Source organism: Spirochaetota bacterium (assembly GCA_040756435.1).
Lineage (GTDB): Bacteria > Spirochaetota > UBA4802 > UBA4802 > UB4802 > UBA4802.
Map to the genome: position 1 here is coordinate 57,672 of JBFLZD010000003.1, position 55,839 is coordinate 113,510.

General features: G+C 36.3%; 49 protein-coding genes (1 of these 49 cut by a window edge). 29 read left to right on the forward strand and 20 right to left on the reverse strand.

From position 1 onward, the window contains the following. Positions 1-499, forward strand: the end of a protein-coding gene (locus tag AB1444_01695) for a clostripain-related cysteine peptidase (protein MEW6525364.1). Its footprint begins 1,193 nt before the window's first position; the window shows 499 of its 1,692 coding nt (coding positions 1,194-1,692); its start codon lies off the left edge, out of view; it ends in the stop codon at positions 497-499. A 106-nt stretch (positions 500-605) separates the two neighbouring features. Further along, the gene (locus tag AB1444_01700; GenBank protein ID MEW6525365.1) at positions 606-1,154 is read left to right on the forward strand and encodes a hypothetical protein; all 549 of its coding nucleotides are present in this window, start codon (positions 606-608) and stop codon (positions 1,152-1,154) included. 176 nt (positions 1,155-1,330) lie between these two features. Here AB1444_01700 and AB1444_01705 read toward each other — a convergent pair whose 3' ends face one another. From AB1444_01705 to AB1444_01725, 5 genes are all read right to left on the reverse strand, one after another. Continuing rightward, positions 1,331-2,344: a hypothetical protein gene (locus tag AB1444_01705; protein MEW6525366.1), complete on the reverse strand. Its 1,014-nt coding sequence runs from the start codon at positions 2,342-2,344 to the stop codon at positions 1,331-1,333. Positions 2,345-2,397: 53 nt separating this feature from the next. Then, on the reverse strand, positions 2,398-2,847 hold the full coding sequence (locus AB1444_01710) for a hypothetical protein (GenBank protein MEW6525367.1): 450 nt from the start codon (positions 2,845-2,847) through the stop codon (positions 2,398-2,400). Between the two features lie 494 nt (positions 2,848-3,341). Then, positions 3,342-4,010, reverse strand: a complete 669-nt coding sequence (locus tag AB1444_01715; protein ID MEW6525368.1) for a hypothetical protein — start codon at positions 4,008-4,010, stop codon at positions 3,342-3,344. Positions 4,011-4,034: 24 nt separating this feature from the next. Then, positions 4,035-5,540 (reverse strand): GMC family oxidoreductase, encoded by a 1,506-nt coding sequence (locus tag AB1444_01720; GenBank protein ID MEW6525369.1) that lies wholly within the window; start codon positions 5,538-5,540, stop codon positions 4,035-4,037. 8 nt (positions 5,541-5,548) lie between these two features. Continuing rightward, positions 5,549-5,917: a hypothetical protein gene (locus AB1444_01725; protein MEW6525370.1), complete on the reverse strand. Its 369-nt coding sequence runs from the start codon at positions 5,915-5,917 to the stop codon at positions 5,549-5,551. A 159-nt stretch (positions 5,918-6,076) separates the two neighbouring features. Here AB1444_01725 and AB1444_01730 point away from each other — a divergent pair, with 159 nt between their 5' ends. Genes AB1444_01730 through AB1444_01750 form a run of 5 tightly spaced genes read left to right on the forward strand, consistent with a single transcriptional unit; the run spans position 6,077 to position 10,135 of the window. Continuing rightward, the gene (locus AB1444_01730) at positions 6,077-6,307 is read left to right on the forward strand and encodes a hypothetical protein (protein ID MEW6525371.1); all 231 of its coding nucleotides are present in this window, start codon (positions 6,077-6,079) and stop codon (positions 6,305-6,307) included. A 17-nt stretch (positions 6,308-6,324) separates the two neighbouring features. Next, positions 6,325-7,017: an HAD hydrolase-like protein gene (locus AB1444_01735; protein MEW6525372.1), complete on the forward strand. Its 693-nt coding sequence runs from the start codon at positions 6,325-6,327 to the stop codon at positions 7,015-7,017. A 41-nt stretch (positions 7,018-7,058) separates the two neighbouring features. Continuing rightward, complete coding sequence (locus AB1444_01740; GenBank protein MEW6525373.1) at positions 7,059-7,550, forward strand: metal-dependent hydrolase; 492 nt, start codon at positions 7,059-7,061, stop codon at positions 7,548-7,550. Positions 7,551-7,578: 28 nt separating this feature from the next. Next, entirely contained in the window at positions 7,579-9,141 is a 1,563-nt protein-coding gene (locus tag AB1444_01745; protein ID MEW6525374.1) for a GMC family oxidoreductase, read from the forward strand. 4 nt (positions 9,142-9,145) lie between these two features. Then, the gene (locus AB1444_01750; protein MEW6525375.1) at positions 9,146-10,135 is read left to right on the forward strand and encodes a Gfo/Idh/MocA family oxidoreductase; all 990 of its coding nucleotides are present in this window, start codon (positions 9,146-9,148) and stop codon (positions 10,133-10,135) included. Positions 10,136-10,188: 53 nt separating this feature from the next. On the opposite strand, the gene AB1444_01755 is transcribed toward AB1444_01750, so the two are convergent. The 4 genes from AB1444_01755 to AB1444_01770 form a co-directional block, all read right to left on the reverse strand. Next, a complete protein-coding gene (locus AB1444_01755; protein ID MEW6525376.1) occupies positions 10,189-10,707 on the reverse strand; it encodes a DUF1640 domain-containing protein in 519 nt (172 codons plus the stop codon). Between the two features lie 219 nt (positions 10,708-10,926). Next, a complete protein-coding gene (locus AB1444_01760) occupies positions 10,927-11,829 on the reverse strand; it encodes a glycyl-radical enzyme activating protein (GenBank protein MEW6525377.1) in 903 nt (300 codons plus the stop codon). Positions 11,830-11,847: 18 nt separating this feature from the next. Continuing rightward, positions 11,848-14,835: a pyruvate formate lyase family protein gene (locus tag AB1444_01765; GenBank protein MEW6525378.1), complete on the reverse strand. Its 2,988-nt coding sequence runs from the start codon at positions 14,833-14,835 to the stop codon at positions 11,848-11,850. A 12-nt stretch (positions 14,836-14,847) separates the two neighbouring features. Continuing rightward, positions 14,848-15,486: a TetR/AcrR family transcriptional regulator gene (locus tag AB1444_01770; protein MEW6525379.1), complete on the reverse strand. Its 639-nt coding sequence runs from the start codon at positions 15,484-15,486 to the stop codon at positions 14,848-14,850. Between the two features lie 955 nt (positions 15,487-16,441). Between AB1444_01770 and AB1444_01775 the strand changes: the two genes are divergently transcribed. The 4 genes from AB1444_01775 to ilvN all read left to right on the forward strand — a co-directional run bounded on the left by AB1444_01775 (position 16,442) and on the right by ilvN (position 21,596). After that, entirely contained in the window at positions 16,442-17,470 is a 1,029-nt protein-coding gene (locus AB1444_01775; GenBank protein MEW6525380.1) for a hypothetical protein, read from the forward strand. Positions 17,471-18,206: 736 nt separating this feature from the next. Next, positions 18,207-18,659: a hypothetical protein gene (locus tag AB1444_01780; protein MEW6525381.1), complete on the forward strand. Its 453-nt coding sequence runs from the start codon at positions 18,207-18,209 to the stop codon at positions 18,657-18,659. 781 nt (positions 18,660-19,440) lie between these two features. After that, positions 19,441-21,123: a biosynthetic-type acetolactate synthase large subunit gene (gene ilvB / locus AB1444_01785; GenBank protein MEW6525382.1), complete on the forward strand. Its 1,683-nt coding sequence runs from the start codon at positions 19,441-19,443 to the stop codon at positions 21,121-21,123. Next, complete coding sequence (gene ilvN, locus AB1444_01790; protein MEW6525383.1) at positions 21,120-21,596, forward strand: acetolactate synthase small subunit; 477 nt, start codon at positions 21,120-21,122, stop codon at positions 21,594-21,596. The genes ilvB and ilvN overlap by 4 nt, the downstream gene beginning before the upstream one ends. Before the next feature lie 59 nt (positions 21,597-21,655). Here the strand turns inward: ilvN and AB1444_01795 are convergent, their stop codons facing one another. After that, entirely contained in the window at positions 21,656-22,684 is a 1,029-nt protein-coding gene (locus tag AB1444_01795; protein ID MEW6525384.1) for an Rpn family recombination-promoting nuclease/putative transposase, read from the reverse strand. 175 nt (positions 22,685-22,859) lie between these two features. Here AB1444_01795 and ilvC point away from each other — a divergent pair, with 175 nt between their 5' ends. The 5 genes from ilvC to AB1444_01820 all read left to right on the forward strand — a co-directional run bounded on the left by ilvC (position 22,860) and on the right by AB1444_01820 (position 26,991). Next, positions 22,860-23,885: a ketol-acid reductoisomerase gene (gene ilvC, locus AB1444_01800; protein MEW6525385.1), complete on the forward strand. Its 1,026-nt coding sequence runs from the start codon at positions 22,860-22,862 to the stop codon at positions 23,883-23,885. A gap of 161 nt (positions 23,886-24,046) precedes the next feature. Further along, a complete protein-coding gene (locus AB1444_01805) occupies positions 24,047-25,648 on the forward strand; it encodes a B12-binding domain-containing radical SAM protein (protein ID MEW6525386.1) in 1,602 nt (533 codons plus the stop codon). Positions 25,649-25,662: 14 nt separating this feature from the next. Continuing rightward, positions 25,663-25,998, forward strand: a complete 336-nt coding sequence (locus tag AB1444_01810) for a DUF6249 domain-containing protein (protein MEW6525387.1) — start codon at positions 25,663-25,665, stop codon at positions 25,996-25,998. Next, a complete protein-coding gene (locus AB1444_01815; protein ID MEW6525388.1) occupies positions 25,995-26,552 on the forward strand; it encodes a sigma-70 family RNA polymerase sigma factor in 558 nt (185 codons plus the stop codon). The genes AB1444_01810 and AB1444_01815 overlap by 4 nt, the downstream gene beginning before the upstream one ends. Then, positions 26,542-26,991 carry a hypothetical protein gene (locus AB1444_01820; GenBank protein ID MEW6525389.1) on the forward strand — a complete coding sequence of 150 codons (450 nt, stop codon included), beginning with the start codon at positions 26,542-26,544 and terminating at the stop codon, positions 26,989-26,991. Before AB1444_01815 ends, AB1444_01820 begins: the two co-directional genes overlap by 11 nt. A 61-nt stretch (positions 26,992-27,052) precedes the next feature. Here the strand turns inward: AB1444_01820 and polA are convergent, their stop codons facing one another. The 4 genes from polA to AB1444_01840 all read right to left on the reverse strand — a co-directional run bounded on the left by polA (position 27,053) and on the right by AB1444_01840 (position 37,002). Continuing rightward, positions 27,053-29,749 (reverse strand): DNA polymerase I, encoded by a 2,697-nt coding sequence (gene polA / locus AB1444_01825; GenBank protein MEW6525390.1) that lies wholly within the window; start codon positions 29,747-29,749, stop codon positions 27,053-27,055. Continuing rightward, entirely contained in the window at positions 29,721-32,165 is a 2,445-nt protein-coding gene (locus tag AB1444_01830) for a transporter substrate-binding domain-containing protein (GenBank protein ID MEW6525391.1), read from the reverse strand. The genes polA and AB1444_01830 overlap by 29 nt, the downstream gene beginning before the upstream one ends. Before the next feature lie 1,122 nt (positions 32,166-33,287). Further along, positions 33,288-35,255, reverse strand: coding sequence for an aldehyde ferredoxin oxidoreductase family protein (locus tag AB1444_01835; GenBank protein ID MEW6525392.1), 1,968 nt, complete (start codon positions 35,253-35,255; stop codon positions 33,288-33,290). Between the two features lie 460 nt (positions 35,256-35,715). Further along, a complete protein-coding gene (locus tag AB1444_01840) occupies positions 35,716-37,002 on the reverse strand; it encodes a hypothetical protein (protein ID MEW6525393.1) in 1,287 nt (428 codons plus the stop codon). A gap of 521 nt (positions 37,003-37,523) precedes the next feature. Between AB1444_01840 and istA the strand changes: the two genes are divergently transcribed. From istA to AB1444_01855, 3 genes are all read left to right on the forward strand, one after another. After that, entirely contained in the window at positions 37,524-39,080 is a 1,557-nt protein-coding gene (gene istA / locus AB1444_01845; protein MEW6525394.1) for an IS21 family transposase, read from the forward strand. An 11-nt stretch (positions 39,081-39,091) separates the two neighbouring features. Beyond that, positions 39,092-39,862: an IS21-like element helper ATPase IstB gene (istB, locus tag AB1444_01850; GenBank protein ID MEW6525395.1), complete on the forward strand. Its 771-nt coding sequence runs from the start codon at positions 39,092-39,094 to the stop codon at positions 39,860-39,862. 410 nt (positions 39,863-40,272) lie between these two features. After that, a complete protein-coding gene (locus tag AB1444_01855; GenBank protein MEW6525396.1) occupies positions 40,273-40,413 on the forward strand; it encodes a hypothetical protein in 141 nt (46 codons plus the stop codon). A 103-nt stretch (positions 40,414-40,516) separates the two neighbouring features. Here AB1444_01855 and AB1444_01860 read toward each other — a convergent pair whose 3' ends face one another. The 3 genes from AB1444_01860 to AB1444_01870 form a co-directional block, all read right to left on the reverse strand. Then, positions 40,517-40,720, reverse strand: coding sequence for a hypothetical protein (locus tag AB1444_01860; GenBank protein ID MEW6525397.1), 204 nt, complete (start codon positions 40,718-40,720; stop codon positions 40,517-40,519). Beyond that, positions 40,717-40,992 carry a hypothetical protein gene (locus AB1444_01865; protein ID MEW6525398.1) on the reverse strand — a complete coding sequence of 92 codons (276 nt, stop codon included), beginning with the start codon at positions 40,990-40,992 and terminating at the stop codon, positions 40,717-40,719. The genes AB1444_01860 and AB1444_01865 overlap by 4 nt, the downstream gene beginning before the upstream one ends. A 203-nt stretch (positions 40,993-41,195) precedes the next feature. Beyond that, positions 41,196-41,648 carry a hydrogenase 3 maturation endopeptidase HyCI gene (locus tag AB1444_01870; protein MEW6525399.1) on the reverse strand — a complete coding sequence of 151 codons (453 nt, stop codon included), beginning with the start codon at positions 41,646-41,648 and terminating at the stop codon, positions 41,196-41,198. Positions 41,649-41,735: 87 nt separating this feature from the next. Here AB1444_01870 and AB1444_01875 point away from each other — a divergent pair, with 87 nt between their 5' ends. The 5 genes from AB1444_01875 (at position 41,736) to AB1444_01895 (ending at position 46,574) form a co-directional block, all read left to right on the forward strand. After that, positions 41,736-42,980, forward strand: a complete 1,245-nt coding sequence (locus tag AB1444_01875) for an HD domain-containing protein (GenBank protein ID MEW6525400.1) — start codon at positions 41,736-41,738, stop codon at positions 42,978-42,980. Between the two features lie 194 nt (positions 42,981-43,174). After that, positions 43,175-43,570, forward strand: a complete 396-nt coding sequence (locus tag AB1444_01880; GenBank protein MEW6525401.1) for a YkvA family protein — start codon at positions 43,175-43,177, stop codon at positions 43,568-43,570. Then, positions 43,567-44,268: a DUF6873 family GME fold protein gene (locus AB1444_01885; protein ID MEW6525402.1), complete on the forward strand. Its 702-nt coding sequence runs from the start codon at positions 43,567-43,569 to the stop codon at positions 44,266-44,268. Before AB1444_01880 ends, AB1444_01885 begins: the two co-directional genes overlap by 4 nt. A 133-nt stretch (positions 44,269-44,401) precedes the next feature. Next, positions 44,402-44,932, forward strand: a complete 531-nt coding sequence (locus AB1444_01890) for an HD domain-containing protein (GenBank protein ID MEW6525403.1) — start codon at positions 44,402-44,404, stop codon at positions 44,930-44,932. After that, positions 44,925-46,574, forward strand: coding sequence for a radical SAM protein (locus tag AB1444_01895; GenBank protein ID MEW6525404.1), 1,650 nt, complete (start codon positions 44,925-44,927; stop codon positions 46,572-46,574). The genes AB1444_01890 and AB1444_01895 overlap by 8 nt, the downstream gene beginning before the upstream one ends. On the opposite strand, the gene AB1444_01900 is transcribed toward AB1444_01895, so the two are convergent. After that, a complete protein-coding gene (locus AB1444_01900) occupies positions 46,571-46,894 on the reverse strand; it encodes a hypothetical protein (protein ID MEW6525405.1) in 324 nt (107 codons plus the stop codon). The two genes, AB1444_01895 and AB1444_01900, sit on opposite strands and share 4 nt — an antisense overlap. Before the next feature lie 6 nt (positions 46,895-46,900). After that, entirely contained in the window at positions 46,901-47,518 is a 618-nt protein-coding gene (locus AB1444_01905) for an L-threonylcarbamoyladenylate synthase (GenBank protein ID MEW6525406.1), read from the reverse strand. 776 nt (positions 47,519-48,294) lie between these two features. Between AB1444_01905 and AB1444_01910 the strand changes: the two genes are divergently transcribed. The 3 genes from AB1444_01910 to AB1444_01920 all read left to right on the forward strand — a co-directional run bounded on the left by AB1444_01910 (position 48,295) and on the right by AB1444_01920 (position 51,555). Continuing rightward, a complete protein-coding gene (locus AB1444_01910) occupies positions 48,295-50,328 on the forward strand; it encodes a bifunctional (p)ppGpp synthetase/guanosine-3',5'-bis(diphosphate) 3'-pyrophosphohydrolase (protein MEW6525407.1) in 2,034 nt (677 codons plus the stop codon). 5 nt (positions 50,329-50,333) lie between these two features. After that, complete coding sequence (locus AB1444_01915) at positions 50,334-50,927, forward strand: Maf family protein (GenBank protein ID MEW6525408.1); 594 nt, start codon at positions 50,334-50,336, stop codon at positions 50,925-50,927. 88 nt (positions 50,928-51,015) lie between these two features. After that, complete coding sequence (locus AB1444_01920) at positions 51,016-51,555, forward strand: hypothetical protein (protein MEW6525409.1); 540 nt, start codon at positions 51,016-51,018, stop codon at positions 51,553-51,555. A 76-nt stretch (positions 51,556-51,631) separates the two neighbouring features. On the opposite strand, the gene AB1444_01925 is transcribed toward AB1444_01920, so the two are convergent. Continuing rightward, a complete protein-coding gene (locus AB1444_01925) occupies positions 51,632-52,342 on the reverse strand; it encodes a hypothetical protein (GenBank protein ID MEW6525410.1) in 711 nt (236 codons plus the stop codon). A gap of 174 nt (positions 52,343-52,516) precedes the next feature. Between AB1444_01925 and AB1444_01930 the strand changes: the two genes are divergently transcribed. Both AB1444_01930 and AB1444_01935 read left to right on the forward strand, forming a co-directional pair. Further along, positions 52,517-53,638 (forward strand): metallophosphoesterase, encoded by a 1,122-nt coding sequence (locus tag AB1444_01930; protein ID MEW6525411.1) that lies wholly within the window; start codon positions 52,517-52,519, stop codon positions 53,636-53,638. Between the two features lie 220 nt (positions 53,639-53,858). Continuing rightward, positions 53,859-55,712 carry a carbon starvation protein A gene (locus tag AB1444_01935; GenBank protein MEW6525412.1) on the forward strand — a complete coding sequence of 618 codons (1,854 nt, stop codon included), beginning with the start codon at positions 53,859-53,861 and terminating at the stop codon, positions 55,710-55,712. Positions 55,713-55,839: the final 127 nt, after the last annotated feature.

Genomic DNA, 55,839 nt, shown 5'->3' on the forward strand with positions numbered 1-55,839 from the left:
TCCAGTTAATAAAGATTATGATTCTGAATATAGTGACTACAACACATCAAACATAGATTTTGCACAAAAAAGTTGGGATGAGCATTTAGCAAATTACTTTGTCAATGCAACAAAACATACTATTGAAACATTCCCTAATGGTGGTGGTAGTGATACAGATACCTATATTGCTGTATTTTATTACAACAATGGAATATTAAACTACCTGTGGGAAGATGATGATAATGGTACTACTAGTCTTTATTCTAAAATTAATATACCATTAGCGTCTGGAAGTATATATTATATACTATGTTTGGATATTTGGGGTGATTATGGATATTATTCAATCCTTGTAAATCAAAATGGCGGTGGCTTATCATCGTCTACACCATCATCATATGATGTTAATGAACCAGATGATAATTGGGAACAAGCTAAACAAATAATCTATGGTACTGTTTATGATTATTATTTATCATATAAAGACCTTGATTGGATGTATACAATAATTCCTTAAGCTATAAATAATATGAATTTGTAGAAGGACTTAAGCATAATTGCCAGTCTTTCTACTCTTAAAATCATTTATTCTATATTGGATAAAAAGAATTGGAGGCTTTAATATGAAAAATATTATGTATATAATTATACTTATTTTTATGACATCAACGCTTTATTCCCAGAAACATTTTTTAAAACAAGAATATTCCAATACTAATACTAAAGGGAATATCATTTTTGGCCTTGTTACCAAGAAGAATGATACATATTATATAACACATAACTGGCGTTCACGATCACTGGTAACATATAAAATTGAAGGGAACACTGCAGAACTTGAAAAATTTGTCAATAAGCCAGTTTTAGCAAAAGGTAAAATAACACAATCAAATGAAATCCCTAGAAATCGCTTTATACTTGAATCAGTAACTAAAAGCTGGGAATCAGGTAAAAGCATCTCATTAAAAGGACACGTTAAAAAAGGTAAAAATCATATTTATTTTATTGAATATCCATTACCAAATGAGCGCTTTATGTATATTGTGACCAGCGATAAAACAAATTCCATTGAAAAGTTTAATACAAAATTTATTACTGTAAAAGGTATAATCAAGGCAGAAAATAACTGGAACAAAATTTTTCTTGAAATAGAAGAAATAGAAGAAAAGTAAATTACAAAATTATTGCAGTATTTATTTCTATAATAATGTAAAATCTTGAAATATACCTGCCCTGCCGCCTTACCCTTCGGTGGCAGGGTTGTTTTATTTAGTATTAATAGTTATAAAAAACTGTCCCATTTACCATCAGTTGACCTTTTCCGGTAACTATCGCCCAAAATATTATATTATGTAATTTTTGCAATTTCTTTTATTGGATGCAATCCGTGGCTGGTATCATCAGTAAGAATCTCAAACGCACAACGGTTTTTTGTTTTTAAAGAAAATTGCTCACCCCCAATAGTGCATACAAGCTCACATGAAGCAATCTTTGTATTGAGGCAGTATTTTATTCCCCCTGGCGGATTATAATATGGCAAACATACAAAATCCTTATTAAGTGCAAAGATTGAACCTGCTAAGCTAATGTCCTTTGATCTGGCATTGAAATCCCAGTAGAAATAACCAAAATGAGCTCGGCATAATGTTTCACCCAGTGAATTCAATGCATACTCCTTGCCCTTGTATCGTAAAACAATTGGAGTCATAAAAGGTGTCCACAGCGGACCTAACTTTATCCGTGCAGTTGCCAGTTCAAGAAATGCCTCAGGTTCATTATCAAATCCACAAACCTGGCCCCACGCATAATGATCTGTATGCTTTGATCCCCAGTTGTGGTTCTGGCTTCCCACCCAGTTATCAATGGTAATTGTTTCTCCATTTACATTTATTGTGCCATTAAATATTGCATTGGGCAATCCAACTAATGATTTTGCCTTAGGCAATTTTGTTGTATATAGCTTTGGTGGAAATAAAAAAAGGGGCTCTTCATTGCCGGTATAGGTTACATCCCATTGTATTTTTTGCGATCCATAGCCAATACAACCATTGAGCGTTCCCGGCGTTAATACCGCATCACCAATAACAATGTTAAAATCATCCTGTGCAAAACTACAACGCAAGATTGGATACTCAGCCTTCAATGCTATATGATTATCTGTAGCACCATTAAAAATAATAGCCCATAATTCGCCTATTGCATTATCAGGCTTTCTTGCAGGCTGAAAAATAGTATAGCGTATCCAGAATGCCAACGGCCGGTAAGGATGATTTGCACGCACAAAAAAGCTTTCGTAGTGACCACCCTTCCCAGGCCTGTAACGTGTATAATTTGCACTGGCAATTAAACTTTCTTTATCCATAGAGTACTCCAAATATAAAATATGTGCGATAGTTACTGTTAATACATCGAAGTTTATAATTCATTATAGCTTTGTAGCAATCGGTACAGATAAACCACCCACACCCCTAACGGGAAATCGGTTATAAAAATAATACAATTTGCAAGATTGTTTGCGTTATTAGTGTACACAAACCCAGATATAAAAGCAAGCAAACCACATACAGATGATGTAAATTTCATAGTTGCTAAAGGTATTACCATAGTACTATATCGTTCTGCATTTTTATAGAGCAGCAATGAACATACAGTTACCCCTGCCATCATAGATACACTTAATATAGTGTAAAATTGACTTTGTTGGTGTGCCAGGGGAAGTGATGGAAACAATTTTTGCGATAGTTCATTGATAATAGCCATAAGTTGTGGTGTAAAAAAAATAAAGACAAAGGTGGTAATAACAAACGCAATTGCATACACAAGCCCTGTTATTTTTATCAGATTAAGCAATTTTTCTTTATTCATATATTCCCCCTTAAACCATTACATTGTAAAGAAGCTTTTCCTACACGTCATTCCGGGCTTGACCCGGAATATTTACCCTCACCATTATAGATCCTGAATCAAGTTCAGGATGACTGCACTGAATCAATCCTGAAATAAATTCAGGATGACTTATTGCTTCACGTCATTCCGGGCTTGAGCCAGAATCTTTACCCTCACCATTATAGATCCTGAATCAAGTTCAGGATGACTGCACTGAATCAATCCTGAAATAAGTTCAGGATGACTTATTGCTTCACGTCATTCCGGACTTGAGCCGGAATCTTTACACCACACTGTCATTTCGAGCACAGCGAGAAATCTTTGCTTATCACGTTATGATTTCTCCTCACTTCGTTCGTCGAAATGACATGAGGGCAGAAGTCATTTTAAAGAGATGCCTTTGGGTATACCCCCCCCTCTATCAAAAAACATCAAAATGACATATTAAAGAACTTCATACACATTAAATACAATTATTTACCATTCTCTAAATAGTTTTTTATGCCATATAGATAATCTTTTATACTCTTTTTTGTAAGGCTGTTTTCCACAAACCCTGGAACAGGCACTGAAACTTCAACAACCGGAGCATAGTACAGTAGGGTGGTATTGTCATCCATTGATATGCAATATTGATATCCTTCAATATTTCTAATTCCACTACTGTGGGGATTAATATGATTTGTAATGTTATACAACTTTATATCATCATCCGATAGCAATCGCCATTTCTGAAAATAATTGTTTTTTTGATTTTGTACTATGAGTGTATATCTAAATTTTAAAAATGTAACATGTATCTGACCCTCAATGACAGATGTAGTGCCATTTATTTTTGTTAACACCTTATAATAATCCAGACCATCGACATAGTGGGACATATGTTCCCAATCAAGAATACATTTCCACACTTCTTCAACAGGTTTTTGTATCAGTATTGCACCAACAACACGCGCCATCTCACCTTCCTGTGTTTTTTGTTTATATTTTTTTATAATACTATTACCCGCTTTTAACGCGTTAATATCCTCTTTACTTAAATCCGAAGGGAAATTATTAGAATATGCATTATAATAAACAATAATTAAACTTACTATAAGTACAATCATCGTTTGTATAATTTTGTTAAATTTAAAGTGCATAGGTCTTCCTAAATAATGTACTCTTTACTTTTGCTTTTTTAGATCATCTGCAATATGCTGCGAAATCTTTGTTGCAAGTGCCATTATTGTTATCTGTGGATTTACTCCCAGTGATGTTGGTACAATGCTGCCATCGGCAACATACAGATTGTCCGTGTTGAAACATTTGCCATTGCTATCAACTACTCCCCAGTTACTATCGCCACCCATACGACATGTACCCAATGGATGAAATGCAAATACTTCAGGTATGTGCGTTCTTTTTATGGTGTGCATTTTAAGTTTAACAACATCATCCATTGAATGTATCATTGGGAATGAAGCGATAGGGGTAAATATTTTTTTTGCTCCTGCCGCTATGAAAACTTCGGACAAATATGCTATACCCTTTTTTAATGTTTCGATATCCTGTGTATTCAGATTATACCATGATAACGGCGTATCCAGCGAACCAAAAACCTTTCCCTGACCGGTGTCATGTACCATAACCCCAAATGCAGCAATATGCGAAAATTGCTGTGCCAGCTCAAAAAATTCATTCCCAATCCCTGGCAACGATGCAGTTAATATTGATGGGTGCACAAATATGCCTTCCAACATAATGCCTTCATCTGCATAATCATCAATATATGCACCCTGTGAAACACCAACCCAACCATTAACTACTTCTTCCATCAGAGCAACAACACGCGAACATGGATGTATCTGGAGGTGTTTGGCAAGATGTTTATTCTTAACACCACTTTTTTTAAGCAATAATGGCGTAATCATTGTACCACATGCGCAGACTATGATTTTTGCTTTCACAATGCACTGTGCAATATTTTCCCCTTTGTCACCAATAACATTACATTGCACAGCATATGCTTTATTGTTTTTAAAGAGTATCTTTTGTGCTTTGCAATGAGTAAGCAATTGAGTATTATATTGCAATGCACGTGGGATGTAGCTTACCTCGGTACTTTGTTTTGCTCCTTCAACACAGCCAAACTGGCATGTACCACACCCCTTGCAATTTTTAACATTGTGCTTTAATGGCTTGCAATGTAAACCCAATGCATCAGCACCGCGTTTGATAATCTTTGCACAGTTACCCAGGACATCCCAGGATAATTCCGTCACATTAATAATCTTCTCTACTCTTTCAAAATATGGTTCCAAGTTTTTGTAATCTATATTAACCCGCAAATTTTCTTTCCACTGCATAATAATATGTTCTGGCGTACGAAAACATGTTGCCGAATTAATTGCGGTTGTACCACCAACACATCTGCCGGTAGGAATGGAAATTGGAGGAATGCCAAATGAAACAGTACTACCTGCCCCACGCCACATTGTTTTCATATTCTTTAAAGGCTTTCCATCATAATCGTTTGTTGTATAATAGCCACCTTCTTCAATGACAATGACACTGTAACTCATCAAAGCTAACTCATATGCTACAACAGCGCCACCAGCTCCGCTGCCTATAACACACACATCAGCATCAAATGAATTATACTTTTTATAATCGTTTTGTGAGTATATCATGCTATTACCTATCTACAATGCTCTAAATGGGTATACCCAATATGAGCTGCATGAATATCATCATCAAAATATACCAGAGTGCTGATAAGTTTTACTATCATAATAATACTTTGCCCATAAAATGATTTTTCACATTCTTTTAAAAGTTCAACTATGTGATCCCCAGCAAGGGAATAAAGCATTGCTTGTTTTTTTATAATCGATAGTACATTGAAATAAACCACACTGAAGTGTATTGCCAGCTTAACGTAAAAAGGAGTAAGCTCAATATAACCTTTAAACTGGATTATTGCTTCATTATCAGCAAAATCATCTTTCCCAATTATTGCCTGAACCAATGCAACAAGCGTTTTTGTTGATATACTATGTATATTCATAATATTTATTTTACTCTTTCTTAATATAGACTTTAAGTACATATTATAAATTGAGAAAAAAAAGTCAAACTTTTTTTAAAACTTTTTTTATTGATTTTATGTGCTATTACTTGTTTATTGATATTCTTAAATACAAATTTATAAAATAAGGAATGAACCATGTTACCACGAACACCTGTACTTGGTATGTTTTTTGCAATGATTATCGCTATATTAATTGTTCTGGTGTTTGAAATACCCGGAAGACCTTTTACCATACGGCTTGCTATATGGCTGTATACTCTATCACTTCTTCCTGGCTTAGGCATTGCTATGCTTTTTGACCCGGCACCCCGTGCAGCAAGAGAACGCTTTTTAAAAATTAATTTTTATGAGGAGAAAAAATCATAAAAGCAATACTTTTTGACATAGACGGGACGTTGCTCAGAACACACGGTGCAGGCAAACAGGCAATGGTTCAAGCTGCCATTGAGGTATATGGTACTGCTGGCGATATGGAATCAGTTAATTTTCAAGGGCGCACTGATCCTCTTATACTCATGCAATCACTGATGCCACATGGTATTAATGAAGAAACTATCTTTGCTCATATAGAGGATTTTAAGCAACGATACTTTGCATACTTAAAAAATGCAATGCCCCATGCTGAAGCAATTCTATTGCCCGGAATCCATGAGTTATTGCAAGCACTCACTGAATATGATAATATAATTGTAGGTCTTTTAACCGGCAACTTTTATCAGGGCGCTTTGATTAAGTTACAGCATTTTGATATCTTCAAGTATTTCCGTATGGGTGTATTTGCTGATGATACCCACATCCGCAATGAAATGCCCACAATAGCGCTTCAAAGGTTATATTCCTTAACAGGCACTTTATTTGAAGCAGAAGACCTCATTATAATTGGCGATACCATCTATGATATTGAGTGTGGCAAAACAGCAGGTGCAGTAACGGTTGCTGTTGCAACGGGATGGACAGATGCTCAAACACTGTTACAGCACAAACCTGATTACTTTTTCCAGGATCTATCGGATACAAAAGCATTTTTATACACAATAAAAGAACTGCATGAGTGCATCAAATTGAAAGTACAATGATGTAGTAGTAAACCATACCATATTCTGATTCGGAGGTTACAATGCAATTAGGACATGTAGCTGTATCATTTATCATATCATCATATGCACCGCAAATAACCGGTGGTGCAATGCAGGCATTTTCACTTGAAAGCATTCTGGTGGCGTTTGGTGCGCACTGGCTTCCCAATCTAGATGTTATCCCCATCAAGTTAGGCTGGGCAAAGGATTCATTTCACTGTACATGGTCACATTCGTTGGTGTTTGCATTTGCAGTTGCTCTAATACTGCTACCATTTAACAGCGCCTGGGCAGCACTGGCATTTGTAAGCCTTATTGTGCACTTTCTTGCTGACATGCCAAGTAGTGTTGGGCTGCCACTTCTTATGCCCTTTACCAATAAACGATTTACTATTAACCTGTGGGCTGATACCGGTCACTCAGGCTGGGATGCACTTGTTGGCACCTATGTACAGGCATGGACATGGATACTTGAAGGTGGTGCATTTGTATTTTTATTAGTGCGTATGTATCAGCTTGGCATTATTTCTTAGGGCGATAGTTACTGTACAATAATCCATTATGAAAACAATTAAATCTTCGTATGAATATATAATCATTGGCAGCGGCTTTGGTGGATCATTCCCCGCATATGAGTTAGCAAAAGCAGGAAAAGAGGTGTGCATTGTTGAACGTGGTGTGTGGGTAAAGCGCGATGATAGCTGCTGGGACGAATTTGCATTGCATCTTCAGGAAAAACCACTATATCAGGGACACACACCCTATTTAGTTGATCAGTCAGGGAAAATTGAAGATGATTGGCCGTATGATACTGTTGGAGGCATGTCAACGTTTTACGGTGCTGCAGCATTCAGGCTCAGAGTTCAGGATTTTGAAGGACCACCACAACCTGATACCGATAAACGCAATACTGAACTGGCATGGCCCTTTAACTATTCTACTCTTTCACCTTTTTATGACAAAGCTGAAGAACTACAGTGCGTTGCCGGCATACGGGGACAGGACATAACCGAACCACCACGAAAAAAGGATTATCCGCAAAAACCACCTCTGCAATTATCACGCCCTTCACAAATGATCTGGGATGCTGCTACACGGCTGGGACTGCATCCATTTTACATACCAATGGCCATTAATTTCACGGGCAAATGTAACAGCACACCGTGCATTCTATGTAATACCTGCGACCATTATCTGTGCAAAATCCAGGCCAAGATGGACTTATCCGTTTCGGTTTTGCCAAAAGCAATACATTACGGGGCTATTGTCCTTGATAATCATCGTGCAGTAAAAATTAATTTTACCAAAAACAAAGTTCAATCAGTTGACATTATTAACCAGGCAACGGGGCAGCGTCATACTATACAATGCAAATATCTCATACTAGCCGCAGGGCCTATCGCCACACCACATTTGTTACTTGCTTCGGGCATTGAAAGCGTTAGTTCTGCAACCCGTCACATTGGACACAACCTGATGCGGCATATTAACGGAGTGGTAAGCGGAGTTGTTCCCTATATAGCAAACCCTGATAACACACTGGCCAAGCGGGTTGCTATCGCTGATTATTATTTTGGCGATAGCTCCGGTAAAAGCTCTCCACAAGGTAACTGGGGCATTATTCAGGATATAGCCACACCGGGCAAAGGCGTGATAAAAGCTAATGCACCGTTTGGATTAAAAAATATTGCTGCAACATTCTCACAATTTCTTATTAACCAATTAGTCATTGCCGAAGATATTCCGCAGTATGCTAATCGAGTGTATTGTGCTAACTCAAAAGATACATTTGGTATGCCCAACGTTGCCATTTACCACAGATATCATGCTCGCGATATTGCTGTACGCAATGCGCTGTACAATGTGGCAAAACGCATACTGAAGCAGGCAGGCGCAAAAATTTTTTACTATATGCCAATAGTAACATTTTCCCATGCACTGGGCACCTGCAGGATGGGAAAAAACCGTGAACTTTCAGCTGTAAACCCTGAGTGCCGTTTGTGGGATATAAAAAATTGCTATATTACCGATGCAAGTGTGCTGCCAACCGGTGGCTCGGTTAATCCAAGTTTAACTATTGCAGCAAATGCTTTGCGTGTAACAGACATCATACTAAAAAGGTAATGCTATGAAACATGATAATTTACCCTTCATTTGCTTTTTTGGATGCGGATATATAGCTAAGCGTCACGCAAAGATTATACGAAAGATGTATCCTGATATTCGTTTGGGTTTTTCAAGCCTGTATGAAAAAGACGCAAAGGAATATGCAGCACAATTTAATGGTGTTTCATTTCAAAGCTATGAAGAAGCAGCACAATCTGATTGCGATATTGCATTTATAACCACTCCTCATGCCTATCATAAAGACCTGGCAATTTTAGCTGCCAATAATAAAAAGCATATTATTGTTGAAAAGCCTGCAACACGCAATCTGAAAGAATTTGATGCTATTGTAAAAGCTGTTATTAAAAACAATGTTCGTTTTACGGTTGCTGAAAATTATTACTTTAAGCCTTTTCTAAAAACCATTCATAAACATATAGCCATAGGATCAATTGGTAAACCTTTGTATATACGGCTAACGAAACACAATCACGATACTATTGCAGGATGGCGTACTGATGCAGCACTTATGGGTGGTGGTGCATTGCTTGAAGGTGGTTGCCACTGGGTCAATGAACTTGTATCACTTGCAGGTGCTACCCCTGTTGCCGTTCAAGCTATAAAAGCTGATATTGTGTATCAAACAAATATACCGTTTGAAGATACTATTCATATCGCGGTGAAATTTGACAATGGCACTTTTGGCACATTGTTTCATTCCTGGTTTGTTCCCAATACATTTAAAGGAATGGCTTTATCAAAAATCTATGGCACCGAAGGGAATATTACTTTTGAAAGCAATGGACTCTTTACTATTGTAAAAGGTAATCGTTTTGCAATGAGTATATCTTTCAGGGATTTTTTAGGCTTTGGTGCCATGCATAGATCTTTCATTGAAAACTATCGCACACAAAAACCCTGGGAACCGGATTACAGGCGCATACGCAAAGAACTGGCACTCATTGAAGCTGCTTATAGATCATTGAAAACAAACAGATTTGAAGAGATTTAACAGGGCATAAATTTATCAAAACTCTATAATACAACTTCTCTTTTACAAAACCACTATTTTAATACCTGAAACAAACCCACCATAGCACTTATAATAGTTATTGTCTGGGCAAGCAAAAGCCCTATAAGCCACTTTAATATACTTACTTTTGCGCGTTGTACCTCGGCTTGCACTTTCTCAATTTCAATTGAAAGGCTTGCTCTAACTTTTTCAATTTCTACCGAAAGATCTGATTTCACTTTTTCAATTTCTACCGAAAGATCTGACCTAACTTTCTCAATTTCTACCGCAAGATCTGACCTGACTTTTTCAATTTCTACTGAAAGATCTGACCTAACTTTCTCAATTTCTACAGAAAGATCTGCCCGAACCTTCTCTATTTCTTTTGTTAATCTAAGCTCAGCTTCTTTTATTTCTTTTGTTAGCTTCAATTCCTGAACATGTAAATCTTGCTGGGTTGCTACCTGATTATTATTTATAGCTTCTTCAACTTTTTCAATAAATTCAGCCAGTACTTTTGCCTTTATCTCATCATCCTTAAATGCTTCATATACTTTTAACGCATATCCCATTATATTATATCCTTCCTTAAATATACTATTATATTCCATATAATAAACAAATATACGTTCCCCCCACTTTTTTCAACAAGTTTTTTTCAATATTATTGCAAAAAATGTTTTGCAAAATTTTTAATATAGTTGACATGCTTATGATAGTTGTTGCTTCATATGTAATATTTACTCTGTTTTGTCATTTGGAACGTGATTTATAATCTATTATCTGGTTTTTTACGATTTGACAACTCTACCTAATAACTCTTTGCACCGTTCATATTCTTCATGGGACATCCATTGTGTAAACGTTTTATTGATTGTACCACTGATGCCAATCTTCATACACTTCTCTGGCCATAAAGGATTATACCGTAAAAGCTCAATGGAATTAACACCACAGCCATAAACAAATTCAGCTATTCCTGTAAGATTTTTTTCTGTTGATGTAATTCCAGGCACCAGGGGTATGCGCGGCACAACCTGTATTCCCATATTTTTTGATAGATACACGAGCTTCTTAAAATTTGACAATATCTTTGCATTTGAAACGCCACAGTACTTTTTATGGTCATCTTCATCAATGAGTTTAACATCATAATACACCGTGTTACAATAAGGAGCAATGCAGGTTTCAAATTCATCCCAGTTGAAATATCCGCTTGTTTCCACAAGGGTATGAATGTTATTGTACTTGCATTGTTTCAATAATTCTGATGCAAAGCTAATGTTCAAAAGCGGCTCACCACCTGAAAGCGTCACACCGCCACCTGAGGTATCAAAAAATGGTTTATCCTTTAACACAAGCTGCATCACATCTTCAACACTCATAAGCTTTCCCACGGTACTCATGGCACCTGATGGACATACATCAACACACCGAAAACACAGGGTACATTTTTTTCTGTCCACAAAGTTTTGATTTTTCAAATCAATGGCATGTTCAGGACATACCTTTGCACAGCTCAGGCAAGCAATACATTCCTTTTTATCCCAGGATAATTCAATGACTGCTTTTTTACTTTCCGGATTATGGCACCATACACAGTTTAGTGGGCAACCTTTAAAAAACACAACCGTTCTAATACCGTGTCCATCATCAAGTGAATTACCTTTAATTTCCAGTATTAACGTTTTCATTTGCTTTTTATCCTACGTTTATATTCCATATTCAGCGCGCTCAATCAGTTCTAATTGCATCTGACGGTTTAATGTAACAAAATAGGCATTGTATCCTGAAATACGCACAATAAGGTTGCGATAGTTTTCTGGATGAGCCATTGCATCGCGTAATATTGCGGATGTAACAACATTCATCTGCATCTGCATCCCGCCCAATGTGAAATAGGTCTTCACATACGAGAACATATCAGTAACAGTCTTTTCTCGCGATTCTATTGCAGAAGGAACTACTTTAACATTAAATGCTATATTATTGGTAAGGTTAACCGGATCCAATTTTGCAACATCTCTAATATAGTCCAACAGGTTTTTAGAAGCAAATGGCTGAGGCGTTAATCCAGGTGTAAACGGTTTTCCTGCCAATCTTCCCGAAGGCAGTGCTCCAGTAAGTGTGCCAAATGCAACATGATTTGACATTGACCAGAACCCAGTAGTATAGGTGCCACCACGATAATGCGGAATACTTGCAAAATAGTCATGAGCCCATTTAGCAATCCTGTTTGCCATTGCAACAGCTTCTTCATTTCCTGAACCAAACAATGGAACTTTTGTGTGAACAGTTGCAAGCAATACCGGATCATTTTGAAAATTACTATCAATAGCTTTCTTTATATCAGCAAATGTGTACTTCTTTTCATCATAAATTAGCTTTTTTATAACCATCATGGAATCAGTTACATCAGCAAGGCCAATGATTGCAGTACCAGAGCTATTATACCTGGCACCGCCTTTTGTCACATCCTTGCCTTTTTCTAAACAGCCTTCAATAAACGCTGAAAGTAGCGGTGTGGGTCGTAAATATTGATGAGCTTCGGCTAACTTATTATTATAATCGATAGACTGGTCAATAATAAAGGCAAACTGTTTGGTAAATGCATCAAAGAAATCATCAAAGGTTTTAAAAGCCCCGTCTTCAGGCCTTCCCGTCTTTGGCCCTATATCAAGCCGTGTAAGTGGATGATAGCCATTATTAAGTGCCATCTCTAATGCTGCAACCATATTCATCATCTGCATATTGGTATGTCCAAAGTGCTTATGCGATAATGTTGGCTCCACACAGCCTGTTGCTGACCAGTCACGTATATCCCGGATATCATATCCTAGTGGTGTCAGAGCCTTCATTATGGCTGCATCATTGTGCATGGAGGGAGTAGCTGCAGTGATAAGGTTTACTTCGCACAGGCGCTTCAAATAGGTGTCGCTGTTGACACCTGGCATATAGCGGGCATTGACATTGGGATCACGAATTGAAAGCATCTCAGTAACTTTTAAGAAAATGTAGGTCATATCGTTAACCGCATCTTTGCCATCTGGTGTTACTCCACCTAACGTAATAGCCTGATCAGATGAACTGCCACCAAAATAGAAATTGGCTAAATCAGGAGTCAGGGGAAAATGATCGGTACATCGCATGTAAAAATCAGCAACAAGTTCTATTGCTTGTTTTATATATTCCTCCTGCTTTTCTGGTGGAGTGTTTTTCATATCATTGATAAAATATGGCTGTAGCCATTGATCCAATCGTCCCAATGATAAACCTGCATTAAGACTTTCATTATGTAGGGATATCCATGTAATCCACATTGCAGTCAGTGCTTCGTGCAGTGTGGTGCATGGATACATTGGTACACGGCTACATATATCAGCTATTTTCAGCAATTCTTGTTTCCGTATTGGATTTTTTTCCTGGTTACTATCGCTTAAAGCTTGTGCTGCAAGATTTTTTGCATACCCATTAATACCTTCAAGGCAGGCAATCATAGCAGTAAGAAGATGCTGTTTTTCCTGTGAGCAATCTTTAGCAAGCTCGGCTTTTATTTCATTAATCATCCCTGACGTTCCCATTGCCATCACTTTGGGAAAATTTGGAATGGTATGAGAGATAGTTGCCTGCTTCCAATCAAAGTACAGAGCAAACCGTTCATCAAGCTGCTCACATAAAGGGTTATTATATTTTTCCCTGACCCATTCTTTAAAATTACGATGCAACCAGTATGGCAGTATTTCAAAATGCAAAACTTCACGAGTCTGGTCATCAATATCAAAAGGATTATATGTTCTGTATGGAATGGTGAGCAATTCATTCCATATCATGATGCCTGTACTGTCAGGGAAAATGGGGCTTCCAATGGGTTTGCTGGTGGTTGTTCCAGGCAACAGTGAATCCTTTTGTATGACAGGTTTTTTATGTTCCATCATATATTTATATGCATGTGCATTGCGCAGCACGGGCTCCCACGGGGTTCCGTTGTTGTCAGTGTCAAAGCCATGTTCCCTGTACCACTGAGTTAAAAGAATTGCCCTTTCAGCACAGATAGCTGGCTTTTTAGTTAAATGGTCATCAAGAAATTTTTTTATTCGTGGGAAATCATCAAGACAATATTGTGAAAGATACGGATCCTCCAGAAATAACACATTGGGATCTTCTTTTTTCCCTTTGAGGCGCTCCTTTCGTCTTTTTATAATTTCATCGCTTAGCTCTTTTTGTGGTTTAGGATGTTCTTTTTTAACCTTCCTTTCATCAGCCTGTCGCTCCTTTTTCATTGCACGTTTCTGAACAGTATTAAAAAGTAGTGAAATAAAAAATGAGAATATATTGGAATAGGTAATACTGCCATCAATACGCACATCACTCTTTAATAGCATGTAGATAATATCAGTAGGCGTACCCAGTAAAAGCTTGCGTGCAGCATCTTCATTTTTAAAAATCAAAATAGCATTAGCATCAGGGGCGATAGTTCCTGATACAGTAACCCTGCCATCAATAAACGCAATGCTGCATACAATTCCATTATCTTCCGTACGCAACCCAATTGTAAAATTGAGATAGCCATCTTTTGTTTTAAGGTATCGGTTCAGTGATTTGCGGTTATTAAAATTAAAGGCAATGAATTTCAAAAATGATTTTATGAAAATACCTGTGCTAATTGTGCTCAATCTGCTTTGTGATGTGAAAAGTAACATAATGACCCTCCATCATTCAATGTCCAGAGGAACATACCTCTGTGCAATTATATTAACATAACTATCTACAAAACGTTGCGGGTTATCATGAACCTCTCGTATAAGCCTGCTGTTATATAAACTCACAACGCCGTTACATTCTATCCATAATTGCAGTGCTGTTATATATGCACTATCTGGATCAAGCCCACAATGTTGCTGCAGCTTCTCTATAACAAAAGCAAACGGTTTTAAGGCTATTTCTTTTTCTTTTGCGCCAACTACTTCTAACGGTGTACCAATACAATCCAGAAACTTTGGCACATTCCTGTTTAAAAACATAACTTCATAATAATCAGGATATTGAATACCAAATTCAATGTATGATCTAATCAGAGATTTTATTTTATCCCTGATATCCGCAGCAGATGTATATGCCTTTTCGAACAGTCCATACAGCAATTCAAACCCTCGTATGCGAATATAAAAATATAATTCATCCTTGTTGGTGTAATAGTTATACAATGTTGTAGCAGTAACACCCAATGCAGATGCAATCTTTCGCATGCTTAGCCTGGAAAACCCTTCCCTGATAACTATTTTTACCGATGCATCAAGTATTTGCTGTTTGAAGATATCCACTTCTTCTATATTACGAGCTGTACGTGGCATTTATTTTACTTCCCCCTAAACTGTGATTAACAAAGTATTATTCAGGGTCAAATCCCAAATTACTGCTATAATAATCATTCCTTGCTTCCATTTAAATCAGAGTTAAGGTTGATACTTTATCTTCCCTAAACTAGATTCTTTCAATTTATTATAATAACAATGTTAATTTAACAGCGTTAACTTTATTTGTCAATAATAAAATTAAAATTATTTGCTTTTAGTTATATATCAAAATACTATACTGCCCGGAATTTGGTATTTGCATTCTTTACAGTATACTATACCATAAAACATAAAGTAGAGGTTTGTCATGAACTTGGCATGTAAAAAATTTTTTCAATATACTAGATATACTTTGCTGGGAGTTCTTTTAACTCTTCTATGGATGTAATAGCATGAAGTAATATGTTACAGGTGAAAATTCAAACCAGTTATTTCTCTTTTTTATTAATTTATATTTATTAATTACAAGCATAACATCATATTTTTTGTAAGATTCACTATCAGGTATTTTATATTCTACAAAATACTCAACATTTTCATGTATAAATTCTGATTCATGCTCAATAAAAAGATACTTACAAAAATAAAAATTTCACCATCAGAATTTTCACAATACGGGTGGTGCATAGATAAACACCTCCAGAGAAAATTATGTTTGTATTTTAATCATTGGAATAAATTTCAATAGTAGTAGATGAGTACTCTGGTATATTATTCAAATTTTCGGCATAAAGAACATTTACGTTATATTGAATCTTTCCCCTCTAAATGTATTTGATTGTAATATACTCATCATATTGGGATATATTTCATCCATGAATAAAATTTTTATAAAATTCATTACATAGTATATTTTTTTGCTTTACAACATTAAAATGATTTTTATTTTATTAATTTTAATCGATATAATTTATATAGTCCTTTTTCAAAATTTTTAAACTTACGAGAGGAAATGGAACCAGCAAAGCGACGTAGAGATATTCCTGTTCTTTTGCTTCATGACATTGACCCACAATGGGAATTGCATGAACAGGAAACAGCACATCAATCAGCACAAATACTTATTAATGAATTACAGAATGAAGGCCATAGTGTTGTTGATGTTCCAGTTACCCATCATTCCTTAGACAAAGTACTAAAATCTTACAACCCCAATGACTATATCCTATTCAATTGGTGCGAAGGTTTGCCTGGTGTTGATCATAGCGAACATACTGTAGCTCAGATTCTTGAAGATAAACAATTTGTATATACTGGCTCTCCTTCTGATATTCTCTTCCTTTGCTGGAATAAAGCTGCAATAAAAAAATTATTACAAATCCAAAATATCCCAACACCAGATGGCATCGTAGCCAGTGACACCAGCGCCATTGGTTGGGATAAATTCCCTGCAATTGTAAAACCTGCATTTGAACATTGCAGCTTAGGAATCACTGAAGATTCAGTTGTATTTAACAGAAAGGAACTTCTGGACAGAATTGACTATATTCTTGCTAATTTCAAGCAACCTGCTATTGTTGAAGATTTTATTGATGGCAGGGAGTTTCATGTGACTTTATGGGGCAATGGCGTTATCCATGCTCTTCCTCCCGCAGAGATGGATTTCAGCGCATTTGATGATATCAAAGATAGAGTATGTACCTATAATTCAAAATTCAAACCTGGCACATCCCATTATGAAAATATAACGTTAAAAATTCCTGCACAACTTGACAACGCCCAGCTATCTATATTGAATGAAACAGCGTTAAAAGCATACAGAGCTCTGGGCTGTCGGGATTATGCACGCATTGATATTCGCTTAAAAGATGGTATTTTCTATATTCTTGATATTAACCCCAATCCAGACTTTAGCCCTGATACATCAACAATTTACACAGCTGAGCATGCCGGGCTTTCGTATGGTGCATTTGCAAGCTGCCTGGTAAATTTAGCAGCACTCCGACATCCGGTATATGGGCAGCATGCGGTCTTATCATAATTTTATTATGAAAAGATTTTTCTCCGATAAAGTCGTAAATCAAGGTTACGGTTAAGACTTCATTACGAGGCATCCTAATTTTATCGGAATGACGAAATAATCTTTTTTGTACCATGTAATTGTTTCTCGATTACATCAGGATTTCATTGGGAATCGTAATTAGTATATGGCAAAATTATCATCGTGAGACTTGATGTAATTAGGACGTTGTCATCCTACTTTGCTATGGAAAGCATCGCTGCTTCTTGAGATTCCTTCCCTTTGTTAACAATGACGTAACAACAACCACCAGATATTTTCGCTTCGATTGATATGACGTAATGGCGACCATGTCATTGCAAGGTTTCATCCCTATAATGTGGAGCTCGCAATGACATAGTCTTAATGAAACATTCGCAATAAACCTATTTGTTCTTTTCTTCTTTCATATATTAAATACTTCTATAAAGTTATTTATACAAGATTTTGTAAAGTAGGCATTTATATGCTCAATTCCCACCTTTTGAGCCATCTCATACAGCAGTGTAGCATTCCTTCTCTATATCATTCTTTCACAGTGTGTTTTTTTAACCCTCCTGTCTATTATCCAAAAGTATTCATCCTGCCACATCGTGCATCCTTGACATCGTATTTATGTTAATTGCTCATACTTTTTAAAACTATATACATTTTGTAGTTGAATTTTTTTTCGATAGTAGTATTGTAGCATAACATATAAATACTTTGGAGGGAACATATGAATATAGAAACAACCACCTGCATTGCCTATGAACACTTAGAGCTTTTACAAGAAAACGCCGCTATCCGTAAACTATCGCTTCATACATTTGTTATAAATTTCATAAACTATGTGTTTTCGTATAAAAAGATCCCTGTAAAAAGCTATAAAAGGTTACAGTATAGGAAGCGATATCAAGCTTGGAAGCGTGTGCATCTGTATTTGTATGAGAATGAGTATGAGTTTGTGATGGATGTGCGCAAAGTCTGTAAGATGTCACTGGCAAAGATTATAGCTTACTGTGTGGAGAATTATTTGTATGATTATTTAGCAGCGTTAGACAGTGAAGATAATACCGATAACTATCGCTTTAGTGGCTACACATTTTCATTTTATCTTGAAGAAGGGATACCTTGTTGCCAATTTTACTGGGGACCACCACCGGAATTGCTGAAAATGGACACCCAATAGTCTCTAAAACTAAATGTAATTGGCTAAAATATAAAAGAGGTGTACTTTTAGATGGCTAAAAGTTTATCCGTATATTGTCTTTATACCCATAGTAAGAGAGTTACTACACAACCTCTCTTCTACCTTTATTTTTATACCATCTATAACAAATACTTAATGGATATTCGTTTTCGTTTACTGCTGCCGTGCTTACTAATGCTACGTATCGAGTATTGCAATTACCTGCATCATTCGGTAATTTACGCTGCTACTACATAAATTAATGATATACTATATTATGCTTCCAGCAATACTCAGCTTTAATTACACTACTAGCTTTATCCCATTGTAAGTGCTTTTCGAAGTACTTGCGCTTGGTATGATCTTATGCGGGTATTTTTCCCATTTTTGTTTTCTTTTATATAATTTTTTTCCTTTACATGTGGAATGTATAAGTATTTTTATCTCATTGTAAAGATAGGATTAATTTAACGGGTACTTTCTTGATATCATATTTATTTTTTTATCTTGCGTAGTGGGACAATATATAATATTACACATGGGCTTCTGGTTTTAATTAACAATTTTCTGTTTTATAATTTTTTATTCATATGATAGTCTTTTATACCAGTAACTATCGCCCATATTATTTACACTAAGAGTGCTTATAAATTACCAGATGTTTATATTATATTTTATATATTCATTTATATTTTTTGATGTTTAATAAAAAATTATGTTGCAATAAAAATAGCTGGTATATTTAGATATACATCTATATACTTTTTTGTACGAGGTGTAATTGGTGAAACTGACAGGTGCACAGATAATAGTTGAATCGCTTGTTAAAGAGAAGGTTGAAATCATGTTTGGCTATCCAGGAGGGGTAGTCATTCCCATATTCCATCATCTTTTCAATGCACCTATTAAATTTATTTTAACCAGGCATGAGCAAGGTGCAGTACATGCAGCTGACGGGTACGCACGCGCAACTGGCAAGCCCGGCGTTGTTATTGCCACATCAGGCCCTGGTGCCACCAACCTTGTTACAGGTATTGCAACAGCCAATATGGATTCTGTTCCGCTTGTTATTTTCACAGGTCAGGTTTCTACTACAGTTATTGGCAATGATGCATTCCAGGAAGCCGATATTACCGGTATTACCCGACCCATTACCAAACATAATTATCTTGTCAATGATGTTAAAGACCTTGCACGCATTATTAAAGAAGCATTCTATATTGCAACAACCGGAAGGCCGGGCCCAGTTTTGATTGATGTACCGGTAAATATTTCAAATTCTGAAACTGAATACCATTATCCTGAAACCGTGCATCTTAGAAGTTATAAACCAGTTATTCATGGACATGCCGGTCAAATTCAAAAAGCCTGCAAACTAATTGAGCAGTCAAAACGCCCTATTGTGTATGCTGGTGGCGGTGTTATCTCTTCCAACGCATCCGAAGAATTACGCGCATTTGTAAAAAAAACCGGAATACCCATTACTACAACCTTACTGGGACAGGGGGCATACCCTGAAACCGACAGGCTTTCGCTCAAAATGTTGGGTATGCATGGCACATATTATGCCAATCATGCTATGCACCAATCAGACCTGGTTATAGCTGTCGGTGCCCGCTTTGATGATAGGGTTACCGGGAAGATAGATGAGTTTATACCTCATGCAAAAGTTATACATATTGATATTGATCCATCATCAGTCAGTAAAAGTGTAGCAGTTGATGTACCTATAGTTGGTGATGCAAAACATGTTCTTGCTGAAATAAACAAAATAGTCAAAGCGCCTAAAATAGATGAATGGGTTGCTTATGTCCTGAAGATGAAAGATGAAAACCCATTAACATATAAAGATAGCGATGTGAAGATAAAACCTCAGTATGTTGTTGAAAAAATTTATGAACTCACCAAAGGTGATGCTATTATCTGTACTGAGGTTGGTCAAAATCAGATGTGGGCTTCGCAATTTTACAATTTTTCCAAACCACGAACATTTATTTCGTCCGGGGGTCTGGGTACCATGGGGTTTGGGTTTCCTGCAGCAATTGGTGCTCAGTTAGGCCAACCTGATAAACGTGTTATAGATATTGCTGGTGACGGCTCAATACAGATGAATATACAGGAACTCATTGTTGCTGTACAACACCGTTTGCCCATAATTATCGCTATACTCAATAATGGTTTCTTAGGCATGGTACGACAATGGCAGCAACTCTTTTACAATAAGCGATATTCATATACCTGTATTAACTTCCAGCCTGATTTTGTTAAACTGGCCGAAGCATATAATGCCATTGGTATTCGTATTGAAAAGAAGGCAGATGTTATACCTGCAATAGAAAAAGCTTTATCCATTACCGATAAGCCAATTATTCTGGACTTCCATGTAGACAGGGAAGAAAATGTATACCCAATGATACCTGCCGGAAAATCGGTAAAAGATATGATGATGAGGGAATTAGCATGAGTCAACATGTAATCTCAGTTAAAGTAGAAAACAAATTTGGTGTTCTTGCTCGTGTTGCGGGTCTTTTTTCCGCCCGTGGTTACAATATTGACTCGCTTGCTGTAAGTGAAACAGAATCGCCAGATGTATCGGTTATGACAATAGTTGTTCGCGGAGATGACAGGATCATTGAACAGGTAAAAAAACAGCTTAACAAGCTCATTGATGTAATAAAAGTCACTGATCATAATCCTGACAACGCCGTTCAACGCGAAATAGTTTTAGCCAAGCTTAATGTAACTCCGTCCAAACGCAATGAAGTTTATCAATTAGCTCAGATATTTGGTGCACGAATAGCGGGTGTATCAAATAAAACCATAATCCTTGAAATGGTTAATGACCCAGAAACAATTGACAACTTTATTGAATTGCTTAGACCTTATTCAATTAAAGAATTAATACGCACCGGAAGAGTATCAATATTGAAAGAATGAGCAGTTTTATGCATGGTAAAGACTTTAATAGTACTACCATTGTACCAATTCTTTTTGGTTTATTTTTTTCTTTTAATCTGTTCTAAAACACTTTTCTCTATTTTTGTTATTTTTAGAATGGTGCTATCATCTATTCCACTTTTTAGCATTTTGCGGGCTATATTTATCCGTTCTTTTGATATACCAATGATTACTCCTTCTTTTTTCCCCTTAACAACTCCTTGTATAAATCCTTTTTGTAATCCTTTTTGTAAACCCTTTTGCAAGCCTTCTTGAATCCCCGATTTTAGACCTTGTACATATCCTTCTTTCCTTAAATCCTCCTTGAGAGTTTTCAACGTTTTTGACAACATGGTGTATGTCTCCTTTGGATGCAATGTTTTTTCTACAAAAGGTTGAATATTGTCAATAATACTGTGTGTTTTTAGATAATGTAAAAGCCACACTAATAAAGTACGTATTATTGTACTATCCTTTGAATAAATCTGCATTAATTTTTCAATTCTGTCAATAGTTTTTAGAAATATTTCTTTATCACTGCTTTCAAAAAGAAATATTGTGGCAACAATATTCATCATATTTTCTAATTCAGTACGTGACAATTCATTTTCTATTATAGGATAATATTTAAATTGAGGGATATATTCCTGTATTTGCTGTAACTCAGGTGAGATATCAATAAGTTGTTGTAATTCAGTAGCAGCACTCCATTTACAATCACCATTATAAATAAGTATAGGGAATACAACTGGCAGCTTTTTAAGACCCAGTTTATAATAAAGTTCACGATATAATTCCATAACATAGTTTAACATTCTAAAAGCCATAAAATTATCTACTGTCGATTGAAATTCTATTAAAAGATATAGATATACATGGCTATCTTTAAATTGTAGCTTGTATATAATATCAGCTTCATATTCTTTATACTCATCATTGACATAGCTTTTATCAATTTTTTGTGCACTGGTAAAATCAATATGCTTCACCCAATCCATTGCAACAAATGATTCAAGCAATTCTTTTAATACCAAAGGATCTGAAAACAGATATTTGTATGCTTTATCATGAATAGTTTGTTTAGCCATAGTATATACCTTGAATAAAATGTTTATATATTAATACGCACGAGAAATAAAATTTTTAAATATGATATTTGAAATTTTTAAAAATTTATAAATTTTTATTGCATAATACATATACAAAACTACACTTTGTTGTAGTATCTGCTGCATAGATGAGTACTTCATTTACTCTAAAAATATATTACAAATACGAGGTAATGTTATGGCAAAGATGTATTACGATAATGATGCCGATTTATCGGTAATTTCAGGCAAAACTATTGCCGTCATTGGATATGGCAGTCAGGGTCACGCACAGGCACAAAATTTGCGCGATAGTGGCTGTAAAGTAATTGTTGCTGAACTTCCAGGCACACCCAATTATGATTTAGCTGTTTCACATAATTTTAAACCCGTCAGTGCAAAAGAAGCTGCTGAAAAAGGCGATATCATTCAGATTCTGGCCCAGGACCATGTACAGGCAAAATTATATGAAACTGAAGTAAAGCCTCATTTAAAAAAAGGCAAAACACTGGTATTTTCACATGGTTTCAACATTCATTTTGGGCAAATAGTTCCTCCTGCAGATGTGGATGTCATCATGGTTGCTCCTAAAGGGCCAGGCCATTTAGTACGCAGCGAATATGAAAAAGGTGGTGGGGTTCCATGTCTTATAGCCATTCATAATGATGCCAGCGGGAAAGCAAAGGAAACAGCTCTTGCATATGCAAAAGGTATTGGTGCAACCCGCGCAGGCGTTATCGAAACCACCTTTAAAGAAGAAACTGAAACAGATCTTTTTGGCGAGCAATGCGTATTGTGTGGTGGTGTTTCAGAACTGGTAAAAGCCGGATTTGACACATTGGTGGAAGCTGGATATCAACCTGAAATTGCATACTTTGAATGTTTACATGAACTTAAACTGATTGTAGACCTGTTTTATCAGGGTGGAATTAATTATATGCGCTATTCTGTATCCGATACTGCTGAATATGGTGACTATATGGTTGGCAAACGAATAGTAACTCCTGAAACTCGCAAAGAAATGAAAAAGGTTCTGGAAGAAATACAGTCAGGTCAGTTTGCCCGCCAGTGGATACTGGAAAATCTTGCAGGACGTCCACAGTTTAACGCTATAAAGAAACGCGAACGTGAACACCTGATTGAACGAGTTGGCCGTGAACTAAGAAAAATGATGAAATGGATAGATAGTAAAGAAGTTTAATTTTTTCAGGGGGCCGTCTCAAAACAAAATTTGGGCCGGCCTTTTTTATTATAAGTGCTTGATAGCGAAAAAAATATTTTTTTGCAACCTCACCCCTTCCCTACCTGTCTATATATAAAAATCACCTGAAACTTCTACCAGATAAAAATAGAGAGGTTGTTATGAGTAAAAAAGTATTATTAATTTATCCTGAGATCCCACTTACCTACTGGAGTTTTAAATACTCATTAGAATTTATAGGCAAAAAAGCTGTTTTCCCACCACTGGGATTATTAACAGTTGCTGCCATGCTTCCCGAGGACTGGAAAGTTGATTTAATTGATTTGAATATTTCAACACTTGATCCTGCCATTTTACCACGTTATGATATGGTTTTCATTTCAGCAATGCTCGTTCAGAGAAATTCTTTTGATATGATAACAACCCTTTGTAACCAGTACAATATACCTGTGGTTGCGGGCGGTCCCTATCCAACATCATTATGGCAATCTATACCCAATGTTAATCATTTTGTGCTTAATGAAGCTGAAGTAACATTGCCAAAATTTTTACATGATTTGCAGTATGGTATACCCCATCATCTTTATACATCAGATGAAAAACCTTCACTGGATAAAACTCCTGTACCTCGTTTTGATATTATTGATTTAACACCCTATTCCAGTGTACCATTGCAATTTTCCCGCGGCTGCCCCTTTAACTGTGAATTTTGCGATATCATATCTTTGTTTGGCAGGATTCCCCGAACGAAATCTCCTCAACAATTTTTAGCAGAGCTGGATGCAGTGTATGCAACCGGATTCAGGGAATCAATCTTTATTGTCGATGACAATTTTATTGGAAACAAAACCAGGGCCAAAGAGCTGTTAAAGGCAATAATAGAATGGCAGATTGATCATTCATATCCATTTTCATTTCAAACTGAAGCAAGTGTTAATTTAGCACACGATAAAGAACTTATGCAATTGATGTATAATGCTGGTTTTGATATGGTTTTTTTAGGAATTGAAACGCCGGTAATTTCTTCCCTGGAAAGTGCAGGTAAAACACAGAATACCAAAGAAGACCTCCTTGAAAATGTTAAAATAATACAGCAGCATGGCATGGAAGTAAGCGGAGGTTTTATTGTTGGCTTTGATGATGACCCTGATAATGTATTTGATTTACAGGCAGAATTTATTCAATCCTCAGGCATTCCGATTGCAATGGTTGGAATATTAGACGCATTGCCTCACACTCGCCTTTATGACCGCTTGCTCAGTGAGGACAGGCTGTTATATGAATCTAACGGTAACAACACACATAAACTGGCACCCAATTTTATCCCTAAAATGCCGGTAAAAAAACTTATTGATGGTTATATACAACTTTTACAAACTATATATACACCACGTAACTATTTTGAACGATGCTTAACTTTTATTAGAAGGATTCCCCAGGAACGAATGGTTTACAGGCAATTTACATTTAAAGAATTTAAAGCATTGGTACTATCGCTCCTTAAACAGGGTTTTTCACATTATTTTATGTATTATTTTAAATTTTTGATTAATACACTTCGTCTACGCCCAAAATTGTTTTCAGAAGCCATTGCGCTGGCAATCAAAGGATATCACCTTTTTAAAATAACTGAAATATTGCTGGATGAATATAATAAATCCTTGAAAGAAGAAGAACATACTGATACATTTGCACCATCATTTGCTGAGACATTTATAGCCAGCACTGATAATACTGAATTATTACATACTGATAATCCATAGGAGGTTTTTGCATTATGTCAACACCTTCAGAAGCTGTTCAAATATTAGTGACCGTTATCCCTATAGTTGGTATTATAGCAGGAACTGTTGTCATCTTCTTTTTCCTGTATTTCAATCATAAACAAAAGATACTTCTTATTGAAAAAGGATTGTATCAAAAAATATCATTTGATTTTGATGCATTCAGCCTTTTCAGCGGATTTCTACTAACCGGAGTTGGAGGTGCATTAACCATTTTCTTTGTTCTTAAAGATGGAATTTCGTATGCCCTCATAGGGGGGCTGGTTCCATTGGGATTGGGCATAAGTTTCATTATGTATTACTTTATCAAAATGAAAACAATAAAATGACAGCACAACATGATGAGTACATTGTACAACAGATTCTTAAAGGCAAGCAGGAATTATTTACAATTATTGTTGAACGGTACCAAAACCATATATTTACACTGGGAATGCGTTTTTTTAAAAATTACGATGATGCAGCAGATTTTACCCAGGAGGTTTTTGTAAAAGTGTATAACAATTTAGCTTCATTTAAAGGGCTTGCATCATTTAAAAGCTGGCTTATGAAAGTTGGGTACAACCATGCTGTTAACAAGCTCAACACTTCTAAAAACAATAATTCTGGCGAATATAATGACAGTATTGATAATTGCCCCAACCCAGAAGCATTGGTTATGCAGAATGAACTACAGTCAATTCTTGAAAAAGCCATTAACACGCTTCCCCAGGAATACAGGATATGCATTGATCTTTATTTTTATGTTGGATTGCAATTTAAAGAAATTTCCAATATAACTGGTTATCCAGTTAATACTATTAAATCATATGTGTCCAGAGCAAAGCAGCAATTACGACATGCATTAAAAGGCACTATAGCGGAGGAATATCATGAAATGTGAAAAAGCCATTGAAAAATACTTAAGCCTTGACAACAATCAATCCATGCCATTGTCATTGCTAATACATCTTTTTGTGTGCAAACAATGTAAACAAGAAATAGAAAAACTTCAGAATACGTTTGCCGCCATTAAAGTTCCACCTTATGCTATATCACTTGAAAATAAAATCATGCGGCAGATAATGTTACACAAAGCCTACCATCAAAAGGTATCCAATTTTAACTGGGTTGCTGCAGGACTCATTATTGTATTGAGTATTGTGAGTCTATCCTACAGTGATACACTGCAATGGTTAAGTCAGCATTTTGGCAATAAAATCCTGGTGCCGCTTTATCTTGTGATGGGGTGTATAATATCAGGTTATATTGGCAGTTACGTTGCAACACACCTAAAAAAATTAGAGGCCATAGCTCATGGCATTAAGTCATTACTTCCATGAGCCTACATCCATTTTTCTGGTAAAATTCCACACGTAAAAAATGTGTACACCAAATCTTTTATTAGTGAGCCTGTGCCCAGTTTTTCCCCCAACCTACATCCACAACAACCGGCACATCAAGTGTGATTGCACTTTTCATTGCACTCACTACAATACCTTCAACGATATCTTTTTCATCTTCAGGAACCTCAACCACCAGTTCGTCATGTATTTGAAGAATCATCCTGCTTTTTAACTTTTTATCAGCAAATGCGTTATGGATGGCAATCATTGCCACCTTTATCATATCAGCCGATGTTCCCTGAATGGGCGTATTAATGGCAATTCGTTCTGCACCCTCACGCCTGAACTGATTGCTTGATGTAATTTCGGGGATATAACGCTTTCTACCCAATAATGTTTGCACATATCCATGTTTTCGGGCAAATGCAATGGTACTGTCAATGTACTCTTTAATCTTTGGATATGCACTGAAATATTTTTCAATAAATTTTGTTGCGTCATCAAACGAAATATCAGCTTGCTGTGAAAGCCCATATGGCGAAACACCATAGATTGTGGCAAAATTTATAATCTTTGCCTGTCTTCGCATTGCATCCGTAACCTTTTCCAGTGGTACATTAAACACTGCTGAAGCTGTCTGAGCATGGATATCTATCCCTTTATGAAACGCCTCAATCATGGTAGGATCACCTGACAGGTGTGCAGCAAGCCGCAACTCAATCTGCGAATAATCAGCTGATAACATACAACATCCTTTTTCCACAACAAAACCTGCCCGTATATTTTTACCAAATTCATCCCGCACAGGAATATTTTGTAAATTGGGATCAGATGATGAAAGCCTGCCAGTTGCTGTCACTGTCTGATTAAATGACGTGTGAATCCTACCAGTTTTTTTATTAACCAGTGCAGGCAGTGTATCAACGTATGTTGTCTGCAGTTTGCTAAGCGTACGGTACTCCACTAAATAATTAATAATCTCATGCTGTCCCCTCAAAGCTTCCAATACCTGGATATCGGTAGAAAAACCAGTTTTAGTTTTCTTTACCGGTTTAAGCCCAATTTTTTCAAATAATATATGCGATAGTTCCCGCGTTGAGTTGATGTTAAAGGAAACTCCTGCCAGTGAGTAAATTCTTTCTTCTGTTTGTTTTATTTTGTGCGATAGTTCCTTAGATAATGTTTCAAAGTGTGCCAGGTCAATCTTCACCCCGTAATATTCCATATACGCAAGCACAGTAACAAGCGGCATTTCAACCTTGAAAAACAATTCAAGCAGGTTTTCCTGTTCTAACTTTTTATACAGTATATGGTATAATCGCAAAGCAATATCAGCATCTTCTATAGCGTAGTGTGATAGTTTCTGCAATGGCACCTGTGTAATATGCTGAACCTTTTTACCATCTTTTATCAGCTCATCATATGTTATCTTTGTATAATTGAGATATTCTGATGCTAAATCATCTAAATTATGCCGCCGTAATCCAGGATTTAGTAAATATGAGGCAACCATGGTATCAAAATAAATACCTCTAAGCGTAATACCACAGTTGAGCATAATCAGCATGTCATACTTTATATTTTGACCAATTTTTTTTATTGTTTCATCTTCAAGGATAGTTTTAATTTTTTGTAAAATTTGATCTTTTGGCACTGCATTATAGCCCCACAGGGAACTATCGCCCACTGGAATAAACCACCCTGATTGCGGTTCAATGGAAAACGACACACCCACAAGTTCTGCTTCCATTGGCCGTGATGATGTAGTTTCGGTATCAAATGACACAAGTCCCGCCTTTTTTATTGCTGCAATGACATTGTTCAGCAAATCAATATCAGTTACTGTGGAATATCCTGCCATTTCCTTCACTGAAATTGATTTTTCAGTATCGCCCAATTCACGCGCAATGGAATCCATTTCCAAATTTTTGAAAAGCTGGCGCACTTTTTCATTATGCAGATTGGGGGTCAGAGCCTTCTCAACAGTAAGTGGTAATGGAATATCTGTTTTTATGGTCACAAGCTGTCGCGATAGATACGCTGAATCTTTCTGTGATTCAATCTGTTCCTTGATTTTTCCGGTAAGTTCATGTAAATGCTTATAAATATTATCTAACGTTCCATACTGCTGCAAAAGTTTTGATGCAGTTTTTTCGCCAATACCTTTCACACCAGGGATATTATCAACAGCATCACCGGTTAGAGCCATATAGTCTATGATTTGCTCAGGCTTCACGCCTAATTTTTCAACAACAGCATCAGCATCAATGCTTTCAAATTCAGTGATGCCTTTTTTGCCGGCATAGATTGAAACATTCTTATCGCCTAAAAGCTGGTAAGCGTCCTTATCACCGGTAACAAGTACCACTTTGTACCTATCAGAATACTGACTGGCAATAGAACCAAGCACATCATCAGCTTCATAATCATCCATAATGACAACGGTAAATCCCATTTCCTGCAACATTGCTTTAATTTCTTCAATCTGGCTGCGCAAGTCATCGGGCATTTTTGCACGTTGCGCTTTATATTCAGGATAAATAGAAAAGCGAAAAGATTTTTTTGGTGGATCAAACGCTATGATTGTATAATCAGGCTTTTGCGTTTGCAATAAACGAAGCAGCATCCTGAAAAATCCATAGATTGCAGAAACATTTTGCCCTTTGCTATTGATTAAAGGATTCCGTTGCAATGCAAAATATGCTCTGTAGCATAATGCATGGCCATCAACCACGAATAATGTTTTTGGGGACATAATTGTTTAACACACCTTTTACTTTATGTTGTATTTCAGTAATATCATACATCTTTTGCCATACCTGGTGGGCACCTTTTTGCAACATAAGTTTCTTCATTGTATCATCATAATATCCGCTCATCATTACAACTGGTATATCAGGATGATTTTTTTTTACATAATCCAGGACTTCTTCACCAGTAACAACTGGCATTCGCACATCGCTTATAACAAACAACACTGTATCAGGATAAGTATCAATATACGCAAACGCATCATTGGGGTTGGTAAATGTTAGTGCTCGTAAGCCCGCCAATTTTAATGCTTCCTGATATAACAGACAAATATTATCATCATCGTCAATAATAATTATAGTGCCATTGGAAACTTGCAATGCACTATCTTGTTTTTCCTCATTCACTTTTTGCAATGATTGAACCGGTAAGTATATATAAAAGTGTGTGCCAACACCTGGTGCTGACAGTACATCAATATAACCTTTATGCCGTTTAACAATAGCATACACTATGGCCAATCCCAATCCACTACCTTTTTCTTTTGTAGTATATAGCGGCTCAAAAATATGTTCAAGGTGTTCAGGGTCAATTCCTGTCCCTGTATCGCTTATTGTCAATAATACATAATCACCTGCAGGTATAGTTTCTACCAAGCCAACTTTTTCATTTGCAACAGTTGTATTTTCAGTCTGAATAGTAATGGTTCCACCTTGAGGCATGGCTTCAGCAGCATTAATCATAAGATTCATGATTACCTGTTGCATTTCAGTGGCATCACCAGATATAGTATCATTAAACGCACGCAACAACTGGACAACCTCACAATTTTTTGATAAAGCAGTATGCAGCAGGGAAACCACATTTGAAATAATACTGTGCAAATGGATATCACTAGCATGAAATGCTTTTTTGCGGGAAAAAGTCAGAAGTTTTGCCACAATATCTTTAGCATGATTACCAGCCTGAATAATTTTTTCAATGGCAGGCTTATTATTATCGTCAATGGATTTTTCAACAAGATTGGCATATCCCAATATCACGGTAAGAATATTATTAAAATCATGTGCTATCCCACCAGCAATCTGTCCAATAATTTCTAATTTCTGAGATTGTAACAACTGTCCTTTTAACTGTTCCTGTTTTACCAGCAAATGAGTAAGCTCCGTGGTATCGTTCACCACACATTCAACTGCAGCCTGTCCCATCCACATAATTGGTCTTATCCTGAATACTACAGTCAGGTTAACACCATCCTTTCTTTTCCACACTGCCCTGTGAATATGCAGGCTGGATAACAAAGCCTTCATCTCATCAAATGATGCATACTGTGCTATAGTTCCCCCGGAAACAGAATACTCATCAAAATAATCATCCAATGTTTTACCCATGATAGATTCTACTGATGTTCCAGCAATTCGTGCTCCTTCATTATTGGTGAGGACTATTGCATTTTTTTGCAGTATATATACTCCAACATTCAAATCATTAATCATATTTCTGAAATGCGTTTCAACTGATTGAAGTTTGCGTATTCTTTTTCTTCGCTCATATAGTTGAAATATAAGAAATGAAAAAAGTACTGTCATAACAACTGTTCCAATATACACTATCACACGTTTTGAAACATCGGGCGGGGGCATAACGGCAAACCATTTCCAGTAAAGCATATCAATAAAATTTTGTGAGTCTAATTCATGGATACTATCGCTTACAATTTTTAATAATTCTTTATTGTATAATGAAACAGGAAATGCAATTTTTTTACGGTCATATACAATATCACCCCAGTTGCCTTTAGCAATTTTAATACTGCCTGAAAAATATTTATTAAGCAAATACACTGAATTAAGATAATCATTTAAAACAGCATCAAGCCTGCCATCCACAAGTGCATTAAATGATTCAACAGTATCCTGAAAGCGGACTACATTAATGTCATAACCTTGCGCCACCAGTTGCATAGCATATTTATCACCCGAAGCATCTTTTTTAACACCTACAGTCATATTTGCAAGGTCATACATGGTGCGGACACTACTGTCTGCAGGAAGCACCAACACCAGACCACCTTCCAGGTAGCTATCTGAAAAATTAAACCAGCGTTCCCGTTCTTCAGTAACATAGATACAGCCAATAGCCATATCAGCTTTCCCTTCCTTGACCTGCAGGAGCATATCCTGAAATGAAGTTATGGTTATGGTATAACTCATATTGTTGTGCTTACATATTTCATTCAACAGGTCAACATCAAAGCCAACAAGTTTCCCATCCTTATATATAACAAAAGGTTCATAAATAGCAGTAACAACACGAATATGCAAAGGCTTAGTAGTGTGCACTTGCTCAGCAAAAACACTACCAAAAAAATTCAGAGCGATAGTTACTGTTAAAAAGATATTCGCAGATAAAAATTTCATGGTATAAATAGTATAAAAGGCACTGACATTTGTCAAACGTTATTGCTTAGAATTAAATAATTGCTCTGACCCCTATTGTAATATCACCCCTTCGGGGTTTTGTAGTGAATAATAGCATGTCATTCTGAACCATGTCCTGAATTTGTTTCAGTATTGATTCAGTGTAGTCATCCTGAACTTGATTCAGGATCTACTCACAATGCTCTGACCCCAAAATCCCACCATCTCTCCAATAACTCAGCACACTCTGCGTGATGTATCAGTTTGTCCCACGCAGAGACCGCAAAGAAAGGGGGTGTCTGGGCTTTGACCCCACTGCATACCCCTACAGCAGCATAAAACATATATACAAGAGGATGCTTATGTAGGTGTGCCAATAGACCATCATGAGTATTTTTTAGAGTTAGGGAAGACATTTGCAAATAAGCTACAAAGATTCATGTATTATGACGAAATATACCGTAAGAGGTATTCAATTGAGAGGTTCATATAATTGTTTATAATAATAATAATAAAAAAAGGACGGGATTATCCGCCCTTTTTTTATTATTACTTCTTTATATAGTATTATAATTATACCGCCTGTAATTCAGCTATCAGTTCACTGGTAACATCCTGTCCATTAAATTTTACCGTACCAGTAACACTGGTTGATGTTACATTTCCCGTTTGCGGATCTACAACAAAATTAAAAACTTAAGACTACACAAACAATCCTTCTCATTTGGGAAAACCCTCCTTTTACATAAATATTTATAAAAATGATGCTATGCACATTTTAATGAAAAATAACTAAAATACAAATAGCATAACTTTACTCTGTGATGTGATATCACACTAAAATTGGATTAATAGATTTAATGTAAGCTAAGCATATACTGTCTTCAATCTCTATATTGTATGTACATTTACAAATGAGCTGGGAAATCCCTTCCAGTTAGTTACTAAACAACAAATTACAATTTTAGTCAAGCATTTTTTTAATTACTGTATTAAAAATTATGGGCACCTCTAAAAACTGCTTTCTTTAGAAATTATTCATATAATGGAAAGCGGTTTTATAATATTTATTGTGCCCACAAGGTAACATTCGTAAAAAAAGTTTTAGAACTTCCCTTATAATTATTTGCTTTTTTTACTTATAAATAAATCATCAATACCCAATTCTTTTAGTTTAGTATCAGTTGGGCCACCTGTTTTAGGTTCCCATCCGGTTATAGTAAAAAATTCATTTAGTATTTCATTAATGGGAACAGTAACCCCTTTTAATGGACCTTCCTGTAGTGGTGGCTTGCCCTGTGCACGATCAGGGATGATTGTGTCCTTAACATATAACCCCTCCCGTACATTGAAAGCTTTACGCATATTAAGGATTCGTTCACCAGTAGTTAAATACTCATCGGCAGGCAAATCCCATCCAGTAACAGCATTAATATAATCAACAAGTGGTATTGAACCACTTAAAAAACCAAACTGGCACATACCACAACCATTAAATAGATTAGCAAAATACATTGACGCAGCTGTGAGTGTTAAGCGCTTTGCGGTGCTACTGTTTGCAGTTTTCAGCATTTTCTTAACTTTAGGGAATTGCTTTTTAGTCCTGTACAGATGATTATATAAATTTGAAGCAATAGTATGGCGCCCTGGTGTTGCTTCAGAAGAATACGTAATGGCAAATCCATCGTCCAGCCGGCTATCATGCATGGGAAGCTCCTGACCTCCAGCATGAATGGCATAAGCTTCTGATCCCTTCCCAATCTTCTTTGCAGCACGCATCACTCCATCAGCCAGTATGTTGCCAATCCCTTTTCGGTTAATTATCATTTCCGTCAAAGAAAGTATTTCTTTAGCCTTGCCCCAGCCTAACTCTAATCCGCCAGTGTCTTTCTTTGTTAATATCCCATGTTCATAACATTCAATAGCGAATGCAACTGCGGTGCCTGTAGATATAGTATCAATACCAGCTCTGTTGCACAATTCATTTATTTCCATTATGGTATCTAAATCATCAAGAAGTAGCATGGCACCAAAAGATCCCAGAGTTTCATATTCTGGTTTGTGCCCTTCTGTACCCTTATATCTTCCTGCTTTTATGTCGACAATGCCACCACATCCCAGCGGACATGACTGGCATGCATATCGCTTCTTTTGATGTGCCACCACACTTTCATCTGAAATTTTTTGGACACCTGGAAAATCTAAATATCCAACACCAGCCCAGTTTTTGATTGGTGTATCACCGGTAAATGCAGAGTACACTGTTGTTCCACTGGTACCATACCGTTTGAATATTTCACGTACTGTTGAAGGCTGTGTTGGAACTGACACCCTGGTTCGCGCTATAATCTGGCTTAAAAAATTCATCATATTAACTGTGGCTTTATCAATAGGGCTCGTTGATTTAAAACTTGCTATAAATTTTTTATTTATTTCTTTTAGGACATCAGGTTTTGCAATTGGTATTTTCTTTGTTCCTTTTATGGCAATAGCTTTTAACTTCTTGCTCCCCATGACCGCTCCCAACCCGCTGCGTGCAGCAATTCTTCCACCATCGGTTACAATACCTGCTATAAGCGATAGTTTCTCTGCAGCAGGCCCAATGCAGGCAATCTGAATCTTTTCATCTTTTAATTCTTTCCTGATAAGCTCTTCTGTTTCAATAGTATCTTTGCCCCATAGTTTTTTTGCATCCTTAATCTGAATTTTGCCATCATTAATAACTATGTACACCGGCTTTTTGGCTTTACCGGTAACAAATATTGCATCAAATCCAGCCCGCTTGATTTCTACCGAAAAGAATCCTCCACAGTTACTATCGCCCCAGCCTCCCGTTAACGGCGATTTACCCACCACCATAAACCGCCCTGCAAAATATGCTCCAGTACCTGTCAATAACCCCGAACAAAAGCCAAGTACACTTTCCGGTGACAGTGGATTTATTTTTGGCTTCTGTAATTGGCTCACAATTGCAACACCCATACCATATCCTGCCAGGTATTTTTTATAGAAACTGTCATCAAGCTTTTTAACGGTGGATTTCCCAGTGGATAAATTAATAATAACGTATTGGCCCATGTAACCGCTCATAATAAACCTCCATCCTATAGTTGTATTTATAAGTCACTACAAATAAAATATATGTTTTGCGTACTACCATCTCGTTAATTAGCTGGCATGAAATATACAAAATCATTCTTTAAATAATTGAGAGTAAAGATTTTCTTAAAAAAAGTCAAGGAATTAATTAACTCTTTTATGTTACGAAATTACAACCTCATGTTCAAAGTGCACCATTTAATTGCTTTTTGAGTTTGTGTTCTTGCTTACGACCATTACAAAGAATGTGTTGTACATGAAGCTACATTTTTTTGTTTTGCAGTTTATTCTTTATAACCATATAAAGATTTTCATCATTAATACTTGAAAAAATTTACATGCTCATAAAAAATTAAAAAAGGGGATCCCTTTAGTGGAATCCCCAAATCTTTCTGTACACCATCACAGAAATTTGTGATGCAAATAGGGGGCTGGAGTAACAGTAACTATATTACATTTTATAACCAACCTGCACTGCTACAAGGTTTCGTGTACGGTTCAATTTTTCTGAACCTAATTCACCTTCAAGGAAATATGTATAGGAATACGTCAATGCTACATTGATGTTTTCATTAATGCTATATGCACCACCTATGCCAAATCCTAACTCATCAAGTGCTGGATTAACATCTGTCCCGGTTGGTGATACTATTTTATCGTTTGAACCTTTATCAGCATACATTATACCAACGCTGAATCGTAATTCTTTGCTTAAAAACTGGGTTAACGCAAGCATATACACTATATCATTATCAACTTCATCCTCTGCACCTTCCCAATCCGCTTGTTTATTAAACATATAGTTTATCTGCAATGCAATGACTGTACCCATCACCGGCATACCAGCTGCAGTTAAAGTAGCCATTGCAGGGAGGTCTTCTCGTACTTTTTCACCATCTTCAGCTTCTAATGTACTTAACATGCCTGCTTGGACCAATGCATTACCAAAAACAGCCCCACTTCCAGATACAGTTGCATTGACATTTTCCTCATATTCTCTTTTAACAGCAGTTGAATATGTTATCCCTATAAGATACCCATGAGCTGGTACAATATTTAATCCTATTAACCCACCGTATCCATTTGCTTTTTCTTCATTAATGATATTGGCTGAGTATGTACCAACAGCTCCTGTGGCAGATGCATCAATATCAACTTTAGTTTTTGATATAACATATCTAATACCTAAAGCTAATGAAAACATATCATTAATCTTGTAAGAACCACCCAATGTTGCATTATATGTATAAGATTCTGCGTCAACTTTGCTATTTGAACTTGTTGCAACAGTTGGAGCCCCTGCATTCGTAGACGTTAATAAATATATTCCTGCAGCTAATGAATTAGTATAAGGTGTTCCATCATCCCACTTTAATGATGTAAAAGGTGCACCATCAAGTACATTAACATACAAAAAGCCTGCAAACTCAGCCTGTTTATATAAAAATGAAACTGATGGCAACACAAATGCAGTAGTTTCCCCTTTTAATGTAGTACCACCTGCCTTGGCTTCAATACCTTCAAAAGCTGTGATATTACTCACATTGATATAAATCCCATCCTTAAGCCATACTGTGCTGGCAGGATCATACATTGCTGTTTCATCACCGGTATTATCGTTCATTCCCCCTATGTGTTTTGCAGTAAAGTGGCTTGATTGTGCAATACCATTAGCATACACTACTGTGCCCATGCATGCAAAAGCAAGTACTGCCATTAAAACTAAAAATTTTTTCATCTGCGATCCTCCTTTTAAAAATTTATTTTAACCGCCTGAGCGGTGTATAGCCATAGATTTTTAAACAATTCACAAAAAATATATACTTATAATGTATACTACAATAGATACTTATTTGTTTAAATAAATAAATGTATAACCATTAATATTATTAATGTTCATTCATTAATTTTGTCAATCTTTTTTTTACTTTTTTTATTTTATTATCACTTTTTATTCAAAAATAATTGCATAAAATTAATTTATAATAGATGAATAACACACCGCCATCACTATAGGTTCTTGTGTATTTTATCCAATATCAATATTTAAATATTGAGAAGATGTCGAGGGCCACGAAAATTCCCCACTTTTTAGGCTTCAGGGCCATTAGTATTCCCCAGTTTTACAGCAATTAGGGCCATTTATATTCCCCATTTTACTGGGACTTTAGGGCCATTTATATTCCCCAAAAACTCTTCACATCACAAGTATAAAATCAATAATGGCACCTATATTTTTAAAAAATAAGGAGCCAAAAAATGGGGTACAAGGTGATAACAAAAGAGAAGATATATGAAGTTTTTCGACGCTGGCACAGCGGGCAGACGATAAACCATATCAGTCAGGCAGAGGGTTTAGACAGGAAGACAATTCGAGATTATCTGCAGCATTTTAAAAATTATGGTTATACTCAACAAGAGCCTCTTCCAAACAGACACGAGCTCTATGCATTCATACAAACAATACTGCCACATCGAGAGAGGAGGAAAACACAGTCGGAAAAACTTGAGTCATATATTCATGAGATCAAGGCGCTGATTCTCGATACCAAAGAGCCAGTACTTCCAAAGACTGCCTATGAGATCATAGTTGAACGGTATACTCTTGATATCAGTTATACGACATTTAAAAGATTTATACGGGACAATAAGATAAAAAGAAAACCAAAGGAATCATCTTTAAATATAGAACTTCCTCCTGGCAGAGAAATACAGATAGATTATGGGAAGGTTGGCCTTCTGTATGATACAGTGACAGGGAAGAATAAGGTGATATATGCGTACTGTGGCATACTGAGTTATAGCCGACTTCCCTATATTGAATTTACTTTTACTCAGAACCAACAGTCTTTTATTCAAAGTACGGTAAACATGTTTGAGTTCTATGGAGGCACTCCTGATTTTATTTCCATAGATAATCTCAAATCTGGTGTTATAAAACCAGACCTGTATGACCCCACATTAAATCACGCATTCAGTGAGATGGCGGAACACTATGATGTATTCATAGATCCATGCAGAGTTGCCACGCCTACCGATAAAGGCAAAGTAGAGCGGATGGTTTCACCAGCAAGAGAATTATTTCGAAAACTTAAAAAGCTTAATCCTTCTGCAAATATTCACGAACTCAATAAACTGAGCAGACAGTGGTGCAGAGAAGAATATGGGATGAGAGAACATGGTACAACTCATCAGCTTCCGATGGTGGTTTTTGAAGACTATGAGAGAGGAGCACTGAAGCCGTTGCCTTCTGAAAGGTTTACTATCCCGGTGTGGAAGAAGGCAACAGTGCATCCTGATCAGTTTTTCAGCTATGACAAAAAAATATATTCATTACCACCGGAATATGCAGGAAAAGAGGTCTGGATACGCCAAACAGGGCCTGTTTTGCAGGTATTTCATAAACACATACTGATTCGTGAATATATAATCACCAACCAGTTTAGAAATTTTAAGCCAGAGGATTTTCCTGAAACAGTACGAGAGATAATGGATGGAAGTTACCCCAAATATCTCATGAAACAGGCTGCACAGTATGGTGAAATCCCGGAACGTTTTATCGAATCAGTATTAAAACCCCATGCCTATCTTAACGCCAGAAGAGCACAGGGCATGTTGCGCATAATGGAACAATACCACACAAAACCATTCTTTTTGGATGTATGCCACAAGGCAATTGCCCGGAGAGTAAAAATCCCAAAAACATTTAAACAGATGCTCAACCATGAAGATGATCAATTCACGGTGGATTCAATTATACCAATGTCCGATGAAGGGTCTTCCATGGTTCGAGATATACAAGACATTATTCACTAAGGAGAACTACAATGGAACAGATGCATCAACTCAATGAAAAGCTGAAAAAGCTCAGGATTCCAGGCATGATGAATAACCTGGAGTTGCGGGCAAAGGAAGCCAGGGATAACAACCTTGGTTTTATTGAATTTTTTTCGTTGTTAGTACAGGATGAATTGCTCAGCAGGGAATCGAATAATTTCGAGAAGAGGATAAAGGCTGCTGGCTTTGGTATTCAAAAAACCTTTGAAGGTTATGATTACAATTTCAACAGCGATATCTTCCCCCCAAAGATGGTTAGAGACCTTGCCACCTGTAGATTCATTGAAAACAAACAAAATCTTGTAACAGCCGGTCCTCCAGGTATTGGCAAGACTCATATCATTAAGGCTCTTGGTCATGAAATGTGCAGAAGAGGATATGATGTGCTCTTCAAGAAGACCAATGATCTTGTTCATAAATTGAATGATTATTCCGCCAAAGCGGATAGACTCTTAAAAAAATGTATCACTGTTGACGTTCTGATACTTGATGATTTTGCGTTCAGGAAGATGGACCAAAAAGAATCAGAAGTATTATATACCCTAGTAGATGAGCGTCTTGGTAGATCGCCTATACTGATTACATCAAACAGACCTCCTCAAGATTGGTATGGCTGCTTTCCTGACCCTGTCATTGGTGGTGCTATACTGGACAGGCTGGTTTCTGGTGCTATTAAGATCATTGTTAACAGAGGCGATACATATCGCAAAAAGAATGGCATTTCCATGAATAATATTGTTGACGGGAAAAATGAAAACTAAGATTTTCAGGATAGTGGTCTAAGCGTTTTTGGGGGTGGGGAATATACGTGGCCCTGCACTGGGGAATATGATGGCCCTCGACAGAGAAGAAAAGAGTGTTTTAAAAAGCAATAGTTCCCAAGCACATTTTTTTATGTAAAGATTATGAATTATATACCCCTACAGTCTTTTATGATATGGATTTATAAAAAAATGTTTTTCTTTAATAAAACTAATCTGCTTTTACCTGTTTTTATATATGTTGTATTAAGCATCACTAAACCTAAAATTTTATGAAAAATGTTATTATGGTAAATTTACTCAAAAAAAATTTTGAAGGTTTATTTTTTTACTTGCCTTTTTAGTATTTTAGTATATATTTAATTTACTGGATTACATTATTTATCCTTAATATAACCAGGAGGATTACAATGAAAACTAACACATATTGCATAGATACCAACTGTTCATACTGGCGAAATGTTGAAGATCTTTATTCGGAATTAGTTGCAAAGAACGAAAATTTAAAGAATAAGATCTTCAGTTTCAGAAGTTTTATAGCAGCAGAATAAACGCATAAAAGCAACCCATAAGAACCTCCGATGTAAAAAATGAAAAGAGCTGGTCATAAACCAGCTTTTTTCATTTAATTATGTACCATACAAAACTTACAGTCTATGCTATTGCCTTTACATTTTCCTTTTCAATCTTGTCTATGAGTTCGGTATAATATTCATTGGTAAAGAATTTGTACATGCTGATACGGGAGTCTTCAAATGATTGCAATATCTGTTTATACTGGCTAACATGGCCTTCCTCACCAATACATATACCGTGCCTTTTACCATATCCGCACTTTACACATATAGGATTCTTCAACGCTTTATAGCATCCATTATGTTCATATCCATAATGATGGCAAACGGGCATAATTCATAGCGCAAACCCGAACAATCTAACTTGAAAATATTGTGTTTAATCTTTTCCCATACCTTTGCAGCTTCTTCATTGTTCCAGGATTTTATTTCCTGCTCGTCGCCTTCATTAAAATACCAATTACCCGGCACATTTAACTCTTTTTCCATACGATTGGCTTTAGACTTCATAAAATCAATGATTGCTTGCTGGAAATTGAGTGGTTTTTGTTTCATAACAATATCCCTTTTAATGAATTCTGCAAATTATATATCCCACCCTTTTATATATATTGAACACATTTATACATTCAAACCCATAATGATAAAATGCCCCAAAAAGAATATATTAATTTGCAGTACCTACTTCTATTTAATAAAGTATAACCATTCGGTATTTTTTCAAGGTTTTTTTTATAAAATGTAAAATATTTTTAGGGTCAAAGCTTTAATATACTATCCTCATTCTCATTACTGATCATTGTAACAACCTGCTCTATAGCTGCATTAACCACATCACTTATAGTATCACCTATTTCTATATTTTCAGGCTGTATGCCAATAAACATGATATTTGCAGTTATTTCCAGTAGATGTTGTATAACGGCTGATAACGGCATGTTGTGCGTGGTTACTATACCGCTGTGAATTTTGTCAATGGGGATAGTACGTATAGATCCCGGGGTCAGAGCCATATTGCAGGAGTCCACAATAATGATCTTCTCTGGTTTATGTCTACGTATAACATTAATGTAATTTTCGGGCATAAACTCTGCATCTATTGCTTCAAGCCCTAATAGTTTTAGCTTGCGGGCAACGACACTTCCTGCAGCATCGTCACTTCGCAGATGGTTTCCAATTCCCAGTATGAGTTTTTTACACTGTATAGCCATTGCACAGAAACTATCGCCCCTACATATTTTTTTACCGATAACTATCGCTCTGTACTACAACAATATTTTACTTGCATTTACAAGACCATGCAAGTTTTATTTTCATATGCGATAGTTACCGGAGATATACCCATGATACCAAAAGGCTTAATTGAAAAATTGTTTCAGGCAGCAAGCATTCAGCGATGGAATGACCACGTGCGCCCCACCGAATTTACCGAAATTGACAAACAGGCACACAAGATGATCATTGCCTATACAATAGCAAAATTTCAGGAAGAAGAAAATCCCGGATGCGTAAACTGGATACACCTCATTGAAGGTGGGATTGTTGAACTTTTGCACCGGGTGATAGTAACTGACATTAAACCGCCCATTTTTCATAAGATAATGAAAGAAAAAGGCAAAGAACTCAACGAATGGGTTTTTGCACAACTTGACGATGATATTAGCCCTGTGAAAGGAAATTTTAAAGAAACATTTTTACGGTATTTTCAGGATACACAATTTGCACCATTTGAAAAAAAAATATTACATGCAGCGCATTACTTAGCTACTAACTGGGAATTTCAGATCATTTACCAGAGTAATAAATTTTTATACGACATAGAAAAAACAAAAAATGAGATAGAAAGTCAGATTGAATATCATATTGATTTAACTGGCGTACAGAAGATACTTTTGCACCGCAATATTGCCGGGTTTATAAATTTATGCGGACAGTTGCGGTTTCAGCAGCGATGGGCACAAACGCCGCGAATACCAAAAACATCAGTTCTTGGGCACATGCTCATAGTTGCACTGCTTTCATACTTTTGCTCCCGGGAATTGGGTGCGTGCGCAAAACGCATATATAATAATTTTTTTGCTTCACTTTTTCACGACCTGCCAGAAGTGCTTACCCGTGATATTGTTTCACCGGTTAAACGTTCGGTAAAAGGTCTTGAAGAACTCATCAAAGAATACGAAATCATTGAAGCCAATAATCGTATTTTCCCACTCATACCTGAAAAGTGGCATTCCGAAATGCGCTATTATATTTTTGATGAATTTGAAAATAAGGTATGGCACAATGATTCTGTAATAATGGGAATATCCCCTGAAGAATTGAATACGCAGTATAATGATGACAGGTTCAATCCCCTGGATGGGCAGATTCTCAAAGCCTGTGATGATTTTGCTGCCTTTCTTGAAGCTTCATTTTCCATAAAATATGGTATAAAACCCGAGGCGCTTGAATCAGCAAAACGAAATATCTACCACAAGTACAGACAAAAGCACCTGACCATTGGCGATATGGATTTTATTATGCTATTTGATTATTTTAATTAATTGTTACAGTAATCTTTACGGGTTGAGGCTGTTTACATTTTTTTGTAACAAATTTCATAGCGGTCACACTGATGATGTTGCCACACATAATACCATCATTGTATCAAAATGACTTCAGTATCTGATATACTGTTTAAAATCTTGTCCAGAAATTTTTTTGTGCATCTTCTAAAAGGTTTTACCGTATAGAACGTATGAAAAGAAAATTTAAAAACATATTCTTCAATTTCCGTGACACTATTGGCGCATTGCTGGTTGCTATCAAACATCCAGAAGTATCCCTATGGTCAAAAATCATCATTGTACTGGCAATAGCATATGCTCTGTCCCCGGTTGATATTATTCCCGATTTTATCCCCTTTGTAGGATATTTAGATGATGCAGTAATTCTGCCTTTTTTATTTTTTATAGCAATACAATCTATTCCACAACCAGTGTATGAAGAATGTAAGTTGCAGGCGCATTCAGCATTTAAAAAGTCACTGGGATTTATATTGCTGGGAATAGTGCTTGTTTTTCTTTTATGGGCATGCATAGGTTTTTTTATGTATGCGATAGTTGTCGGAATTATCAGGCTTTGCAAACTATGATTGCTATTATCAATCCTGACACACCTCAGGCTGTTATAACGGGATTACTAAGTAATGGATTTTCACCGGTGACAATTCCACTATGCCCGTACGTTGAACGGCCTATTGCAGGACATCCCGATATCCAGCTGTGTATCATAGGCAAGAATATCATTTATGAGCCGCGCATAGAAATGACTTTTTTACAGGTACTATCGCACTTACCATATACGTTAATATCGGGTAAAAGCTACCTGCAGGCAAACTACCCTTATGACTGTGCATATAACTGCGCATATACAGGAAGTATTGCTTTTCATAATTCAAAAGTAACCGATAGTTCCATAAAAGAGATTCTAACCCAATGCTCTGACCCCCTCATTCACGTAAATCAGGGATACACCAAATGCTCAACCTGTATTGTTGACTCAAATGCTATTATTACCTCCGATATTTCTATTCACACTGCTACCGTAAAAAATGGCATTGATTCACTGCTCATACAACCAGGATATATTGAACTTCCTGGCTACCGATACGGTTTTATTGGTGGTGCAAGTGGTACGTGCTCTGACACCATTTACTTCACAGGGCATTTAAACCATCATCCTAATTGCATTGAAATAGTGAATTTCATTGCAAAACACAATAAAAATATTGCCTTTTTATCAGATCTCCCCGCAATTGACATTGGCTCTATCTTTTTTATTGACACGTAAGCATACCATACTCTTGTATTTATTTAGAGCATATCCCAATACTATATGCACATCGATAGGGGAAGATTTTTTATATTAATTGTATACAGTTACCGTGAGCATCTAAAAGACCACTACTATGAATATCCCGGATATGACAACGTGCATAAAGCTATTGCAACAGTATGACGTGTTGCCCAATGTGCTGGAACATTCATTGCAGGTACATAAAGTTGCCTGTGCCATCGTTGATCATCTCAATGGTAGTGTTGCTATCAACCGCGATTTAGTATGCGCTGCAGCACTGCTTCATGACATCACTAAATCCCGTGCATTGAAAACCGGTGAAAAGCATGACATTACGGGTAAAGAACTTTTAGAGTCATTGGGCTATCCTGAGATAGCCGATATTGTAGGGCAGCATGTATTTTTACGCGACGCTTCACCCACTTCACCACTCAATGAAGCAGATATTGTGTATTACGCAGACAAACGCGTTATGCACCATGAGATTGTTACCATTGACAAGCGCATAGATGACCTTATCAAACGCTATGGCACAACACCAGAACGCTGTAACAAAATTCTTGAAAACAAAGATATTATACTAACCATTGAAAATAAATTAAAACGACACCTAATAAAACCTCTGGAAGAGATTATAGCATCATTACAGCATGAATAAACTATACTGCATTCTTGATTGCTATGTGGACGAACCGGCATGTTTTGGTGTACCGCCGTTTGTTTCGCCCTACCCGCGCTATGTGTATGGTGCACTTATTGATGCCGGCATATACGATGATGAAATTGTGTATCTTACTATTGATTCACTGCGCACGGCCGAATACAGATTACCACACAATTTTGATTATGTTTTTTTAATTGGCGGGGCGATAGTTCCTGGTAAATACCTTGGCTTTAAAATAGGAACTGTTTCTGAAATAACAAAAATTATTGCCATAAACAATAGGCAAAAATTTGCCATTGGTGGTATGATAGCTCATTTAGTTAAAGACTTCCCCAATACAACACTGGTAACTGGTGATATTGAACAGTTTGCGTATACAGTTGCCACAGGCAATAGTCCTGTTACCGATAACTATCGCACCTATACAAACCTTGCACGCTGGGCGATTTACGGCAGTAAGCTGGTCAAGCTTCATCCACAATTCCCCAACCTCATCTGTGAGATAGAAACGTACAGAGGATGCCCACGCCGCAATCACTGCTCATTTTGTGCTGAAGGGTTACTGCAATCTGTTGATTTCAGAGATGAAGAAGACATCTTACATGAAATAGATGCACTTATTGCTCAAGGGATTTTTAGATTCAGAATTGGCAGGCAGGCTGATATTATTGCATATAAATCATACCTTAAAGACTTTGTTCACGGTTTCCCGCGGCCAAATCCTGCTGCAGTTATTAACCTTTTTACTGAATTGCAAAAGCGCACAAATGAAGGGCATATCAGTATGCTTACCATTGACAACGCTAATCCAGGTACCATCTTTTATTTTCCAAAAGAATCGCAGGCCATTATTGATTGCATTGCTCATACAGTAACACCGGGCGATACAATGCCATTAGGCGTTGAATCATTTGATCCTGCAGTCCTTCAAAAGAATAACCTTAAATTGCACAAAGACCAGGTTATACAGGTTGTTCAATTAATAAACGATGTAGGTGGTAAAACTGTTAATGGTATACACAGGCTTTTGCCAGGCATCAATCTTATTCATGGGCTTATTGGTGAAACTGCTGATACATTTAAAATCAACTATGAGTCGCTTATGGAAATCCTTAATAAAGGACTGCTTTTAAAAAGGATTAATATACGCAGTTTGTTTCCTTTTCCGGGAACTATCGCCGCACAAAAACAAACACATAATACAATGATTGAAAATCGTTACCGTTTTTACCGTGAAAAAATTCGAAGCGAAATTGACCATACCATGATTACACGGCTATTCCCCATTGGTACTGTCTTGTATCATATGCATGTGATGTCATGTGTGCATGGATACTCGTACGCAAAAGAAATTAGAAGTTATGCAATCACTGCAAAAATTCCTGTAGTATTACCGCTTTTTAATTTTGTTGATTGCATCGTTGTTGGCCATCAGGAACGATCACTTCTGTGCCTTCCATATCCAATACAGATGAACACATTGCCACAAAAAGCTTTAGAAGCTATACCAGGCATTGGGAAGAAAGGTGCAACAACAATTATTGTACATCGCCCCTTTGCAAGCATAAATGATGTAAAGCCGTATTTAGAACACGTTCCTGAAATTATTGTGCAGGCAATTGCGAAAGGATTTTAATATCGTTTGCGTTCCTTGTCATGATTAAGTTTGTTCATGACATACACAGCGGCATATCCACCTATAAACGCTGCAATAATATTCACACCGGTATCATACACCAGGAATCGCAGTATTTTTATTGTTATATCAAGTAATAGCTTATCAAGAATGAATCCGCCTATCAATGCACCAATGACACCTATGACCATACCGCCTATAAATCCACCAAACAGATCACGGCGTTTCAAACTGTAAAATATCCACGACACCAGCGCACCCATGGCTATATAAATAGCAATGGCAAGTAGTTTCATTAAAAAGCTTAATACAACATCCATGGTTGCTTACTCCTCCTCAATAAAAAATAGTTCACCTTTGCCTTTGCGGACAATCTTTATATCTCCACCAGAAAAGTCAACAACAGTTGATGGATCAGTTGCCTTTGGCCCACAACTTAATATCATATCTACCGCATTGCGATATTCTTTGTCTAAATCAACTGGATCAATGACATAATCACCTTCTTTGGTGCTGACACTAGCTGTCATTATTGGATGGCCTAACGCCTGCACCAGTTCAAGCGCAATATTATTATCTGGAATTCTTACCCCTATTGTCTTTTGGTTGGTTATGGCAATCTTTGGTACTAACTTTGAAGCCTGAAAAATAAACGTATAGGGTCCTGGAAAAGCTTTTTTCATAATTTTAAAAGCTTGATCTGAAACATTGCGTACATACTGAGAAATCTCTGAAATGTCTGAAAATATAAAACTGAGCGGTTTATTTTTGGGGATTCGCTTTATATGATATAACCGTTCAATTGCTCGTTTATCGTTGATATCACACCCATAGGCATACACAGTATCAGTAGGGAAAATGATAATACCCCCTTCCTCAAGAATCTCTTTTGCTTTCTTGATAAAGCGCTTCTGGGGATTATTTTCATTAATGAGTACTATCATAGTTATTATTATACATTAATTAACGGATATTTTCTTTATTTAATTTAGAGTATTGATTGTGGGAAGCATATAAAATATAAGGCTTTTGCAGGAGTGCCTGCTGCAAAAGCCTTCAACCCGGTAAATGTGCGAATAGGAGTGTCTTGTAATTATCAACCATTATAATCATCGGAATTTTTTTTAAAACTTAAAGAATTTTTATGAAAATAATTGCATAGTATTAACGAAAGACTTCAGGTGTCTTAATTATATGTTTCTATAAAACCTTATACAGGAACCTTCATTCACTGAATAACTATTTTTTTTATACAACAAAACCAATAAGAACATAATTTATGATTTTGCGACAGTAATAATTCCTTAAAAAATTTCATAATGAATATAGGGGGTGTCCCAAAACAATCCGTGGAGTTCTCAATGACGCTGGTGCAAAGTCATTGCGAGCGTAGCGCTTGCACTGAGTGCTTCGACGAGCTCAGCAACCACTTGTCGAAGTGAAGCAATCTAAATACCACAGAAGACAAGATTGCTTCGTCACTTCGTTCCTCGCAATGACAGTATGGCAAAAGTCATTGCAGAAGATGTCTTTTGAGACAACCTCTATATTATATTTTGTTCAAATTTTAACATTTAAGAATAATTGGTGATTTTGCAATATACTTTATATTCACAAATTAATAGTGATTAAAAAAATACTTTTTAAATTATTATATTTGTATTATATTATTGTATATGTACAATATTTTAATATTAAATATGCATGATATCATAAAACCATGTCGCCTATAGATTTAAAAATAAAAAGCAGGGATATTGATACTCTTATATCTGTTATTAAGGACAATAATCCTGAAATACATATTGAAAACATCAGAAAAGCATACGAAATAGCCAACGAAGCTCATAAAGATCAACAACGTTTATCTGGCGAACCATATATTGTGCATCCCATGGAAGTGGCCATAATACTTGCCAATCTTAAAATGGATGAAACCACTATTATTGCAGCATTACTTCATGATGTTGTAGAAGATACTCCAATCAACTTAGATAAAGTCAAAGAACTGTTTGGCGAAGAGGTGGCAACACTTGTTGATGGTGTAACAAAAATATCTTCATTAAAAAAACATACAAAACAAAAGGAACAGGCTGAAACACTGCGTAAGATGCTACTAGCAACTATTCAGGATGCCCGTGTCATTATTATTAAATTAGCCGACAAACTGCACAACATGCGCACTATTATGTTCCAGCCTGAATATAAACAAAAATATATTGCGCAGGAAGTACTGGATATCTATGCACCCTTAGCGGGGCGCCTGGGTATGTCTAAAATTCGTAGTGAACTGGAAGATCTGGCATTCAGAGTATTATATCCTGATGACTATAATGCTATTGTAGAGCATATAAAATCACGAAGAAGTGAACTGGAAGCATTCATTGATTCAATACGTAATGTGTTGCAACAACGATTAAAAGAACTCAATATTGAAGCTCAGATTCAGGGCAGGATTAAACATCACTATTCAATCTTTAAAAAGCTTCAACACGGAAGAACATTTGACGATATCTTTGATCTCAGGGCTATCAGAATTATTACCAATGAAGTAAAAGATTGCTATGGCATTTTAGGGATTGTTCATACGATATGGACTCCCATTCCTTCGCGGTTTAAGGATTATATTGCTGTACCAAAGTCAAACATGTACCAATCATTACATACAACAGTAATTGGGCCAGATGGTCATCCCTTAGAAATCCAGATTAGAACATGGGATATGCATGCCACTGCAGAAATGGGGATTGCTGCTCACTGGTTGTATAAAGAAGGCATTAAATCATTCAAGCCCAAATATAAAAATATTACAATTCTTAATAACATTCATGAATGGCAGAATGAAATCAATGACACCCGTGAATTTATAAAAGAACTCAAGATGGACCTATATGAAGACGAAATTTTTGTCTTCACTCCTAAAGGCAAAATTATAAAATTAGCCAAGGGCTCTACTCCTGTAGATTTTGCATATCTTATCCATACTGAAATTGGGAATCACTGTACTGGTGCAAAAGTCAATAATCAGCTTGTTCCTCTTAAAACTGAGCTGAAAAGCGGAGATATTGTTGAGATATTAACCAGCAAAAAAGGACACCCATCACCTGCATGGCTTAAATTTGTCAAATCATCAAATGCCCGATACAAAATACGAAACTGGTTACGAAAGAACTTAGAACCTGAAGACGAACATGCTGAAAAAGAGGAAAAGGAAAAAGAAAAGAAAGAAAAAATTGCCAGCGTCAGCATACCCGAAAAAGAACTTGTAAAACTTAAAAGCTATACCAACAAAAAGAAGGTTGGTATAACCATAGATGGCACCAATAATGTCATGATACGCCTTTCACAATGCTGCCAGCCAATTCCCGGTGATGATGTTGTGGGATTTATTACCAGAGGTAGAGGAATTACCGTTCACAAAAGAAATTGCCCGGCATTACAACGGTTGCAAAATGAAAGCGAACGCTTTGTAGATATACAATGGGAGCAGTCAGAAAGCACCTATCCCGTCAAGATTGCTGTTGAAGCAATGGATAGGACTAATTTATTGAAGGATGTTGCCGACGAAATATCTTTAACAAAAACTAACATTATCAAAGCGGAAGCTACCGTAGTTGCAAAAGATCAGGCATTGCTTAAATTTGTTCTTGAAGTAAAAAGCTTACATCATCTTAATGATATTATGAAACGCTTGAAACAGATAAAAAATGTAACAAGAGTATACAAGCTTAATGAAAAAGTAATTCTTAAATAAAAAATATGAATATTATACTTGGCTCTTCATCACCACGAAGGAAATATCTGCTTCAAAGCTTGTTTAATACCATAACTATCATTCATCCTGATGTTGAAGAAATACCACTTTCTTATGAAAAACCCCTGGATTTTGTTCAACGCGCATCCAGTGATAAGCTCAATACCATACGCACAAAGATATTCACCAACCCTTCCCTCGTCATAACCTGCGACACAATAGTAACTATCGACAATGAAATTTTAGGAAAACCTTCTGACTTTGACCATGCATATTATATGCTATCAAAATTATCAGGAAGAACACATCATGTCATTTCAGCAATAAGCTTGCTGTATAATAATAAAAACGATATTCGCCAGCATAATGATTATGAGATAACACAGGTAACATTTAAAAAACTCAATGAAAGCGATATTACAACATACTTATCTCATATACATTATAAGGACAAAGCCGGTGCATATGCAGCGCAAGAATATGGTACCATGATCATAGAAAAAACTATTGGATCAATTACCAATGTTATTGGCTTCCCATTACGTTGCTTTTTCAGGATGATAGCTGATATGGATATAATACAAAAACTTTTTCAATAATTTAAAATTTTAAGATTGACATATTAAAAAAACAGATTATTATTTATATTCATTGAATTTTAAAAATTTAAAAAAAAGGTACTATACTATGAAGCAGAGAAAACAATACATCATAAACAAAAAATTTCAGCTTAAGACCACATTTTCTGTCATTGCTATTGTTTTTGTCATAGTTGCTATAATAATTGCTGCTATAGGCGTCAACGCTGCAGCAAACAATAAGCGTCTTATTCATATCATTCAAATCCAGGATAATATAGTTGAAGCACTTATTGCATATTCACAATCTCCACACGATTCGGACCAGAAATTAGCAATACAGAATATTGCTAATGACCATGTAAACAACATTAACACGATAAAGAAAATCATTGAATTAAACAACATTCTATTAATCATCATTATTGCATTTGTCATCTTGCAGGGAATAATACTCTATTTTGTATTGATCCGCAAAACACACAAGATTGCAGGGCCTATCTATGTTATGTCAAACTATTTTAATGACATTATCAAAGGCAATATACCAAATCCCCGTCCTTTGCGAAAAAATGATGAATTACAGGATTTTTATGAATTATTTGTAAAAATGGTTGATGCTATACGATCACGGCAGGGAGAAAAATAATACAAATTTTACATAAATATTAATAAAAAAAGGGGCGTCCAAAAGGCACCCCTTTTTTATTATACAAATAAACTATTTATTCTACCATTTTTAAAAGATCTTCAACTATATCTGCTATATATTTATCTGTTGTATCTTTACAGTATACCGAATAACTCACTGGCGGTGATATTTTAGTTCGGTAGAGCTTGTAATAGTACGTGGTAAAAATCAGGTCATATTTCCCTTCATTTTTGCCAAAGAAAAACTCGCCAGCAATTGTTGTTGGCGCATCAGGGTCATACATTTTAACCGAATATCCATGTTTAAAACGATATACATCCCTGCCAGTTTTAAGTTTAGCCTTGAGTAATGGCAAAGAATACATTTTATATGAATAATTTACTGTGAAGATATCACCATATAGAATTTCTTTTTTTAACTCATCAATATTTTTATAAAACCCTGTTGTTGGTTTTAAAGGAGTAGTCAGCTTTTTTATTTCAGGAAAATATTCATATACTTCATCAGCCTTTCCATCACCATTTTTGTCTTTTGTAAGGCTAATAAGTTTTTCACTGCCGGTAAAGTCGCCTATTAACACTGATACTGTATTGCCTATACACTGCAAAACAAAATAATTTCTAAAATCTTCAGTAACAGGCATAAACTGCAACCGGTCTGGCGATATATCAGTTTGTATAAATTCATTGCTTTTAAATATTTGCTGGGAATAAAGATATGTGCCATACATGCAGAGGATAAGTACCAGAATAAATAAAACAAAATGTATATTTTTGTGTTTCATAATGATAACCCCACTGTTATGATTTTCATACCCTTTCACTATTTATTGTATTTCAAATAAATGTTGAAGTCAATAACAAAAAAATATTTTATTACTATTTTAAGTGTTTAATTTTATACATAATACATAACCTGTGCTAATATTAGCATATATCATAATTACGGAATCATCTCTATGCGAAGTTCAATGTTTTATATCATCTTCACAGCAATTCTGATAATCTATTGTGCAGCAAATTTTTACGTGCTGCACCGCATACAAAAACTGGTACCCCATCAGTATAAAATTTTGACTGCATCGTTTATAAGCATCCTTGCTCTTTCGTTTCTGGTTGGTAGAATACTTGAACGCTATACCGTTTGTGCAGCCAGTGATTTCCTCATCTGGATTGGGGCACTCTGGTTAGGTGTTTTTATATACTTATTTTTTGGGTTCATTATTGGCGATAGTATCCAGGGAATAGTGCATCTGTTTACAAAATCAGTTAATATTCAAAAGACAGCCTACTACATAGTCATTATTGTAAGTATAGTTATCGTATCTGCAGGATTTATTAATGCCCGAACACCTCACGTAAAGGAAATAACCATACATATTGATAAGCCTTCATCAATAAAGCACCTGAAAATTGCCTATGCCAGTGATATCCACTTAGGATCAATCATAGCAAATTCACGATTGCAGAAACTGGTAAACTACATCAATGCTATACAACCGGATATTATTATCTTTGGGGGTGATATACTGGATGAAGATATTAAGCCCGTTATTGAAAACAATTTAGGTGAGCTTTTAGTCAAGCTTAAAGCCAGATACGGCGTAATTGCGGTACCTGGAAATCATGAATATATTGGGGGGATACAGAATGCTATTAATTACATCAAAGATCATACTATTAAAGTTTTACGGGATGAAGTATATACCATTGGCGATATTCAGATAATAGGGCGTGATGACAGAAGCAAATTTGCATTTACAGGTTTGAAGCGCCTGCCCTTGAAAGAACTCATACAAAAGGTTGATACATCTAAACCGGTGATAGTCATTGATCATCAGCCATTTGCAATTTCAAAAACTGCATCATACCCTGTTGACCTTCTTCTGTCTGGCCACTCACATCATGGTCAATTATTCCCATTTAACTATATCACAAAAAAACTTTATGAAATCAGCTGGGGATACACAGTCATACATAATGCTCATGTGTATGTATCAAGTGGATATGGTACATGGGGCCCACCAATACGCACCAACAGCTATCCCGAGATAGTCATATTTAACGTATATTTTAAATAAAAGACTTTATCACCATTGTTGGACTACGTTTATATTATTTTTTTACTAAAATCTCTTGACACAAAGTTGAAACAGGTGTCTACCGTTAGCACATAAAATTTTCTTCATCAGGAGATATACTATGAAGAAGCTTTTAAAAATTGCTTTCTGGATTTTAATATCATTATTATTTGCCCTATCCTTTGCTATAGTCACACAGATTTACAATCCTCAGGAAAAAATTAATGCATTGTGGATAGTTACTGCAGCTGCCACATTCTATATGTTGGCATACCGCTTTTATGGTGCTTTTTTAGCTGCCAAAGTGCTATCACTTGATGAAACTCGTGTTACACCAGCCTATAGATTGAACGATAACACCAACTACTATCCCACAAATAAATGGGTACTGTTTGGACATCACTTTGCTGCAATAGCAGGTGCAGGTCCATTAATTGGTCCGGTACTTGCTGCACAGTTTGGATATCTACCTGGATTTCTTTGGATACTGATAGGCTCAGTAGTTGCCGGTGGCGTACATGACATGGTGATACTTGTTGCATCAATCCGCAAAGATGGTAAATCACTGGCTGAGATTGCTAAAGAGGAAATTGGGCCGGTGACCGGGCTTGCAGCTTTATTTGCAGTATTGTTTATTTTAATAGTTGCTATCGCCGGTCTTGGCCTTGTTGTAGTTAATTCTTTGTACAATAATCCATGGGGCACCTTCATCATAGCAATGACCATCCCTATTGCACTGTTTATGGGTGTATATATGAAATCCATACGCCCCGAAAAAGTTCTTGAAACATCACTTATTGGAATAGTGTTGCTCCTTATAACCGTAATTTATGGCAGGCATATTCTTGGAACAAGCATTGAAGGACTGTTTACATTAAATCAGCATAATTTAGCGATAGCCCTTGCCGTCTATGGCTTTATAGCAAGCGTGTTGCCAGTATGGCTCCTTCTTGCCCCTCGTGATTATTTATCCTCATTTATGAAAATTGGCGTCATACTGCTTCTTGCCATTGGTGTGGTTGCAGTACATCCTGATTTGCATCTTCCCGCGCTTACACAATTTATTCATGGCAATGGACCAATTATACCCGGCAAGCTTTTCCCATTTGTATTTATTACCATAGCCTGCGGTGCAATTTCAGGATTTCACTCACTTATTTCATCCGGAACCACCCCCAAGATGATAGAAAACGAAAAGTATGCACTTCCCATTGGTTACGGTGCCATGCTTACTGAAGGATTTGTATCAATGATGGCACTTATTGCTGCTGCAGTGCTTATTCCTGGTGATTACCTTGCAATCAACACTCACCTTTCATTTGATACACTTGCTCAGATGGGATTCCCGGTAGACAAAATCAATGACCTGTCAAAACTTGTTGGCATTGATTTAGCAGGCCGCCCTGGTGGTGCTGTTTCACTTGCGGTTGGTATGGCGTATATTTTTTCATCTATACCTTTCTTAAGCCATTTGATGGCATACCTGTATCAGTTTGCCATCATGTTTGAAGCACTTTTTATTTTAACCACCATTGATGCGGGTACCCGTGTTGCACGGTATGTGGTTCAGGAATTGGGTGGCTATGTATATAAACCATTTGGTGAATTACGGTCACTTTCAGGTAATATTATTGCAAGTTTGCTTGTTGTTATAGCTTGGGGCTATTTTATTTACACGGGTTCTGTACAAACAATATGGCGAATGTTTGGCACAGCAAATCAGCTTTTAGCCATGTTAGCATTATGCATTGGTACAACCGTCATTATTAAAATGAATAAGGTTAAATACATATGGGTCACACTGGTACCAATGCTTTTTATGCTCAGCACCACATTTACCGCAGGCATAACACTCATAGTTGAATATATTCCTAAAGCACTTTCATCACAACCTGACTCATATAGTTTTATGATTAACATTGTTTTACTAGGGCTGATGATTCTTTTAGCTTTGTTTATCGTATTGGATTCTGTGTATAAATGGTATGGATTTATTACCGGAAAACGCCCCATTGAAAACAGTAAAGGACAGCCATCACAGTATTCAAAAGAATTTCCAAAAATGAGTGATTAAATGATTACATGCCCAAAAAACATGTAACAATACCTTTCTTTATACCACATTCTGGTTGCAGGCATCGATGTGTGTTCTGCAACCAGATCTACACCAGTAACACGCGATCTCTTCCCGATGAAGAATA

Coding starts and splice junctions, on each gene's coding strand:
- AB1444_01700 (MEW6525365.1), top strand. CDS start 606: ATGAAAAATATTATGTATATAATTATACTTATTTTTATGACATCAACG.
- AB1444_01705 (MEW6525366.1), bottom strand. CDS start 2,344: ATGGATAAAGAAAGTTTAATTGCCAGTGCAAATTATACACGTTACAGG.
- AB1444_01710 (MEW6525367.1), bottom strand. CDS start 2,847: ATGAATAAAGAAAAATTGCTTAATCTGATAAAAATAACAGGGCTTGTG.
- AB1444_01715 (MEW6525368.1), bottom strand. CDS start 4,010: ATGCACTTTAAATTTAACAAAATTATACAAACGATGATTGTACTTATA.
- AB1444_01720 (MEW6525369.1), bottom strand. CDS start 5,540: ATGATATACTCACAAAACGATTATAAAAAGTATAATTCATTTGATGCT.
- AB1444_01725 (MEW6525370.1), bottom strand. CDS start 5,917: ATGAATATACATAGTATATCAACAAAAACGCTTGTTGCATTGGTTCAG.
- AB1444_01730 (MEW6525371.1), top strand. CDS start 6,077: ATGTTACCACGAACACCTGTACTTGGTATGTTTTTTGCAATGATTATC.
- AB1444_01740 (MEW6525373.1), top strand. CDS start 7,059: ATGCAATTAGGACATGTAGCTGTATCATTTATCATATCATCATATGCA.
- AB1444_01745 (MEW6525374.1), top strand. CDS start 7,579: ATGAAAACAATTAAATCTTCGTATGAATATATAATCATTGGCAGCGGC.
- AB1444_01750 (MEW6525375.1), top strand. CDS start 9,146: ATGAAACATGATAATTTACCCTTCATTTGCTTTTTTGGATGCGGATAT.
- AB1444_01755 (MEW6525376.1), bottom strand. CDS start 10,707: ATGGGATATGCGTTAAAAGTATATGAAGCATTTAAGGATGATGAGATA.
- AB1444_01760 (MEW6525377.1), bottom strand. CDS start 11,829: ATGAAAACGTTAATACTGGAAATTAAAGGTAATTCACTTGATGATGGA.
- AB1444_01765 (MEW6525378.1), bottom strand. CDS start 14,835: ATGTTACTTTTCACATCACAAAGCAGATTGAGCACAATTAGCACAGGT.
- AB1444_01770 (MEW6525379.1), bottom strand. CDS start 15,486: ATGCCACGTACAGCTCGTAATATAGAAGAAGTGGATATCTTCAAACAG.
- AB1444_01775 (MEW6525380.1), top strand. CDS start 16,442: ATGGAACCAGCAAAGCGACGTAGAGATATTCCTGTTCTTTTGCTTCAT.
- AB1444_01780 (MEW6525381.1), top strand. CDS start 18,207: ATGAATATAGAAACAACCACCTGCATTGCCTATGAACACTTAGAGCTT.
- ilvN (MEW6525383.1), top strand. CDS start 21,120: ATGAGTCAACATGTAATCTCAGTTAAAGTAGAAAACAAATTTGGTGTT.
- AB1444_01795 (MEW6525384.1), bottom strand. CDS start 22,684: ATGGCTAAACAAACTATTCATGATAAAGCATACAAATATCTGTTTTCA.
- AB1444_01805 (MEW6525386.1), top strand. CDS start 24,047: ATGAGTAAAAAAGTATTATTAATTTATCCTGAGATCCCACTTACCTAC.
- AB1444_01810 (MEW6525387.1), top strand. CDS start 25,663: ATGTCAACACCTTCAGAAGCTGTTCAAATATTAGTGACCGTTATCCCT.
- AB1444_01815 (MEW6525388.1), top strand. CDS start 25,995: ATGACAGCACAACATGATGAGTACATTGTACAACAGATTCTTAAAGGC.
- AB1444_01820 (MEW6525389.1), top strand. CDS start 26,542: ATGAAATGTGAAAAAGCCATTGAAAAATACTTAAGCCTTGACAACAAT.
- polA (MEW6525390.1), bottom strand. CDS start 29,749: ATGTCCCCAAAAACATTATTCGTGGTTGATGGCCATGCATTATGCTAC.
- AB1444_01830 (MEW6525391.1), bottom strand. CDS start 32,165: ATGAAATTTTTATCTGCGAATATCTTTTTAACAGTAACTATCGCTCTG.
- AB1444_01835 (MEW6525392.1), bottom strand. CDS start 35,255: ATGAGCGGTTACATGGGCCAATACGTTATTATTAATTTATCCACTGGG.
- AB1444_01840 (MEW6525393.1), bottom strand. CDS start 37,002: ATGAAAAAATTTTTAGTTTTAATGGCAGTACTTGCTTTTGCATGCATG.
- istA (MEW6525394.1), top strand. CDS start 37,524: ATGGGGTACAAGGTGATAACAAAAGAGAAGATATATGAAGTTTTTCGA.
- istB (MEW6525395.1), top strand. CDS start 39,092: ATGGAACAGATGCATCAACTCAATGAAAAGCTGAAAAAGCTCAGGATT.
- AB1444_01855 (MEW6525396.1), top strand. CDS start 40,273: ATGAAAACTAACACATATTGCATAGATACCAACTGTTCATACTGGCGA.
- AB1444_01865 (MEW6525398.1), bottom strand. CDS start 40,992: ATGAAACAAAAACCACTCAATTTCCAGCAAGCAATCATTGATTTTATG.
- AB1444_01870 (MEW6525399.1), bottom strand. CDS start 41,648: ATGGCTATACAGTGTAAAAAACTCATACTGGGAATTGGAAACCATCTG.
- AB1444_01875 (MEW6525400.1), top strand. CDS start 41,736: ATGCAAGTTTTATTTTCATATGCGATAGTTACCGGAGATATACCCATG.
- AB1444_01880 (MEW6525401.1), top strand. CDS start 43,175: ATGAAAAGAAAATTTAAAAACATATTCTTCAATTTCCGTGACACTATT.
- AB1444_01885 (MEW6525402.1), top strand. CDS start 43,567: ATGATTGCTATTATCAATCCTGACACACCTCAGGCTGTTATAACGGGA.
- AB1444_01890 (MEW6525403.1), top strand. CDS start 44,402: ATGACAACGTGCATAAAGCTATTGCAACAGTATGACGTGTTGCCCAAT.
- AB1444_01895 (MEW6525404.1), top strand. CDS start 44,925: ATGAATAAACTATACTGCATTCTTGATTGCTATGTGGACGAACCGGCA.
- AB1444_01900 (MEW6525405.1), bottom strand. CDS start 46,894: ATGGATGTTGTATTAAGCTTTTTAATGAAACTACTTGCCATTGCTATT.
- AB1444_01905 (MEW6525406.1), bottom strand. CDS start 47,518: ATGATAGTACTCATTAATGAAAATAATCCCCAGAAGCGCTTTATCAAG.
- AB1444_01910 (MEW6525407.1), top strand. CDS start 48,295: ATGTCGCCTATAGATTTAAAAATAAAAAGCAGGGATATTGATACTCTT.
- AB1444_01915 (MEW6525408.1), top strand. CDS start 50,334: ATGAATATTATACTTGGCTCTTCATCACCACGAAGGAAATATCTGCTT.
- AB1444_01920 (MEW6525409.1), top strand. CDS start 51,016: ATGAAGCAGAGAAAACAATACATCATAAACAAAAAATTTCAGCTTAAG.
- AB1444_01925 (MEW6525410.1), bottom strand. CDS start 52,342: ATGAAACACAAAAATATACATTTTGTTTTATTTATTCTGGTACTTATC.
- AB1444_01930 (MEW6525411.1), top strand. CDS start 52,517: ATGCGAAGTTCAATGTTTTATATCATCTTCACAGCAATTCTGATAATC.